General features: G+C 64.1%; 52 protein-coding genes and 1 riboswitch (2 of these 53 running past the window's edge). Of the genes, 28 read left to right on the forward strand and 24 right to left on the reverse strand.

All coding sequences use genetic code 11. The features are described from left to right. Positions 1–1,015 carry the 5' portion of a lipase family protein gene (locus AC0IYS_RS15185; RefSeq protein WP_471705922.1) on the reverse strand. Its footprint begins 218 nt before the window's first position, so only the first 1,015 of its 1,233 coding nucleotides appear in the window; it begins with the start codon at positions 1,013–1,015; the stop codon falls past the left edge of the window. A gap of 124 nt (positions 1,016–1,139) precedes the next feature. Between AC0IYS_RS15185 and AC0IYS_RS15190 the strand changes: the two genes are divergently transcribed. After that, positions 1,140–2,168, forward strand: coding sequence for a helix-turn-helix transcriptional regulator (locus AC0IYS_RS15190; protein ID WP_471705923.1), 1,029 nt, complete (start codon positions 1,140–1,142; stop codon positions 2,166–2,168). Positions 2,169–2,269: 101 nt separating this feature from the next. Here the strand turns inward: AC0IYS_RS15190 and AC0IYS_RS15195 are convergent, their stop codons facing one another. Next, entirely contained in the window at positions 2,270–3,967 is a 1,698-nt protein-coding gene (locus tag AC0IYS_RS15195) for an MFS transporter (RefSeq protein WP_471705924.1), read from the reverse strand. Between the two features lie 191 nt (positions 3,968–4,158). Between AC0IYS_RS15195 and AC0IYS_RS15200 the strand changes: the two genes are divergently transcribed. From AC0IYS_RS15200 to AC0IYS_RS15220, 5 genes are all read left to right on the forward strand, one after another. Beyond that, a complete protein-coding gene (locus AC0IYS_RS15200) occupies positions 4,159–5,337 on the forward strand; it encodes an acetyl-CoA C-acyltransferase (RefSeq protein ID WP_471705925.1) in 1,179 nt (392 codons plus the stop codon). A gap of 4 nt (positions 5,338–5,341) precedes the next feature. Continuing rightward, complete coding sequence (locus AC0IYS_RS15205) at positions 5,342–7,267, forward strand: acyl-CoA dehydrogenase (protein ID WP_471705926.1); 1,926 nt, start codon at positions 5,342–5,344, stop codon at positions 7,265–7,267. A gap of 12 nt (positions 7,268–7,279) precedes the next feature. Continuing rightward, entirely contained in the window at positions 7,280–7,582 is a 303-nt protein-coding gene (locus AC0IYS_RS15210; RefSeq protein WP_471705927.1) for a Dabb family protein, read from the forward strand. Positions 7,583–7,588: 6 nt separating this feature from the next. Further along, positions 7,589–8,587 carry an NADP-dependent oxidoreductase gene (locus AC0IYS_RS15215; protein WP_471708880.1) on the forward strand — a complete coding sequence of 333 codons (999 nt, stop codon included), beginning with the start codon at positions 7,589–7,591 and terminating at the stop codon, positions 8,585–8,587. 127 nt (positions 8,588–8,714) lie between these two features. Next, positions 8,715–9,242, forward strand: a complete 528-nt coding sequence (locus tag AC0IYS_RS15220; protein ID WP_471705928.1) for a superoxide dismutase family protein — start codon at positions 8,715–8,717, stop codon at positions 9,240–9,242. 60 nt (positions 9,243–9,302) lie between these two features. Here AC0IYS_RS15220 and AC0IYS_RS15225 read toward each other — a convergent pair whose 3' ends face one another. Beyond that, positions 9,303–10,382, reverse strand: a complete 1,080-nt coding sequence (locus AC0IYS_RS15225) for a tartrate dehydrogenase (protein ID WP_471705929.1) — start codon at positions 10,380–10,382, stop codon at positions 9,303–9,305. Positions 10,383–10,485: 103 nt separating this feature from the next. Here AC0IYS_RS15225 and AC0IYS_RS15230 point away from each other — a divergent pair, with 103 nt between their 5' ends. After that, positions 10,486–11,415: a LysR substrate-binding domain-containing protein gene (locus tag AC0IYS_RS15230; RefSeq protein WP_471705930.1), complete on the forward strand. Its 930-nt coding sequence runs from the start codon at positions 10,486–10,488 to the stop codon at positions 11,413–11,415. Further along, complete coding sequence (locus AC0IYS_RS15235) at positions 11,412–11,849, forward strand: GNAT family N-acetyltransferase (protein WP_471705931.1); 438 nt, start codon at positions 11,412–11,414, stop codon at positions 11,847–11,849. Before AC0IYS_RS15230 ends, AC0IYS_RS15235 begins: the two co-directional genes overlap by 4 nt. On the opposite strand, the gene AC0IYS_RS15240 is transcribed toward AC0IYS_RS15235, so the two are convergent. From AC0IYS_RS15240 to AC0IYS_RS15255, 4 genes are read right to left on the reverse strand one after another with little or no spacing between them, the layout of a single operon-like run. After that, entirely contained in the window at positions 11,846–14,278 is a 2,433-nt protein-coding gene (locus tag AC0IYS_RS15240; protein WP_471705932.1) for a hypothetical protein, read from the reverse strand. The genes AC0IYS_RS15235 and AC0IYS_RS15240 overlap by 4 nt on opposite strands. Continuing rightward, positions 14,275–15,546: a glycosyltransferase gene (locus AC0IYS_RS15245; protein ID WP_471705933.1), complete on the reverse strand. Its 1,272-nt coding sequence runs from the start codon at positions 15,544–15,546 to the stop codon at positions 14,275–14,277. The genes AC0IYS_RS15240 and AC0IYS_RS15245 overlap by 4 nt, the downstream gene beginning before the upstream one ends. Positions 15,547–15,572: 26 nt before the next feature. Further along, positions 15,573–16,424 carry a hydrolase 1, exosortase A system-associated gene (locus AC0IYS_RS15250; RefSeq protein WP_471705934.1) on the reverse strand — a complete coding sequence of 284 codons (852 nt, stop codon included), beginning with the start codon at positions 16,422–16,424 and terminating at the stop codon, positions 15,573–15,575. Further along, positions 16,414–17,277 carry a hydrolase 2, exosortase A system-associated gene (locus AC0IYS_RS15255; RefSeq protein WP_471705935.1) on the reverse strand — a complete coding sequence of 288 codons (864 nt, stop codon included), beginning with the start codon at positions 17,275–17,277 and terminating at the stop codon, positions 16,414–16,416. The genes AC0IYS_RS15250 and AC0IYS_RS15255 overlap by 11 nt, the downstream gene beginning before the upstream one ends. A 287-nt stretch (positions 17,278–17,564) precedes the next feature. Between AC0IYS_RS15255 and AC0IYS_RS15260 the strand changes: the two genes are divergently transcribed. The 3 genes from AC0IYS_RS15260 to AC0IYS_RS15270 all read left to right on the forward strand — a co-directional run bounded on the left by AC0IYS_RS15260 (position 17,565) and on the right by AC0IYS_RS15270 (position 21,261). Then, positions 17,565–19,193, forward strand: a complete 1,629-nt coding sequence (locus AC0IYS_RS15260; RefSeq protein WP_471705936.1) for an acyl-CoA ligase (AMP-forming), exosortase A system-associated — start codon at positions 17,565–17,567, stop codon at positions 19,191–19,193. 61 nt (positions 19,194–19,254) lie between these two features. After that, a complete protein-coding gene (locus tag AC0IYS_RS15265; protein WP_471705937.1) occupies positions 19,255–20,994 on the forward strand; it encodes a S8 family serine peptidase in 1,740 nt (579 codons plus the stop codon). A gap of 3 nt (positions 20,995–20,997) precedes the next feature. Further along, positions 20,998–21,261, forward strand: coding sequence for a hypothetical protein (locus AC0IYS_RS15270; protein WP_471705938.1), 264 nt, complete (start codon positions 20,998–21,000; stop codon positions 21,259–21,261). A 25-nt stretch (positions 21,262–21,286) separates the two neighbouring features. Here the strand turns inward: AC0IYS_RS15270 and AC0IYS_RS15275 are convergent, their stop codons facing one another. From AC0IYS_RS15275 to ygfZ, 4 genes are all read right to left on the reverse strand, one after another. Beyond that, on the reverse strand, positions 21,287–21,673 hold the full coding sequence (locus AC0IYS_RS15275; protein ID WP_471705939.1) for a VOC family protein: 387 nt from the start codon (positions 21,671–21,673) through the stop codon (positions 21,287–21,289). Between the two features lie 167 nt (positions 21,674–21,840). Continuing rightward, positions 21,841–22,584, reverse strand: a complete 744-nt coding sequence (locus AC0IYS_RS15280; protein ID WP_471705940.1) for an NRDE family protein — start codon at positions 22,582–22,584, stop codon at positions 21,841–21,843. Continuing rightward, complete coding sequence (locus AC0IYS_RS15285) at positions 22,575–22,862, reverse strand: DUF4936 family protein (protein WP_471705941.1); 288 nt, start codon at positions 22,860–22,862, stop codon at positions 22,575–22,577. Before AC0IYS_RS15285 ends, AC0IYS_RS15280 begins: the two co-directional genes overlap by 10 nt. A gap of 1 nt (position 22,863) precedes the next feature. Beyond that, positions 22,864–23,880, reverse strand: a complete 1,017-nt coding sequence (gene ygfZ, locus AC0IYS_RS15290; protein ID WP_471705942.1) for a CAF17-like 4Fe-4S cluster assembly/insertion protein YgfZ — start codon at positions 23,878–23,880, stop codon at positions 22,864–22,866. A gap of 162 nt (positions 23,881–24,042) precedes the next feature. On the opposite strand from ygfZ, the gene mltG reads away from it, so the two are divergent. The 6 genes from mltG to AC0IYS_RS15320 are packed head-to-tail and all read left to right on the forward strand — an operon-like array spanning position 24,043 to position 28,646. After that, positions 24,043–25,032, forward strand: a complete 990-nt coding sequence (gene mltG / locus AC0IYS_RS15295) for an endolytic transglycosylase MltG (RefSeq protein WP_471705943.1) — start codon at positions 24,043–24,045, stop codon at positions 25,030–25,032. Positions 25,033–25,036: 4 nt separating this feature from the next. Beyond that, positions 25,037–25,669, forward strand: a complete 633-nt coding sequence (gene tmk, locus AC0IYS_RS15300) for a dTMP kinase (protein ID WP_471705944.1) — start codon at positions 25,037–25,039, stop codon at positions 25,667–25,669. Between the two features lie 26 nt (positions 25,670–25,695). After that, positions 25,696–26,733 carry a DNA polymerase III subunit delta' gene (locus AC0IYS_RS15305; RefSeq protein WP_471705945.1) on the forward strand — a complete coding sequence of 346 codons (1,038 nt, stop codon included), beginning with the start codon at positions 25,696–25,698 and terminating at the stop codon, positions 26,731–26,733. A gap of 10 nt (positions 26,734–26,743) precedes the next feature. Beyond that, on the forward strand, positions 26,744–27,124 hold the full coding sequence (locus AC0IYS_RS15310; protein ID WP_471705946.1) for a PilZ domain-containing protein: 381 nt from the start codon (positions 26,744–26,746) through the stop codon (positions 27,122–27,124). A 57-nt stretch (positions 27,125–27,181) separates the two neighbouring features. Beyond that, complete coding sequence (locus AC0IYS_RS15315) at positions 27,182–27,961, forward strand: TatD family hydrolase (protein ID WP_471705947.1); 780 nt, start codon at positions 27,182–27,184, stop codon at positions 27,959–27,961. Positions 27,962–27,968: 7 nt separating this feature from the next. Continuing rightward, a complete protein-coding gene (locus AC0IYS_RS15320) occupies positions 27,969–28,646 on the forward strand; it encodes an ankyrin repeat domain-containing protein (protein WP_471705948.1) in 678 nt (225 codons plus the stop codon). A 72-nt stretch (positions 28,647–28,718) separates the two neighbouring features. Here AC0IYS_RS15320 and AC0IYS_RS15325 read toward each other — a convergent pair whose 3' ends face one another. Beyond that, a complete protein-coding gene (locus tag AC0IYS_RS15325; protein WP_471705949.1) occupies positions 28,719–29,192 on the reverse strand; it encodes an RES family NAD+ phosphorylase in 474 nt (157 codons plus the stop codon). After that, positions 29,189–29,752, reverse strand: a complete 564-nt coding sequence (locus tag AC0IYS_RS15330; RefSeq protein WP_471705950.1) for an antitoxin Xre-like helix-turn-helix domain-containing protein — start codon at positions 29,750–29,752, stop codon at positions 29,189–29,191. The genes AC0IYS_RS15325 and AC0IYS_RS15330 overlap by 4 nt, the downstream gene beginning before the upstream one ends. Positions 29,753–29,999: 247 nt before the next feature. On the opposite strand from AC0IYS_RS15330, the gene AC0IYS_RS15335 reads away from it, so the two are divergent. From AC0IYS_RS15335 to AC0IYS_RS15345, 3 genes are all read left to right on the forward strand, one after another. After that, positions 30,000–30,923, forward strand: a complete 924-nt coding sequence (locus AC0IYS_RS15335) for a methyltransferase domain-containing protein (RefSeq protein ID WP_471705951.1) — start codon at positions 30,000–30,002, stop codon at positions 30,921–30,923. Positions 30,924–30,981: 58 nt separating this feature from the next. Next, complete coding sequence (locus AC0IYS_RS15340) at positions 30,982–31,230, forward strand: hypothetical protein (RefSeq protein WP_090318763.1); 249 nt, start codon at positions 30,982–30,984, stop codon at positions 31,228–31,230. Positions 31,231–31,398: 168 nt separating this feature from the next. Next, positions 31,399–31,599, forward strand: a complete 201-nt coding sequence (locus AC0IYS_RS15345) for a hypothetical protein (RefSeq protein WP_090318760.1) — start codon at positions 31,399–31,401, stop codon at positions 31,597–31,599. A gap of 30 nt (positions 31,600–31,629) precedes the next feature. On the opposite strand, the gene AC0IYS_RS15350 is transcribed toward AC0IYS_RS15345, so the two are convergent. After that, entirely contained in the window at positions 31,630–32,676 is a 1,047-nt protein-coding gene (locus tag AC0IYS_RS15350) for a phospholipase A (protein WP_471705952.1), read from the reverse strand. A 269-nt stretch (positions 32,677–32,945) separates the two neighbouring features. Here AC0IYS_RS15350 and fusA point away from each other — a divergent pair, with 269 nt between their 5' ends. Further along, complete coding sequence (gene fusA / locus AC0IYS_RS15355; protein ID WP_471705953.1) at positions 32,946–35,057, forward strand: elongation factor G; 2,112 nt, start codon at positions 32,946–32,948, stop codon at positions 35,055–35,057. Positions 35,058–35,180: 123 nt separating this feature from the next. Here the strand turns inward: fusA and AC0IYS_RS15360 are convergent, their stop codons facing one another. The 3 genes from AC0IYS_RS15360 to AC0IYS_RS15370 form a co-directional block, all read right to left on the reverse strand. After that, positions 35,181–35,687 carry a hypothetical protein gene (locus tag AC0IYS_RS15360; RefSeq protein WP_471705954.1) on the reverse strand — a complete coding sequence of 169 codons (507 nt, stop codon included), beginning with the start codon at positions 35,685–35,687 and terminating at the stop codon, positions 35,181–35,183. A gap of 85 nt (positions 35,688–35,772) precedes the next feature. Further along, a complete protein-coding gene (locus AC0IYS_RS15365; protein ID WP_471705955.1) occupies positions 35,773–36,843 on the reverse strand; it encodes an acyltransferase family protein in 1,071 nt (356 codons plus the stop codon). A 9-nt stretch (positions 36,844–36,852) separates the two neighbouring features. Then, a complete protein-coding gene (locus AC0IYS_RS15370; RefSeq protein WP_471705956.1) occupies positions 36,853–38,019 on the reverse strand; it encodes a DUF5009 domain-containing protein in 1,167 nt (388 codons plus the stop codon). A 93-nt stretch (positions 38,020–38,112) separates the two neighbouring features. Here AC0IYS_RS15370 and AC0IYS_RS15375 point away from each other — a divergent pair, with 93 nt between their 5' ends. After that, positions 38,113–39,510, forward strand: a complete 1,398-nt coding sequence (locus AC0IYS_RS15375) for a DUF2799 domain-containing protein (RefSeq protein ID WP_471705957.1) — start codon at positions 38,113–38,115, stop codon at positions 39,508–39,510. A 123-nt stretch (positions 39,511–39,633) separates the two neighbouring features. Beyond that, on the forward strand, positions 39,634–40,062 hold the full coding sequence (locus AC0IYS_RS15380) for a ribonuclease E inhibitor RraB (RefSeq protein WP_471705958.1): 429 nt from the start codon (positions 39,634–39,636) through the stop codon (positions 40,060–40,062). A gap of 211 nt (positions 40,063–40,273) precedes the next feature. Here the strand turns inward: AC0IYS_RS15380 and AC0IYS_RS15385 are convergent, their stop codons facing one another. Next, positions 40,274–42,463: a TonB-dependent receptor gene (locus AC0IYS_RS15385; protein ID WP_471705959.1), complete on the reverse strand. Its 2,190-nt coding sequence runs from the start codon at positions 42,461–42,463 to the stop codon at positions 40,274–40,276. Positions 42,464–42,593: 130 nt separating this feature from the next. Between AC0IYS_RS15385 and AC0IYS_RS15390 the strand changes: the two genes are divergently transcribed. The 3 genes from AC0IYS_RS15390 (at position 42,594) to AC0IYS_RS15400 (ending at position 45,426) form a co-directional block, all read left to right on the forward strand. Continuing rightward, positions 42,594–43,766 (forward strand): PepSY-associated TM helix domain-containing protein, encoded by a 1,173-nt coding sequence (locus AC0IYS_RS15390; protein ID WP_471705960.1) that lies wholly within the window; start codon positions 42,594–42,596, stop codon positions 43,764–43,766. Beyond that, entirely contained in the window at positions 43,763–43,933 is a 171-nt protein-coding gene (locus AC0IYS_RS15395) for a hypothetical protein (protein WP_471705961.1), read from the forward strand. Before AC0IYS_RS15390 ends, AC0IYS_RS15395 begins: the two co-directional genes overlap by 4 nt. A 127-nt stretch (positions 43,934–44,060) precedes the next feature. Then, a riboswitch (cyclic di-GMP riboswitch) is annotated at positions 44,061–44,149 on the forward strand. Between the two features lie 50 nt (positions 44,150–44,199). Beyond that, complete coding sequence (locus tag AC0IYS_RS15400; RefSeq protein WP_471705962.1) at positions 44,200–45,426, forward strand: S8 family peptidase; 1,227 nt, start codon at positions 44,200–44,202, stop codon at positions 45,424–45,426. A gap of 105 nt (positions 45,427–45,531) precedes the next feature. On the opposite strand, the gene AC0IYS_RS15405 is transcribed toward AC0IYS_RS15400, so the two are convergent. Continuing rightward, the gene (locus AC0IYS_RS15405) at positions 45,532–47,205 is read right to left on the reverse strand and encodes an FAD-dependent oxidoreductase (protein ID WP_471705963.1); all 1,674 of its coding nucleotides are present in this window, start codon (positions 47,203–47,205) and stop codon (positions 45,532–45,534) included. A gap of 195 nt (positions 47,206–47,400) precedes the next feature. On the opposite strand from AC0IYS_RS15405, the gene AC0IYS_RS15410 reads away from it, so the two are divergent. Continuing rightward, positions 47,401–50,568, forward strand: a complete 3,168-nt coding sequence (locus tag AC0IYS_RS15410; protein WP_471705964.1) for a TonB-dependent receptor — start codon at positions 47,401–47,403, stop codon at positions 50,566–50,568. 68 nt (positions 50,569–50,636) lie between these two features. Further along, complete coding sequence (locus AC0IYS_RS15415; protein ID WP_471705965.1) at positions 50,637–51,626, forward strand: glycoside hydrolase family 43 protein; 990 nt, start codon at positions 50,637–50,639, stop codon at positions 51,624–51,626. Between the two features lie 90 nt (positions 51,627–51,716). Here AC0IYS_RS15415 and AC0IYS_RS15420 read toward each other — a convergent pair whose 3' ends face one another. The 5 genes in view from AC0IYS_RS15420 to rhaS are tightly spaced (at most 14 nt apart) and all read right to left on the reverse strand, a layout consistent with a single transcriptional unit that may run on beyond the window. Next, positions 51,717–53,111, reverse strand: coding sequence for an FGGY-family carbohydrate kinase (locus AC0IYS_RS15420; protein WP_471705966.1), 1,395 nt, complete (start codon positions 53,109–53,111; stop codon positions 51,717–51,719). Next, a complete protein-coding gene (locus tag AC0IYS_RS15425) occupies positions 53,108–54,127 on the reverse strand; it encodes an ABC transporter permease (RefSeq protein WP_471708882.1) in 1,020 nt (339 codons plus the stop codon). Before AC0IYS_RS15425 ends, AC0IYS_RS15420 begins: the two co-directional genes overlap by 4 nt. Positions 54,128–54,141: 14 nt before the next feature. Further along, the gene (locus tag AC0IYS_RS15430) at positions 54,142–55,143 is read right to left on the reverse strand and encodes an ABC transporter permease (RefSeq protein WP_471705967.1); all 1,002 of its coding nucleotides are present in this window, start codon (positions 55,141–55,143) and stop codon (positions 54,142–54,144) included. After that, a complete protein-coding gene (locus tag AC0IYS_RS15435) occupies positions 55,140–56,663 on the reverse strand; it encodes a sugar ABC transporter ATP-binding protein (RefSeq protein WP_471705968.1) in 1,524 nt (507 codons plus the stop codon). The genes AC0IYS_RS15430 and AC0IYS_RS15435 overlap by 4 nt, the downstream gene beginning before the upstream one ends. A gap of 11 nt (positions 56,664–56,674) precedes the next feature. Continuing rightward, positions 56,675–56,745 carry the final stretch of a rhamnose ABC transporter substrate-binding protein gene (gene rhaS, locus AC0IYS_RS15440; protein WP_471708883.1) on the reverse strand. 943 nt of this gene lie beyond the right edge of the window, so only the last 71 of its 1,014 coding nucleotides appear in the window; its start codon lies off the right edge, out of view; it ends in the stop codon at positions 56,675–56,677.

The following is a 56,745-nucleotide window of genomic DNA, read 5'->3' on the forward strand; positions in this document are numbered from 1 at the left end:
ACGGCATCGAACCGCGCGGGGCGAAGTTATCGACAGCCGTCATCGCCGTCCACCAGGCTGTGCCGGGGGACAGCGCGCCGGGCACGTAGGCGTCCTTGACGCCGGCGGCGGCGTTCCACACGTCGAAGCAGCCGCTGGCGAGCACCGGCAACTGTTCCATCGCTTCCGGCGTGAGGAAGTCGCGGTACTTCAGCGCCGGAAAGTAAGCCTGGATGCCAGGCAAGGTCGAGATCACGTAGCCGGCGTTTTCCGTGCTGGTCATCGAATTCAGCGTCAAGTCCTTGATGCGCACCGCCGGCGCGATCAACGCCGCGCCCACGCCGGTGAACTCCGGCGCGTAGCTTGCGGCGATATTTTCCGCCCACATTGTCGTCTGGCCACCCTGCGACCACCCGTACATGACGTAACGCCGCGAGGCATTGGCGTCGCTAAACTTCTGCGCCACGCGCAACATGTCGAGCGAGGCGCGGGCGTTCGGCTGGCCGGCCATGTAAAAGGCGGGGCCGGGCAGGCCAAGCCCCGGATAATCGCTCATGACTACCACGTGGCCCTTGGCCAGCAACGCCTCAAGCGCCGGCACGCGCTCGCGGCCGGCTTCGACCCGGCTACGGCGCGACGGCGCGCAGGCGTCCGCCAGGCCGGCCGTCTCGTGGTTCCACAGCACCACGTCGCGGGGGCCGCCCGCAGACCCGGTGGGGATATAGATTTCCCCGGAAACGTAGGCCAGTTTGCCCGGCCGAATCTCCGAGACGTAGACGACGTCCCACGCCTTGGCGCCGGCCGGAGCGTCTGTGCGCAACTGGGCCTGCAAAATGTCGCCGGCTGCGGAACCGGCGGGTGGTGTCGCCGTGATATCCCAGAAGGAGGTGCCGAGCGACACCTCCTTAAAGCCCGCCATGTTCGCCGCGTGTGCGGTGTTGTCGCCGCAGCCGCTGAGCATTGCGGCTGACAGCGCCGCGCCGCAGGCGAGCAGCAGCGCGCCGGCCCGCACCACCGTTGTGTGATTGATTGCCATGATGAGTCTCCTTTTATCGTTGTGGATGATATTTATCAGGTGGCCTGATATTATCGATATTACCGGCCGACTCGCCGGTGCGGCCCTCCGCAGATGCGGGGGGGCGACTATTCGGGGAGGGCGCGTGCGGGACCAACATCCATTGATCAAGGCAGGCTGCGGGGCTGGGACCGCTGTGCCGCAGCAGGTGTATCTGGCGTCTACCGGCGCGTTGCTGGCGCTGGGCGAGCTCGCCCGTGACGCCGGACCGCAGCAGTTCCTGCATGAATCGTTATTGATACTGCGGCGTTGCATCGGCTTCGATTCCGCCTGGTGGGGCGAGGTATGTCCGGCCACGGCCGCGCAGGCGCCGCGCAACCTGATGCACGCCAGCATAGGGCTGAGCCAGGACTTCGCGCAGGAATGGAACCAGACGGTGGCCGCGTTGGACGGCTTCGCGCGCGCGTCGATGGATAGCCTGGGCGTGGTGGTGCGCGAGGGGGGCGGCGCGCCGCCGGACGTCGCGGAGCAGATGGTCGCCTTCGTCGAGCGGCACGGGCTGCGCACGATCATGGCGATCACCGATGAGTTGCCGGGCAGCGGCTTGCTGTTTTTCGTTTGCCTGTACCGCAACTGTGTGCGGTCGCGGTCCCGGTTCAGCGATCTGGAGAGCATGCTGTTCCACGCGTTCAGCCGGCATTTGCTGCAGCACTGGGCGCACCGCCTAGCCGACATGCGGGCGTCGAGCAAGGCCAGTTCGCTGGCGTCGCTGGCGGTCTCGGACATGCAGGGGCGTTTGGCGTTTCTGGGCGGCGGTGTCGGCCGGCTGTTGTGGAATGTTTGCGAGGATTGGCAGGGGACGTTCTTGCCCGCGAAGGTGGTCGACGGCTTGGCGCGTGCACCGTGCAGCATTGCGCTGGCGGGAAACCGCCTGCTGCTGGACCGCAGCGGGCCGCTGGCGGTGCTGTCGCTGGTGGACGACGCCACGCGCGCGTTGCGGGTTTCGCCGCGCGAGCTGAGCGCCGCGATGCTGTACGCGCGCGGCCATTCGTACAAGGAGATCGCGCGGTTGATGGGGCTGACGCCGGCGACGGTACGCAGCTACCTGAAGAACGCCTACGGCAGCCTGCGCGTCTCCAACAAGATCGAATTATTGGCGGCATTAAACCCGTAACGGACCGGCCCGTGTCCGAATGTCAGACTTGACCCCGGGGTGAAAAAAAGGCCGGGTCCGCTTAGCGGAACCCGGCCTCTTTGCGCCTCAGCGCGCCAGCATTAGTCGTTGGCGTAGATGTTGTTGTCCTTGGTTTCGCGGACGAACAGCGCGCCGATCACGGCGGTGATCAGGGCGATGACGATCGGATACCACAGGCCGTAGTAGATGTCGCCCTTGAACGCGACCAGCGCGAACGAGATCGTCGGCAGCAGACCGCCGAACCAGCCGTTGCCGATGTGGTAAGGCAGGGACATCGAGGTGTAGCGGATGCGGGTCGGGAACATTTCAACCAGCATCGCGGCGATCGGGCCGTACACCATCGTCACGTACAGCACCAGGATGAACAGGATAGCGACGATCATCGGCTTGTTCATCTGCGACTCGTCGGCCTTGGCCGGATAGCCGGCGACCTTGATCGCGGCCGCCACCTCTTTCTTCAGCGCGGCTTCGGTCTTCTTGCTCTCGGCGTCGAAGTTCAGGTTGTCAGGCGTCATGACAGCGTTGAACGATGGCACTTCCTTGTCGCCGATCTTGATCTTGGCGACACTGCCGGCCGGTGCCGCTTCCTTGGTGTAGGCGACCGACGCGTTCGACAGGATGCCGGTGGCGATGTCGCACGACGATGGGAACTTGGTGGTGCCGGTCGGGTTGAACTGGAAGTGGCACGATGCCGGATCGGCGACGACCACCACTGGCGAGTTCTTCAACGCGGTCTCCAGCGCCGGGTTGCCGTAGTGGGTCAGCGCGCCGAACAGCGGGAAGTAGGTGGCCGCGGCGATCACGCAACCGCCCAGAATGATCCATTTACGACCGATCTTGTCCGACAGCATGCCGAAGAAGATGAAGAACGGCGTGGCCAGGGCCAGCGAGATCGCGGTCATGATGTTGGCGCTGGCGCCGTCGATCTTGAGGGTTTGCGTCATGAAGAACAGCGCGTAGAACTGGCCGGTGTACCACACCACCGCCTGACCCATGGTCAGGCCGACCAGCGCCAGGATCACCACTTTCAGGTTTTTCCACTGGCCGAACGCTTCGCTCAGCGGCGCTTTCGAGGTCTTGCCTTCGGCTTTCATTTTGGCGAAGGCCGGCGATTCGTTCATCGACAGGCGGATCCACACCGAAACACCCAGCAGCAGCACCGACACCAGGAACGGCACGCGCCAGCCCCAGGCGTTGAACGCTTCCTCGCCGACGGCGGTGCGGGTGCCCAGGATCACCAGCAGCGACAGGAACAGGCCCAGCGTCGCGGTGGTTTGAATCCAGGCGGTGAAGGAGCCGCGCTTGCCGTTCGGCGCGTGCTCGGCGACGTAGGTCGCCGCGCCGCCGTACTCACCGCCCAGCGCCAGGCCCTGCAGGATGCGCAGGACCACCAGGATGATCGGCGCGGCAATGCCGATGGCCGCGTAGCCGGGCAACAGGCCGACGATGAAGGTCGACGCGCCCATGATCAGGATGGTGATCAGGAAGGTGTATTTACGGCCGATCATGTCGCCCAGGCGGCCGAACACGAGCGCGCCGAACGGACGCACGATGAAGCCGGCGGCAAAGGCCAGCAGCGCGAAAATGAAGGTGGTGGTGGGGTCGCCGATGAAGAACTGCTTGGCGATGATCGACGCCAGCGCGCCGTATAAATAAAAATCGTACCATTCAAAGACCGTGCCCAGCGAAGAGGCGAAAATCACCTTGCGTTCTTCCGGCGTGATCACCGTCGATTTGGGCGGATTGCGCAGGTCTGCGGTGCCTGTTGGGGTTGCCATATATGTCTCCTGTAATTATTTGAACTTCACTAGCCGCGATAGTTATTACTCCGTCAGCTTGAATGCAGTGTGGCCGCCGAACCTTACGTCATGCTTGCTTCAAACTTACGCCAAACTGACAAATTGAATTAAGAACGGTCGTACTAAATATGCTATTCTGGCCCGACTAAAATAATCCACAGGAGATATCCATGATAGATGCCGTCATCGTTTCGACCGCCCGCACCGGGCTTGCCAAATCCTGGAAGGGCGCGTTCAACATGACGCACGGCGCCACCCTGGGTGGCCATGTGTTGCAGGCGGCGATCGCGCGCGCCGGCATCGAGCCCGGCGAGGTCGAGGACGTGCTGGTTGGCTGCGCCAATCCGGAGGGCGCCACCGGCGGCAACATCGCGCGCCAGATCGCGCTGCGCGGCGGTTGCCCGGTCACCACCGCCGGTATGACCATCAACCGCTTCTGCTCGTCGGGATTGCAAACCATCGCCACGGCCGCGCAACGAATCATCGCCGGCGAGGGCGATATCTACGCCGCCGGCGGCGTCGAGTCGATCTCCTGCGTGCAGCAGGAAATGAACACCCATATGTATAAGGAAGTGTGGCTGTCCGAGCACAAGCCGGAACTGTACTGGCCCATGCTGCAAACGGCCGAGACGGTCGCCAAGCGCTACAACATCAGCCGCGAGCGCCAGGACCAGTACGGCGTGCAAAGCCAGCAGCGCGCCGCCGCCGCCCAGGCCGCCGGGCTGTTCGACGCCGAGATCGTACCGATGACAACGGTGATGGGCGTGGCCGACAAGGAATCGGGCATGTTGCTGAGCCGCGAAGTGACGATCTCGGCCGACGAAGGCATCCGCGCCGACACCACCTACGAAGGCGTGGCCAAGATCCGCAGCGCCGTGCCGGGCGGCGTCATCAGCGCCGGCAACGCCAGCCAGTTCTCCGACGGCGGCTCGATGGCCATCGTCATGAGCGCGCAGACGGCCGCCGCCAAGGGGCTGGCGCCGCTGGGCATCTTCCGTGGCTTCGCCGTGGCTGGCTGCGAACCGGACGAGATGGGCATCGGCCCGGTGTTCGCGATTCCCAAGCTGCTCAAGAAGGCCGGGCTCAAGGTCGAGGACATCGGCTTGTGGGAATTGAACGAAGCTTTTGCCGTGCAGGTGCTGTATTGCGCGGACAAGCTGGGCATTCCGATGGACCGGCTCAATGTCAACGGCGGCGCCATCGCCGTCGGCCATCCGTACGGCGTGTCGGGCGCGCGCCTGACCGGCCAAGCGCTGCTGGAAGGCAAGCGACGCGGCGTCAAATACGTGGTGGTGACGATGTGCATCGGCGGCGGCCAGGGCGCTGCCGGCCTGTTCGAAGTGGTCTGAGCCCATGGCATCGAAACTGCTGTCGCGCCGCGACATCGACTTCATGCTGTACGAATGGCTGGACGTGGAATCGCTCACTAACCGCGAGCGCTTCCGGGACCACAACCGCGAAACCTTCGACGCCGCCATCGATACGGCCGAGCAACTGGCTGCCGATTTGTTCGAGCCGCACAACAAGAAAAGCGACAGCCAGGAGCCGCACGCGGTGCCCGGCGAGCACTGCCTGAACGTCAAGATGATTCCCGACGTGAAGGTGGCGCTGGACGCCTACTCGGCGGCGGGTCTGATGGCGTCGGGTCAGGATTACGAGCGCGGCGGCATGCAGCTGCCGTGCGTGGTGGAAAAGACGCTGGCGTGCTACTTCACCGCCGCCAACGTCAGCACCACGGCGTACACCTTCCTGACCACGAGCAACGCTGGCACCTTGCTCAAGTGCGGCACGCCGGAGCAGGTGCGGCGTTTCGCCGATCCGATGTTCGCCGGCCGCTACTTCGGCACCATGTGCCTGTCCGAGCCGCAGGCCGGCTCCAGCCTGTCGGACATCACCACCCGCGCCGAACCCGATCCGGTCGCAGGCGTAGATGGCGAACGCCAGTACCGTCTCAGCGGCAACAAGATGTGGATCACGGCCGGCGAGCACGAGCTGTCGGACAACATCGTCCATCTGGTGCTGGCCAAAATACCCGGCCCGGACGGCAAGCTGATTCCAGGCGTCAAAGGCATCTCGCTGTTCATCGTGCCCAAGTTCCTGGTCAACGACGACGGTAGCCGGGGCGAGCGCAACGATGTCGTGCTGGCCGGCCTGAACCACAAGATGGGCAATCGCGGCGCCACCAACTGCCTGCTCAACTTCGGCGAGGGCAAGTTCAAGCCGATGGGCAAAGGCCTGGCGGTCGGCTATCTGGTCGGCACCGCCCACCAGGGACTGGCCAATATGTTCCACATGATGAACGACGCGCGTATCTGCGTTGGTCTCGGCGCGGCCGTGCTCGGTTACACCGGCTATCTGCACGCGCTGGACTACGCGCGCAACCGGCCGCAGGGCCGCCATCCGGCGCAGAAAGATCCCGCCCAGCCGCAGCTGACCATCATCGAACACACCGACGTGCGCCGCATGCTGCTGGCGCAGAAGGCTTACGTCGAAGGCGCGCTGGGACTGGTGCTGTATTGCTCGCGCCTGGTCGACGAGCAGAACACCGCCGAAACGCCGGAAGCGCGCGAACACGCCGGCCGCTTGCTCGATTTCCTCACGCCGGTCACCAAGTCGTGGCCGTCGCAATGGTGCGTCGAGGCCAATAGCCTGGCGATCCAGGTGCATGGCGGCTACGGCTATACGCGCGAATACAACGTCGAACAGTTTTACCGCGACAACCGCCTCAACGCCATCCACGAAGGCACGCACGGCATCCACGGGCTGGATTTGCTGGGCCGCAAAGTCGCGACGCAGGACGGCGCGCTGTTCAAGGCTTTCGGCGCTGAGTTGCGGCGCACGGTGCGCAAGGTGCGCGGCGGCATCGGCGCGCCCGGCGCAGTCCACGCGGCCAGCGCACAGCTGTCGGCCGAAGCGGCCGATGACATCGCCGCCGAACTGCTGGCGCACGCCGACGCGCTCGATACCGCATGGCAGAGGGTGGAACAAGTCACGCAGAGCCTGTATGCTGTCGGCGACATGAACAAGACGCTGGCCAACGCCAGCGCTTATCTGGAGGCGGTCGGCCACGTGGTGCTGGCGTGGATCTGGCTCCAGCAGGCATTCCTGGCGGCGCGTGCGCTTGCCGACGCCAACGCTGCGGATGTCAGCTTTTACCGTGGCAAGCTGCAGGCTTGCCGCTTCTTCTACCGCTGGGAGCTGCCGAAGGTGGCGCAGCAGCTCGAGCTGCTGGCCAGCGTGGACACCACCACGCTCGATATGCAGGATGCGTGGTTCTAACAAAGGATAAAAATGCTGAAACACATCGTGATGTGGAAACTAAAAGAACACGCCGAAGGCGGCGACCGTGCCACCAATGCCGCCAAGATGAAAGCAATGCTCGATGGTTGCGCCGCGTTGGTGCCGGGCATCCTGAAGTTCGAGGCGGCGCTGGCGCAGCCGGGGCTGGAGGCGACCTACGATGTGATTTTGTATTCCGAGTTCACCGACAAGGCCGCGCTGGACGCCTACCAGGAACACCCGGACCACGTGGCGATCAAGCCGTTCTTCGGCGCTGTGCGCGATCAGCGCCAATGCATGGACTACGAGGTGTAAATGGATATTCCTTCGACCTACCAACGCATCGTCCTCGCCTCGCGTCCGCGCGGCCCGGTATTACCCGAGAATTTCCGCCTGGAGACGGTGCCCGTGCCGGAGTTGGCCGACGGCCAGGTGTTGATCCGCAACCACTATCTGTCGCTGGACCCGTATATGCGCGGGCGCATGAGCGCGTCCAAAAGCTACGCCGATTGCCAGGCGCTCGATGAAACCATGATCGGCGGCACCGTCGGCCAGGTGCTGGCGTCGCGCAATGCGCGTTATCAGGCCGGCGCGTTAGTCGGCGGCGTGCTCGGCTGGAGCGAAATGGGCGTTTCCGACGGCGCCATGCTGCGCAAGCTCGATACTTCCGGTATCCCTCTGTCGGCTTATCTGGGCGCGGTCGGCATGCCCGGCATGGCGGCATGGTACGGCTTCAACCAGATCATGGCGTCCAAACCGGGCGAAACGATCGTGGTCTCGGCCGCCAGCGGCGCGGTCGGCAGCGTCGTCGGACAGTTGGCAAAACTGCGCGGCTGCCGCGCGGTCGGCATCGCCGGCGGGGCGGAGAAATGCGCCTATGTGGTCGATGAACTAGGCTTCGACGCCTGCATCGACTACAAGGCCGGCAACCTGGAAAGGGATCTGGAGGCGGCAACGCCGGATGGCGTCGACGGCATCTTCGAAAACGTTGGCGGCGCGGTGCTCGATGCGTCGCTGGCGCGCACCAACGCCTTCGCGCGCATCGCGTTGTGCGGCATCATCGCCGGTTTCGCCGGAGCAGATCTGTCGATCAAGAATTCGCGGCTGTTGCTGATCAATCGTCTGACCTTGAGCGGCTTCATCATCACCGAGCACATGGACTTCTGGTCGCAGGGCTTGCAGGAGCTGGGCGCGCTGGTCGCCGATGGCAAACTCAAGTATCGCGAATCGGTGGCGCAGGGACTGGCCTCGGCGCCGGACGCGTTCATCGGCTTGATGGAAGGGCGGAATTTCGGCAAGCAGCTGGTCAAGCTGGTTTGATCGTGAATTGTTGACAGGTGAATTGTTTCACACACTCTACATTACGACTGTTGTCGATCCGACCAATAAGCGGTAGCCTACACCTTGCTTGACGTACCCGAAGTACTCTCTTGAAGATAGGAAATATATGAAGAAGATCGCCCTAGTGCGCTGCATGATGAGTTTGTCCCTGATGGCGGCATCGACCGCCTTCGCCGCGAGTACGACCGCCGAGGCGCCATTGAAGGCCACCGCCGGCAACAAGGTCAGCGGCGTCGTGAATTTCGAGCAAGGCAAGGACGGGTTGCGCGTCAAGGCCCGCATCGAAGGACTGACGCCCGGCTTGCACGGCTTCCACATTCACGAAAAGGGCGACTGCTCGGCGCCGGACGGCACCAGTGCCGGCGGCCACTTCAACCCGTCGACGACGCAGCACGGCGACCCGGCCAAGGCGGCGCACCACGGCGGCGACTTCGGCAACCTGAACGCCAACGACAAGGGCGTGGCCGAGCTCGATGTGACGGTGCCGCTGACGCAGATCAACCTGACCGACGGCAACCCGGCTAACGCGGTCGGCCGCTCGGTGATCGTCCACGCGGCGCCGGACGACATGGTAACGCAGCCGACCGGCAATTCCGGCGCGCGCCTGGCTTGCGGCGTCATTGCCGCCAAATAAACACCACGCAAACACCCGGGGCGGGTTGGCGGAAACGCCCGCCGATCCGCCCCGTTGACATCATCCCAACGCCGCCGCGATCGCTTTGCCGGCCTCGGTCGTACTCGCCGCGCCGCCCAAATCCGGCGTCCGCGCACTGTCCTGTATGCACGACTCGATGGCTGCCACGATCGCATCATGCGCCGCCCGATACTTGCCCTCGCCGGCACCCAGGAAATCCAGCATCATCGCGCCCGACCAGATCATGGCCACCGGATTGGCGATATTCTTTCCATAGATATCCGGCGCCGATCCATGCACCGGCTCAAACAACGACGGCCAGGTCCGCTCCGGATTCAAATTGGCCGATGGTGCAATCCCGATCGTCCCGGTGCATGCCGGCCCCAGGTCCGACAAGATATCGCCGAACAAATTGGACGCCACCACCACGTCGAACCGCTCCGGCGACAACACAAACCGCGCGCACAAAATATCGATGTGGTACTGGTCGCGCCTGACTTCGGGATAGCCTTGGCCCATCGTTGCAAAACGCTCATCCCAATACGGCATGCTGATCGAGATCCCGTTGGACTTCGTTGCCGACGTCAAATGCTGCTTCGGCCGGCTCCGCGCCAGCTCGAAAGCGTACTTCAGCACGCGATCGACGCCGGTGCGCGTAAAGACCGACTCCTGCAACACGAATTCCCGCTCCGTGCCTTCAAACATCTTGCCGCCGACCGAGGAATACTCGCCCTCGGTATTTTCGCGGACGATGTAGAAATCGATGTCGCCCGGCTTCTTGTTCGCCAACGGACAAGGCACGCCGGGCATCAAGCGCACCGGCCGCAGGTTGACATACTGGTCGAACTGGCGGCGGAATTTGAGCAGCGAGCCCCACAGGGAAATATGGTCGGGCACCGTCTCCGGCCAGCCGACGGCGCCGAAGAAGATCGCGTCGAAGCCCTTGAGCTGTTCAAACCAGTCGTCGGGCATCATCTTTCCGTGCTCAACATAGTAGTCGCAGCTGGCCCACTCGAAGGTGGTCCATTCGATGCCGATGTCGAAGCGCTTCGCGGCCGCCTCGACCACCCGTATGCCCTCGGGCATGACTTCCTTTCCGATGCCGTCGCCGGCGATGACTGCGATCTGGTGCGTTTTCATTGTTTTTCCTCCGTTTGCCGATGACTGCCAGCATATCGCGTCGCGTCTGGTTTAAAATGTGGCTAATTGTGATCCCATAAAACACGTTGTGTGAATAATTACTGTGATTAAGAATATCGAAAACAGCGATTTGCGCGTGTTTGCCACGGTTGTGCGCAAGGCCAGCTTTGTCGCCGCCGCCGAGGAGCTGGGCATGTCGCCGGCCTACGTCAGCAAGCGGATCGGCATGCTGGAACAGGCGCTTGGCGTGCGCCTGTTCCACCGCACGACCCGACGGGTGGTCGTCAGCGACGATGGCGAGCAAGTCTACGCGCGGACGCTGGCGATACTGGCGAGCCTGGACGGCCTGTTCGACGAGCTCGCCGAGCGGCAAGGCGTGCCGCGCGGCCAGTTGCGCGTCAGCAGCAGTTTCGGCTTCGGGCGCAATGTCGTCGCGCCCGCCATCGCCGGACTGGCGGCCGACCATCCCGAGTTGCAGGTGCGGCTGGAGGTGTTCGATCGCCTGGTCGACATCGTCAGCGAAGGGTTCGACATCGACGTCCGCATCGGCGACGCGATCGCGCCGCAGCTGATCGCCCGGCGGCTGATGACCAACCACCGCATCCTGTGCGCGTCGCCCGCGTATCTGGCGCGACGGGGCACGCCGCAAACCCTGCGCGAGCTGGAGGAGCACGATTGCCTGCCGATCAAGGAGCGCGATTTGCCCTTCGGCGTCTGGCGCCTGCGCAGTGCGGCCGAGGAGGGCGTGGTCAAGGTGAACGGCCCCCTATCGACCAACCATGGCGAGATCGCATTGCAGTGGGCGGTGGCCGGCGCCGGCATCGTGCTGCGCTCGCGCTGGGACGCACAAGCGTATCTCGACCGCGACCAGCTGGTGCAGATATTGCCGGCGTACACACAGGAAGCCAATGTCTGGGCGGTCTACCCGCAACGGCTTGCCGGCTCGGCCAAGGTGCGCGTGTTCGTGGACTTCCTCGAACGGCATCTCGCGTGCGACAATCCGGGATCAGCCAATCAGATGCCACGCCTATGACCGACCACGCACAATACGATATTCGTTCCGGGGACTGGAACGTCCTGCAGGAAGACGCCCAAATGATCCGTTTTGAAGTCTTCGTCGAGGAACAAAAGGTTCCCGCGGAGCTGGAAATGGACGCCATGGACGCGGTCTGCCTCCACGCGGTCGCCTACGACGCCGTCGGCACGCCCGTCGGCACCGGACGCCTGCTGCCGGACGGCCACATCGGCCGCATGGCGGTGCGCAAGAGCGGACGCGGCGCCGGTGTCGGCGGCGCCTTGCTGCGAACGCTGATGGCGCAGGCCCGGGCGCGCGGCGATCGCCAAGTCGTGCTCAGCGCGCAGTCGCACGCCGCCCCGTTCTACCAGCGCCACGGATTTGCGATCGAAGGCGACGAGTTTTTCGAAGCCGGTATCGCCCACATCAACATGCGCTACATCTTCGCCTAAGGCATGATTGTCCGGCGCGGCCGCATCAGGCCCGCCGCCAGCAGCAACATGAACAACAACTGCACTTTCGGCGCATCGAACAGGCTGTCGAACACGCCCACCACCAACGCGCCGGTCAGCGCCGCCAGGAACACCGCCGCCTCTCCCCGGCCTTGCCAGGCGCTGCGCGCCATCCGTCCGGCCGCATAAACCAGCAGCAAGCCCATCGCCAAGGTCCCCAGCCAGCCCTGCTCGAAGTAGGTGTGGATGTAAAAATTCTTGATATGCCAGGGTAAGTGATCGCGGTCGCTGGTGAAGAACCAGCCCGCCTGGCCGGCCGTGAAGTCGCCATTGCGCAATAACTCCGGGCCGCCATCGCGCGCTCGCACGCTGACGTTGTCGATATCGACAATGCCGGCCTGTCCGCCGCTGGCCAGTTCCAGCTGCACCGGTAATCCCCATCGCTGCCCCATGCCCGCGCTGTAGAAGTCCAGATCGAAGTGTTGCCATCGGCCGTCCGCCGGCGTCGGCTTGCGTCCGGGCGACACGCAGTTTTGCGGATACAGCAGCCACCGCTCGCAAACGGCCAGCCACACGACAGCCTTGGGATCGCCGCGTTTGACGTCCAGCGAAATCCGGTAGTTGGTATTCGGCTCGAGGCGAACATGCTGTATGTGGCGCAGCACATCGCTGTAGCCACGCGGATGCACCGGCGCGTCCATTCGCAGGTAGTTGTTGCCGGCGAGGTCGGTTTCGTAGCGAAAACTGCCCGGGCGGATGCCCAAAGTATTGCCCCAATAATAGGTGCGCGGATAACTTCCCAGCCCGGCGCCGAGCAAAGCCGTCGGCAAGTCGTCCGGCATCATCTGCAAGGCCTCGTCCCAATGGCGGGTGCGCAGCTCCCAATCCTGTGCGACCGTGCTCATGCGCTCGCCCATGTACGAGCTGCCCAGCACCGGAATGGCCATCGCCAGCAGCGCCGCCGCGCCCGCCCCAAAGGTGACGCTGGCGCGGCCGATGTGCCATAGCGGCTGATGGAACAGCAGGCTGGTGACGCAGATCATGCCGCCCAGTCCAACCACCCATGCCGCGTCCATTGCGGCCGGCATGCCGCCCCAGTGGTGCGCCACCAGCCGGCAGGCGGCCGCGAGGGCCGGGTAGCTGCCCAGCGCCAACGCGGTGGCGTGCTGTCGCCACGCGCGCGGGCCGGCCAGCGCAACGATGCAGGCCAGCCCGGCGGCAAAGGCGGCCGCCGCCAGCGACAGATAGGGCGCCTTCGCCCAGCCCGGCACCGGGAGCTTGCGCAGGGCGAGCAACAGGGCAAGATCGAACAGCAGCGAGGCGGCGGTGGCCGCGCCGGCCCACACCAGGTAGCGCGGCAGCAACACGCGGCCGGCGACGCGCGGCAGCCCGCCCGTCAGCAAGGTCGCGCCCAGCAATATGAGCAAGGCGCCCAGCGTGCGGTAGCCGCCGGTGACGAACGAGCGCATCAGCAACGCGCTGATCACCGCGAGCAGCACCGCCATCGCCGCCAGTACGCCCGGCCGCAATTTGCCGGCGGCCAGTTGCGGACCGCCCACCAGGCAGCCGATCACGACGCCGGAGGCGGCATACGCCAGCCATACGTCGCGCGAGAAGGTGGTGAAACCGGTGAACAGGCCCATCATTAGCAGGGCCAGCGCGGCGCACAGTTGCCAGCGTTTGGTCGGACCCAGCAGCCAGCAGGCCACGAACGGGAAGCTCAGCGCGAGGAAGGCGTCGAGCGAGGCGCCGCCGGTGTGCATGGGCGAGAACGACGCGGTCGGCCGGTAGTCGGTGGAAAAGTTGAGCAGACCGGGAAACAACCAGCGCTCCCAGCCCTGGATCAGCGCTGTGCAGCACAAGCCAAGCAGCACGCCCGGTACCAGCAATGTGCGCAGGCCGGACAGTTCGGGATCCACGCTGCGGGTCAGTAGCGGCAACAGTACCAAGGCCCACGCCAGTCCCTTGGCCACGCGCAGGCTGTTGTAGTGGCTGTTGTAGCTGGCGAAGGCGTTCAGGTCCAACGGCGGTAGCGGAAGAAGGCCGCGAACGGCGGCAATGGCGGTGGTGGCGGTCACGGCGGCCAGCAATAGCTTGGCGACCGTAGGCAGCCTGCCGGTGCGTTCGCAGGGCGCCAGCCGCCAGTAGCCGACCGCCGTCGTTGTCAGCAGCATCAGATCGAGTTCATCGACATAGAACCAGCCGGTCCAGGTGCCCAGGTCCAGCCATGGCAGCGCGGCCGGCACCAGCAGCAGCCACAGGGCCGGGCGCCACCAGAGCAGCGCCCCATAGGCGGCGACCGCCAGCGCGGCGGCCAGCGGCCGGAAAGGATAGTGGATCAGCAGCGCCATCAGCAGCGCCAGCGGTATCGGCGCCAGCAGGCGCCACAGCACGACGCCGGCGGCGCCGACCGGCGGCTCGCGCGTCACGCTGCCGCCGCGCCGGCCTTGACCGCCACCGTGGCGCCGGCCACCTCGTCGAGCAACTGCGCCAGCGCGGCGCTGCGCGCGTGGCGGGAATGGGCGGCGACTACGGCGGCGGGCGCCAGCGGTGCCTTGCCGTCCCGCACCAACGCCAGGAAACGTGGCAGTGTTTGCATGATGTTCTCCTCGGAGTCGAGCGCGGCGATTGTGTCGATGCCGGACGCGCGCAGCGTGGCGGCGGTGTCGCCGGCGGCGTCGGTCAGCGCCAGGATCGGGCGGCCGGCGCGCAGGTATTCATATAGCTTGGCGGGAATCTGGTGGTTGCAGTTGGACGCCTGCAGTATCAACAGCGCGTCGACGGTGAGCATTTCCGCCAGCGCTGCGCGGTAAGGCTGATGCGGCGCGATGCTCACCATGTCGTCCAGTCCATATTTAGCCAGCAATCCGGCCAGGAAGGCGTCGTGACCGGTGGCGCGCAGCAGCAGCTTCAAGGCGCCGGGGCCGATCACGCCTTGGCGCCGCAGCGCGGCCATGGCGGCGAACAAGGGCGCCGGATCGCGTTCCGATGGATAGATGACGCCGCTGTGCAGCAGCACCAGCGGCCGCCCGGCGGACGGCGACGGCGCGTTGGGGACGCCATCGCGCTGGGCGTCGAGGAAATTGTCCTCGTCGTAGCCGTTTTCCACGAGGCGGAAGCGTTCGGCGGGCAGGTGCGGAAAGCGTTGCCGGTAGGCCTTGACGGCACCCGGGGTGGTGCACACGGCCACCGTGCAGCGCTCGACCGTGCGGCGCTCTATCCACAGGTAGGCCTTGCGCGTGAGCGGATTTTCCGGATAGCCGACATCGGTCATCGGGTCGCGCAGGTCGGCCACCCACGGCAGGCCCGACAGGCGTTGCAGTACGTAGGCGATCAGATGGGCGGTGGCGATCGGGTAGGTCGACCACAGCACTTGCGGACGATGCCGGCGCAGCAGCCGCAGCCCGGCCGGTACCGCGCCAAGCAGCCACGACACCCAGCGGTCCGGCAGCGCCATCAGACTGGCGTAGCGGCCGCGCAGCGACAGGTGGCGCGCCGTGTCGAGCGCGAAGGCGCGGCACACCGGAACGCCGGCGGGGATCTCGCCCATCTGGTCGTCGCCGGGGTTGCAGTAGGCGCGCGGATGCGCCGACAACAGCACCGGCTTCCAGCCCCATTCCGGCAGGTATTGCGAGAACTTCAGCGTGCGTTGAATGCCGCTGCTGCCGCGCATCGGCGGATAGTGGAAAGCGATCATCAACACTTTTTTGGATGGCGCCGTCGCTACCATGTGTGCACCCAGTTCGCGGTCCAGTCGGCGACCTGGTCGCGCCATACGCGACGCGAGAATGTGTGGTCGGCTTTGCCGAGTTCGTGTCGAGTGGTGCCGGCGCGCGCGAGCAGCGTTTGCCAGGCGGGCGAGGCGTCGGCCAGGTCGGTGAATTCCTTCGCGGTCAGGTCGGCGCCGCTCAATATCAGCAGCACCGGCCCTTTGAAGCGCGACCACCCCGCCAGCATGCGCGACGGCAGGTCCGCCGGCGCCTGGCCGGCATCGGCCGCCGGCTTGCCGCCCGCGCCGCTGGCGGCCATCAGCTGGCGCAGCGAGTGCCAGGCGGCGCCGGCGTCGAACCGTCCGCTGAACAGCTTGCGCCACAGCGCGCCCTGCAACAGGCGGCCACGGTAATAATGCTTGAGTGTGGCCCGCGCCGCGCCGGCTTCGGTGCGCACCCACGGGTTCAGCAGTACCAAGCCGCGCACGCGCGCGTCCTGGCTGGCGTAAAACAGCGCGGCCGAGGCGCCGTCGCACAGGCCCCACAGTACCACTTCGCGCAGGCCGGGCACGGCCGCCATGAAGTGGTCGACGGCCGCGCGCACGTCGAGGTCGACATCGCCGAAGCCGCGCTGCGCGCCATCGCTGTCGCCCATGCCGCGGTAATCGAAGCGTTGCACCGGAATGCCGCGCGCCGCCAGCGTGCGCGCCAACAAGGTGAACTGGCGGTGGCTGCCGGCGCGATATTGCGGGCCGCCGGCGATGATCAGCACGCCGCGCGGTGACGGCTGCCCGGGCAGGCTAAGTACCCCGTGAAGTTGTTCGCCGCCGCAACGAAAGACCACGGCGTGTTCGTCATAGCGCATCGACGACCTCCGGCGCCAGCCACGGCGCCAGCGCGGCGGTCGCCTCCAGCAGCGGTTGGCAGGTGGCGATTTCCTGGCTGCCCCAGAAGGCCGGGCCGGCGATCCGGGTCATGGCGACTTCGGCGCCGCGCTGGCGCAGCGCTATCAGCGCCTGGTCCGTGGCGGGGGAGGGAGCGCGCGCCGGCGGGCCAATGTCGAACCAGTGCAGCGCGCAGCCGGCGCGGCCGAGCGGCGCCAGCTTCAGGCCATCGATGGCCTGCGCCAGTTCCGCGGAAAGTTCGTAGCCGGCGACTTCCAGCGACAGTCCGGCCGCCAGCATCGCGCGCAGGGCGGCGGCGGTGTTGCCGGCCGCGCCCGTCGCACTCATCATCGCGCCGGCCATGCGCAAGCGCAGAAATTGCGTGAGAAAGGTGGCGCCGTCCAGTACCGGCTGCCACAGGATCATGTGACGCGGCGCGTCGGCGGGGCTGGCGCTGGCGGCGTAATCGAGCGCCAGCAGCGCGCCCAGACGCAGCCCGAGCAGGGCCGGGCGGTGGCCGCTGCGCTGTTGCAGCCACGCGCTGGCGAGGCCGACGTCCTCGCGCCAGTGGCGCCAGCGGGCGTCGGCGAAATCGCCGCTGCTGTCGCCGCAGCCGTGCAGGTCGATGCGCAAGGTGGCGATGCCTTGCCCCGCCAGTTCCAGCGCCAGCAATGCGGCCATGCGCCGCGATTTGTTCATTTCCTCGGCAAAGGGCGGTACATAGACCAAGGCGCCACGACATGCGCCGGCCGCCCGCTGGTACAGGCAATAGCGTTGCCCGCCGGCGTCCGTGCTTGCGGGCAGAAAGAACGCTTCGGTCGTCATGTCGGTCATTGAATACTCCGTAGACGGTTTTGGGGGATGCGCCCCATCACCTTGCCATGGAATTCAGGTACCTTGGGACGACCTAGCGCAAACAAATGCTCATAAAGCTGGTTTGGCAGCAAAAAAAGCCGGGCCGTCGGCGACCGCTTGGAAACCGGCATGCCGATTGACATTCGACATGCTACGCGCGCGCCAGGCCGCTAAGATCGGAGGGGACTCTCCGTTCGCTTCCGAGTCGTCCTGCGCGCCGCCGGCCGAGCCGGCCTTTCCGCAAAAAACCTGCAAAAGAGGGTGATATGGGCAGTGCTACGAGCTATCTGGTGCACGAGTTTATTTTCCGCTCGGCCGAGCGCGCACCCGCTTCCGAAGCGCTGGTCGACGGCGCCCGGCGCCTCACCTACGAGCAACTTGCGATCCTGACCACACGCACTTGCGCGGCGCTGCGGGCGCATGGCGCGCGGCGCGGCGAGAGGGTCGCCGTCTACATGGAAAAGAACATCGAGCACGTCGCCGCGCTGTTCGGCGCCGCCGCTGCCGGCATGGTGTTCGTCCCCGTCAATCCTTTGTTAAAGCCCGAACAGGTCGCCTACATCCTGCGTGACTGTGACGTCCGGGTGCTGGTCACCAGCGCCGACCGGCTGCGCCAGTTGGCGCCCGGCCTGGGCGGCTGCGACAGCCTGCAAACGGTGCTCGCGCTGGGGGCGGAGCGCGCGGCCGCGCCGTGCGCCGATATCGGCCGGATCAAGGTGCTCGACTGGGAACGGGCGCTGGCGCAAGCCGACGCCGCCGGGGCCGACACCGCGACCTTGCCGGCGCGCCGCATCACCGAGTCGGACGTCGCCGCCATCCTGTACACCTCCGGCAGCACCGGCCAGCCCAAGGGCGTGGTGCTGTCGCACCGCAACCTGGTGGCCGGCGCGGCCAGCGTCGCCGGCTATCTGGGCAACACGGCCGAGGACCGCATCCTGGCCGTGCTGCCGCTCAGTTTCGACTACGGCCTGAGCCAGCTCACCACCGCCTTCCTCAGCGGCGCCTGCGCCGTGCTGATCAACCACTTGCTGCCGCGCGACGTGCCCGCCGCCGTGATCGCCGAGCGCATCACCGGCCTGGCCGGCGTGCCGCCGCTGTGGATGCAGCTGGCCGCGCTCGATTGGCCGACGCCGTGCACCCTGCGCTACCTCACCAATTCCGGCGGCGCCATGCCGCGCGCCACGCTCGACCGGTTGCGCGCCAGGTTGCCGGCCGCCACGCCCTATCTGATGTACGGCCTGACCGAGGCGTTCCGTTCCACCTTCCTGCCGCCGGCCGAGCTGGACCGGCGTCCCGACTCGATGGGCAAGGCCATCCCCAATGCCGAGGTGCTGGTGCTGCGGCCCGACGGCAGCGAATGCGCGCCCGGCGAAGCGGGCGAACTGGTGCACCGGGGACCGCTGGTTTCGCTCGGCTACTGGAACGACGCCGCGCGCACCGCCGAGCGCTTCAAACCCTACCGCTCGCCGCTGACGGGCCTGATGCTGCCCGAGATGGCGGTGTGGTCGGGCGACACCGTGCGCCGCGACGAGGACGGCTTCCTGTATTTCATCAGCCGCGCCGACGAGATGATCAAGACGTCCGGCTACCGGGTCAGTCCGAACGAGGTGGAGGCGGTGCTGTACGCGCAGGCCGAGGTGGCGGAGGCGGCCGCGCTGGGCGTGCCGCATCCCGTGCTGGGCCAGGCGATCGTGGTGGTGGTGTCGGTGCGCGAAGGCCGCGCGCTCGACGAGGCGCGCCTGCTGGCCGCGCTCAAGCCGCACCTGCCCAACTACATGCTGCCGCATAAAATCGTCCTGGCCGACACCAGCCTGCCGCGCAACGCCAATGGCAAGATCGACCGCAAGCTGCTCAGCACGCAGTATCTGCGCGCCTATGCGCCTGCGCGCGATTGATGCTTAGCTCGCCAATGTTGTACAGTATGTCTTATCTTTAACACTTTAAGACAGGGCGAATATGGCGAGCAAATCCAAGTCCGCGGTCGGCGGGAAAAACAAGATGTCGGCCAGCCTGGCCGTTTTGTTGGCATCGAGCGAAGCCGAACAGGTGACCGGCGCGCCGAATTTGCTATCGGTCAGAAAACGCGTGCCGAACCTGGCGCCGATTTACCACGTCCTGGTCCGGTGTACCGATCCGCAGACCAAATCGGTCGCCGGCATCAAGCTCGCCAAAGGCTCCGGCGAGGTGATGACGGCGCTGGTGCCGGCGGCCAAGCTGATGGAGTTCGCGCAGGATGAAAAAGTGGAGCGCGTGTCGGCGCCCAGGCGTTTGCGCCCGCTGATGGATATCGCCGGGCCGCTGGTCGGCGCGCCGGAATATCGCGCCCAGAATAAAGTCTCCGGCGAGGGCGTGATCGTCGGCGTCGTCGATACCGGTATCGATGTCAACCACCCGGCCTTCGCCGGCCGCATCCTGAAAATTTGGGACCAGGAAATCGCCGGCGAAGGCCCAGGAACCGGCTATAGCAAGCTGGGCCGCGTGCTGACGGGCGCGGCGATGGACGCCAGTGCGGACATGCACGGCCACGGCACGCATGTGGCCGGCATCGCCAGCGGCGCGGTGGCGCCGTTCAGCGGCATCGCCGGCGGCGCCGACCTGCTCATCGTCAAGACCAATTTCCAGAACAGCGCGATCGTCGAAGCCGTCCGCTGGATCTTCGACGAGGCCAAAAAGCTCGGGCGCCCGTGCGTCGTCAACCTCAGTTTGGGCGGCCACTTCGACGGCCACGACGGCGAGGACGACACCAGCGTCGGGATCAGCGATGAATGCGGCCCCGGCCGGTTGGTGGTGGCGGCGGCCGGCAACGAGGGCGGCGATCCGATCCATGCGCGGCAGAAGGTCGATTCCGCCCAGGCCGTGCGTTTCGAGATCAAAGTGCAGCCGAAGCGGTCCAACCTGTCGGCGCCATGGTTCCTGATCAACGGCTGGTACTCGGGCAAAACCAAATGCGAGGTGCGGGTCATCAGCTCCACCGGCGCGGCGACGCCGTGGCAAGGTCTGCTCGGCACCGATCCGGCCGCCAAGACGACCATGCTGGGCAGCGATCAGGTGGTCATCTCGACCCCGGAATCCTTGGCGCCGGGCGGCGACCGGCAATTCCTGGTGGAGGTGTCCGGGCAGGGCGCGGTGCAGGGCGGCCTGTGGAAGGTGGAGGTGCGGCGCAAGTCGGGCGCGGCTTCCGATATCGATGTCTGGCTGTTGAGCGACCAGGAGCGCTACGGTTCGGCGGAGATGCTGGCGCCGGTCTTCGATACGCTGGTCGGCTCGCCAGGTTCCGGCAAGGACGTCGTCACGGTCGCCTCCTACACCTCGCGCAACCAGTGGGTCGATATTTCGGGCGCTCCGCAATCGGTCGGCCTGGCGCCGGACACGATATCCGAATTCAGCAGCCCGGGGCCGCTGCGTGGCGGCGCCCTGAAACCCGACGTCGCCGCGCCCGGCGCGATGATCGCGTCGGCCCTGTCGTCGGCCTCCAGCGTCGATAAAAACGATGTGATCGCCCAGGGCTATCGGGTGATGGCGGGCACCAGCATGGCTTCGCCCGTCGTCACCGGCCTGCTGGCGCTGTTCTTGGAAAGCAACCCGAAGGCGACGCCGGCGCAAGCCAAGGCGTGGTTGAAGAAAAATTCGGCCGTGCCCGATTCGGCCGCCGGCGCGCATGATATAAAGTGGGGATATGGCTTGATCAAGGTATAGATCATGAGTGGTACGAAGTTTGACGCCGCCCTCAGCCTGGCGCTGGTGCGGCCGCAAGAGGGCAATGTCGACGTCTCGGTGCGGCTGCGGTCGCACCTGACGCCGGACGAGGCGGGCGAGTTACAGCGCCTGGGCTGCGCCGACGCCGATACCCGGCGCCGGGTGCTGTTCGCCTCGCTGCCGGCCGACTCTTTGAGCGCGCTGGCGCGGCATGACAAGGTCGCGCAGCTATCCCTGGTCCAGAGGATGGCGCCTCATATCAAGTAAGCGCAAATAAGCGCAAATAAGGGCGCTATTGTCCGGCGGGAGGTTGCCAGAGCTCGACCTTGTTCCCCTCCGGATCGACCACCCAGCCGAACTTGCCGTATTCCGAGTCGTCGGTGTTTTCCAACACATGGCAGCCCTCGTCGCGCAAGAGCTGGAGCAGGGCGGTGAGGTCTTCGACCCGGTAGTTCACCATGAACGATGAAGCGCTGGGAGCGAAATGGTTGTTGTCGGCCGCACCGATCGACCAGATGGTGGTTCCCTTGGCAGGGTTGCCGGCCTGATCGGCCCAGGTGAACGCCGCGCCACCCCAATCCTGCACGTCGATGCCCAGATGCCGCCGGTACCAGGCGCGCAGCGCGACCGGGTCCTTTGCGTGGAAGAAAATGCCGCCGATGCCGGTTACACGTTTCATAGAGAATCTCCAAGGCCCGTCAATAACATATCAAACTCTAGCATAGGTTGGGACAGCGACAACCAGTTGATCACGTAGGGTGGATTAGCGAAGCGTAATCCGCCATCGCCGGGTCGCCAACGCCGTAAGCACGAGCCCGTGTAGAAATGGTGGACCTGACCCCGGAGTTATTGAATTAGCATCTCATGCAGGGTGGCGTGGGCGTCGGCGTATAGCTTGACCACCGTCGAGGTGCGCGTGCCGTAGCTTGGGCTTTCGATGCGCACCGCCGAGAGCATCCGCTCCAGGTCCAGCGGCACACCGGTTTCCGGCAGGCGCTGGTCGGGCGCGGGCGCGGTGTCGGCCAGCATTTCGAAGAACGCTTCGTCCGGGGCGCCCAGGCACAGCAAACTGGCGAACTGCGCTTTGGTCTTGACCACCTTCGGCCACGGCGCGTCGAGCAGCGCGTTCGATAGCCCGTAGACACCAGGCTCCAGCGGCTTGCCGTTGCGCGGGTCGCCGTCGCCGCGGTTGGAGAACCAGATCAGCGTGTCGCGGTCGCCCAGCACCAGATTGAAGCCGTTGTAAGCGCCGGCGCTGTCGCGGATGGACTCCACGTACTCCTGCGGCGTCACGCAGCTTGCCAGGAAATCGGCCACCAGCCGCCCGCGCGACGGGGCGTCCTCGCGGTGCTCGGACGGCGCGCGGATGTTGGTGATGGCGGCAAAGCGCGCCGCGCCGCCGCACTCGGACGGTTGCGTGATGCCCATCCAGCTGCCGCCGGCCTGCAGGTCGCGGCCGGCGAAAATCTGTGGATGCTCGGGCCACGGCGCCGCCGGCGCGGTGGCGCGCTGATAAAACTCGTCGCGGTTGGCTGCGGCCACCAGCGGCACCGCCGGGATGACCCGCCAGGCAAAAACAATCAGGCACATGGGACTAAATCCGTAAACATTTCGGTATGGCGCGCGCCGCTGGTCCAGGCGGACAGGCCGGCCCGTTCGGCGGCGTCGGCCAGCGCCGCCGCGAAACCGGCGGGCGTGGCGGCGTAGACTTCCATCCACGTCTGCAAGCCGTCCTTGACTTCCGGACGACGCTTGAGCTGGCAGGCGACGCCGTGCCCACGCGCCAGCTCCGCCTGCATCGAGACGACCGCAGCCTGCAAGGAAGCCGTGTCGGCATCCTTGACCTGGTAATAAATATAGAGATCCATGCTAGAGGTCGAGCGGGTCCAGCACGTACGGCATGTCGAGGAAGGCCAGGGCCGGACCCTGCGCCGAGCCGAGGCGGACCGATGCCGCTTCGATCGCGGCCAGTTTCATTTCGACCAGCGCGTCGACGCCGCCGTTGCCGTTGGCGGCGGCGTTGACGATCATGCCGCATGGCTGCTCGGGATCGGCCGTGGCGAATACTTCGGCGCCGGCGGCGGCCGCCGGGTCGGGGATGCTGACCAGGGTGGTGCGGCGCTTGAGCTTGCCGAGGTATTGGCTGCGGGCGACGATTTCCTGGCCCGGGTAGCAACCCTTTTTAAAGTTCACCCCGCCCAGCAGCTCCAGATTGACCATCTGCGGGACGAATTGCTCCTGCGTGGCCTTGGCGATCTGCGGGATGCCGGCGTGGATTTCGGACAGGTGCCAGGCCTGGTTGCCGCCGACGGTGAGGCGGTCGGCCAGTTCGGCCGCGACCGTTTGCGCGACCTCGGCCGACAGCAGCCACTGGTAGCGGGCGGCGCCGAAGGCGTCGGCCACCCGCAGCAGCGTGCCCAGCGGATGATCGATTTTGGCGAACGGTTTGGCGGGCAGGGTGTCGAACCACGTTTGCAGCACGGCTTCGGCCAGGCCGCCGCCCAGGCCGAGCACGACCTGGTTGGCGGGCGCCTCGGTGGCGTCGCTGAGTTTGGCTTTGGCGCGCAGAACGAACATCGACAGCCGCTTTTGCACGGCCACCTGGATGTCGCGCGATAATTGCAGGAAGATAGTCGTCTCGTTGCGCCACATCAGGAACGAGGCCAGCAGACGGCCTTTTGGCGAGCAATAACCGGCCAGGCGCACGTCGCCCAGGCCAAGGTGCTCGACGTCGTTGGTGAGCTGGTTGTGCAGGAAACCGGCCGCTTCCTCGCCGTCCAGCGCGATCAGGCCCTGGTCCGTGATGGGCGCGACAAAACCGACCGCCAGCGCGGTGGGCGTCAGCGGGGCGGCCGGCTGTGCTAAAAGTTCATTCCAAGAAGACATAATTTCCAATAGTTTGACGATTAAAGCATTATCATTACGGGCTCATTATAGTGATGTCCCGAAGATCGCGTCGGATGCCGTGCAAAACGCGGCGCTGGCGGTCCGATCCGAGAAGTGGCAAGCTGTACCGATTTCAGTTGATCCTACAATCCGGCTCGAACAATGGCATTTATCAAAAAAATAATTACACTCTGCGTTCTCCTGGCAATCGCCGGCGGCGGTTACTTCATGTACTGGTCGCAAGCCCCGATTATCGTCGGCGACGTTGAACCGATACCGTTCACCATCATTCCGGGCAGCGGCGCCCACGCGGCCGGCGAGCAAATCTCCGACGCCGGCATTCCGATGGGGCCCTTGCTGTTCAACCTGCTGGCCCGCGTGACCAATAAAAGCGGCCGCCTGAAGGCCGGCTCGTACGAGCTCAAGCCCGGCACCACGCCGCTCAAGCTGATCGACCAGCTGGTGCGCGGCGAGTTCGCGCAGGAGCAGCTGACCATCATCGAAGGCTGGACGTTCCGCCAGATGCGCGCGGCGATCGCCGCCCATCGCGGCCTCAAGCACGACACCACTTCGCTCAGCGACCAGGAAGTGATGAACGCCATCGCCTCCGAATACAAGCAGCCCGAGGGCCTGTTCTTCCCGGACACCTATCTGTTCGCCAAGGGCGCCAGCGACCTGCAAATCTATCGCCAGGCCCACACGATGATGCTCAACCGCCTGGCCTCGGCCTGGGAAAAGCGCGATCCGGCGTTACCGTACAAGAATCCGTACGAGGCGCTGACGATGGCCTCCATCGTCGAGAAGGAGACCGGGCAAAAGTCCGAGCGCAACATGATCGCTGCCGTGTTCGTCAACCGGTTGAAGATCGGCATGATGCTGCAGACCGATCCGACCGTGATCTACGGCATGGGCACCAAATACGAGGGCAATATCCGTAAAAAGGACCTGGAGACCGACACCCCGTACAATACCTACACGCGCAACGGCCTGCCGCCGACGCCGATCGCCTTGCCGGGTGTGCAGTCGCTGGCCGCCGCGCTGGCGCCCGCCAAGTCGCAGGCCCTGTATTTTGTTGCCCGCGGCAACGGCACCAGCAAATTTTCCGATAACCTGACCGACCACAACCGGGCAGTGAATCAGTACCAACGATAACCACATGACTCAACAAAGCGCCACGCAACACAGCGGCAAATTCATCACCTTCGAAGGCATAGACGGGGCCGGCAAGTCGACCCACATCGCATTCGTCAGCGAATACATCAAGTCGCGCGGCATTGCGCTGGTCAGCTCGCGCGAGCCGGGCGGCACGCCGCTGGGCGAAAAGCTGCGGGAACTGGTATTGCATGAAAAAATGCACCTGGAAACGGAGGCGCTGCTGATGTTCGCCAGCCGCCGCGAGCATATCGCCCAGGTGATCGCACCGGCGCTGGCAGACGGCGCCTGGGTCATCTCGGACCGCTTCACCGACGCCAGCTTTGCCTATCAAGGCGGCGGGCGCGGCATGGATCTGGCCAAGCTGGAGGCGCTGGAGCAGTGGGTGCATCCGCATCTCCAACCGGACCTGACGTTGCTGTTCGACGTGCCGCTGGAAGTGGCGCGCGCGCGGCTCGACGCCACCCGCTCGCTGGACAAGTTCGAGCAGGAGAAGGCCGATTTCTTCGCCGCAACCCGCAACGAGTATCTGCGCCGCGCAACCCAGTTTCCCGAGCGTTTCCGCGTGATCGATTCGACGCAATCGATCGCGCATATCCAGTTGCAGATCAGCGCAATACTTGATGATCTACTTTAAACGCGCCACCTAAGTATCTGAATATAATGAGTAATACGATCTACCCGTGGCAAGAATCGTCCTGGACCCAGCTGCAACAGCTGCGCCAGCGCATGCCGCACGCCATCCTGTTCCATGGCGCCGCCGGCATTGGCAAGTCCGACTTTATCGAAAGCTTCGCCCAGGGGCTGCTGTGCGAGGCGGTGCTGCCGGACGGCCACGCCTGCGGCCAGTGTGCCTCGTGCGGCTGGTTCGCGCAGCAAAACCATCCGGATTACCGCCGCGTGCGGCCCGAGGCGCTCGAAGACGAGCCTTCCGCCGAAGGGGGCGAGGAAGGCGAGGCCGAGACCAAGAAGTCGGCTAAGTCGGCCAAGGCGCCGTCCAAGGAAATCAAGATCGAGCAGATCCGTAATCTGGCCGATTTCATGAATATCTCGACCCACCGCCAGGGTCTGCGCGTGGTGGTGCTGTATCCGGCCGAGGCGCTCAACATACCGGCCTCCAACGCCTTGCTGAAGACGCTGGAGGAACCGCCTCCGGGCACGGTGTTCCTGCTGGCCTCCAATAGCCTCGACCGGCTATTGCCGACGATCCTGTCGCGTTGCCGCAAGTTCGCGGTGCCGATGCCGAGCCACGCCGAGGCGCTGGCCTGGCTCAAGGCGCAGGGCGTGGCCGACGCCGACAGCTGGCTGCGCGAGCAGGGCGGCGCGCCGCTGGCGGCGATGGCGCAGGCCGAGACGGGCAACCGCGACGACTTGGAAGTGTTGCTGCAACTGCTGGCGCGCCCAAGCGTCGAAGGCGCGTTGAAAGTGGCTGATAAACTTCAAAAGGTGCCGCTGAGCGCGCAGGTATCTTGGCTGCAACGCTGGCTTTATGATTTGTTTTCCTACAAACTGGCGGGTAACATTCGTTACTATCCCCGCTACCAGAAAGAGCTGGCCGGGCTGGCGGACAAAATCCACGTGAGCAAGCTGTTGGCGGCGATTAAGGGCGCCAACGAGCGCCGCGCGACGTCCGACCATCCGCTGTCGCCCAAGCTGTTCTTGGAGGATATGTTGCTCGACTATACCGCCTGCTGTGCCTGAAAGGTAATCCATGTCCGCTGCCAGCCCCGTCGACCCGAGCGCCGCGCCCATCGCGCGGCCGACGGTGTTGTCGCTGGCAATCAAGGAAAAGGCGGCGCTGTACGCCGCCTACATGCCTTTCCTCAAGAACGGCGGCATGTTCGTGCCGACGCAAAAGCCGTACAAGCTGGGCGACGAAATCTACCTCATCCTGGCGTTGATGGACGACCTCAACAAATACCCGATCGCCGGCAAGGTGGCCTGGATCACCCCGCCCGGCGCACACAACAACAAGGCGCAGGGCATCGGCGTGCATTTCCCCGACGACGAGAGCGGGCAGCGCGCGCGGCTGCGGATCGAGGAAATCCTTGGCGCCGCGCTGCGGTCGTCGCGCGCCACGCATACCTTGTAGGCGTTTTTGCGAAGTGCCGCGCCGATGCGCCTGCCCCGTCCGAGGTACAATATCGCCATGTTTATCGACTCCCATTGCCATATTAATTTCCCCGAGCTGGCTGCTCGCATGCCCGAGATCCTGGCCAAGATGGCCAACAACAAGGTGACCCACGCGTTGTGCGTATCGGTCGACTTGCCGGATTTCCCACAAGTGCTGGCGCTGGCCAAGGAATACCCGCACATTTACGCCTCGTGCGGCGTGCATCCCGATTACGAAGACACGCCCGAACCTAGCGTCGAACAATTGGTCGAACTGTCCAACCATCCGAAAATCATCGCCATCGGGGAGACCGGCCTGGATTACTTCCGCCTGCAGGGCGACCTGGAGTGGCAGCGCGAGCGTTTTCGCACGCACATCAAAGCATCAAGAATCACGCGTAAGCCCTTGATTATTCACACACGCGCGGCCAGCGAGGACACCATCCGCATCATGCGCGAGGAGGGCGCCGGCACCGAGGCCGGCGGCGTCGCGGGCGTCATGCACTGCTTTACGGAATCGCTGGAAGTGGCGCGCGCGGCCATCGAGATGGGCTTTTACATCTCGTTCTCGGGCATCGTCACCTTCAAAAGCGCGAAGGACTTGCAGGCGGTGGCGCTGGAAGTGCCGCTGGAGCGCATCCTGATCGAGACCGATTCGCCGTATCTGGCGCCGATGCCGCACCGGGGCAAGATGAACGAGCCCGGCTTCGTCGCCCACGTGGGCGAATATATCGCCAAGCTCAAAGGCATACCGGTGGAGCAAGTGGCGGAACAGACGTCCGCCAATTTCTTCAAATTATTCAACGTCGTGGCGTAAAAAGCTCATGTTGATTCTACAGACAGCCCGCCGCCGTTTCCTGCTGGGAGTGCTTGCCGTTGCGGCGGCCCTGCCGGCCTCCGCCGCCGACCAGACGGACGACGAGGTGGACTTCTTCCGCGCCGTGCAGGTCGACTATGTCGGGGGCGTCAAGAAAGTGCTGGCGCGCGGCCTTAATCCCAACGTTCGCGACCCCAGCGGCGAGACCGGCCTGATCCTGGCGATGCGGCACGACGCGGTCAAGGTCGCCACCGTGCTTATGGATCAGCCCGGTATCGACCTGGAAGCCAAGGCGCCCAACGGCAACACCGCGTTGATGATGGCGGCATTCCGCCAGAATAAGCCGGTGGTGCTGGACATGATCAAGCGCGGCGCGCACGTCAATCAAAAGGGCTGGACCGCGTTGCATTACGCGGCCGCGGCCGGCAGTGTGGAGATCACCAACATCCTGCTGGAGCAGCATGCCTACATCGACGCCGAATCGCCGTCCGGGATGACGCCGTTGATGATGGCGGCGCGCGAAGGCGCGGAGCAGGTGGTGGAGTTGCTGTTGGAGCGAGGCGCCGACGCCACGCTGAAGGATCGCGGCTTCAAGCTCACGGCGGCAGAGTTCGCGCTGAAGGCGGACAAGCCGTGGATTGCCAAAAAGATCAACGCGTTCCTGGCGGCTAAGGCCCAGCGTTAAGTGTAGCGGTTCGGGTTTGGTAACGCCTGTGGCGCTGCACTTTCCCACCGCCCCGGCGCCGGGATTGCTTAGTCAGGCAAGGAACCGGGGGTCATAGATCCAGCGCTTTAGGGTGGTCGCGACGGCGGCGGCAGCGTCGCCGTGCAGCGGATTGATCAGTATGTTGTATTCGTCCGGTACGATTACCGATGGCACCTGCAGGAGGGCCGTCGCGCCAGCCGCAATCCAGGCGTCGCCCGCCGCCCTGGCGCTCATTCCAACTGGGACCGCATCCCATCCGCCGGGCAGCGGCGCGAGCACATGGCGCGCGGCCCATACGTCATCCGGAATGTCGACGCGCACGAGGTAGCGATTGAATGGTAGGCTGCCGCCACGCAAATAATGGACCGTCTCAAGGGTGGCCAGAGCGATGTTCGCGGCGCAGTAGACCACCGCTGTACCTTTGCTAGTCCAACGCCCGCCCGTCGTCTTGGCGCCGGTGCCGCTCAAATCATTGGCTGCGTAAGTTGGCGCCTCGACCGCGATCCGCCAGACCGGCACGCTCACGCGTAGGCTCCGCTCTGGCTCATAGACAGCAACTCGGCGACCAGTTTCTGGCCCTCGAAGGTATCCATGTAACTCGCCGGCGTCTCGCCAGCCAGCGCAGGTAATGGCTTGGTGAGCCACGCCGACACCCAGCGTGCGGCGTCGAACCCGGTCGGATCGCCGGACTGCTCGACCATGGTTTGCACCATGCCGATTAGGGTTTCGACGCCTAGGACCCGTTCCGATTCATCCTTCGACAGCACTGTGGCGTCCTTCTCTTTGCGGCTGATCGTCGCGCGCGACAAGCCCAGGCTGGACAGCAAAGTTTCCTTGCTCATGCCCATGCGCGACGAAAGGTTGCCGATCATCGACGCAGGAATACCCTGTCTGATCATCGCAATGCGCGCCTGTGGATCGACGCGATAAAGCTGCTCACCGGCGACGCTAGTGGCGCTTTGGCGGGTGTCCTCCGGCGCCGTGGTGCTCGCTAGGGCAAAGTTGCCGCAGGTCGCCGCTGTGGCTTTAATGCGAGCAGCGCTGGAAGCTGCCGCATGCTTTGCAACGGTCTTGGGATTTGACATGAGTTGTCTCCTTTGAGACGGAAGTATAGATCAAATGAGGCAGTTCGCAAGTCTTGACGTCATGGCCAACTTTCGTGCAGCGGGCCGCTATAATATAATTGAATACAGTTTCTGATAACTTTCTTGCGAATAAGCAGAACTGGCAGGGGTTTCCCACCTAGCTCCCCCATTTATAGTTGGACAATCTTCACGATAATAGGTTCACCGTATTGCATCAAAGCACAATGCGCCACAACCAAGGGAAACCATGCTGAACGAACGCGAAATCGAAAGCTGCTATCTGGGGCAGTTCATTCCAGTCCACTACCATCACAATATGCTGATGGATCAGAACCGTATGCACGGTTTCAAGTCGGCCATCGATTACGCGGTCAAGCCCGGCGCCAAAGTGCTCGAGCTGGGCGGCGGCACCGGCGTGCTGTCCTGGTTCGCTGCGGCCAAGGCCGAGAAGGTGTATTGCGTCGAGTTCAACCCGGACATGGTCAAGGAGGCGCGCAAGATGCTGGCGCTCAATCCCAACGGCGAAAAGGTCGAGGTGGTGCACGCGGACGCCTTCGAATACCTGCCGCCGGAGCCGGTGGACGTCGTCATCTGCGAGATGATCCACGTGGCCATGCTGCGCGAAAAGCAGGTCGAGGTGATCGAGTCGTTCAAGCGCCGCTACCTGGAGCGCTTTGGCGGCCCGCTGCCGGTGTTCCTGCCGGAAGCGGTGATCATGGCGGTGCAGCCGGTGCAGCAGGAGTATGACTTCGAGAGCTTTTATGCGCCCATCGTCCAGTTCCAGGAGACCAACGTGGTCTATCCGGGCACCGTCGAGGCGGCGCAGCCGGCCGTCTACAGCATCATCGACTTCAACCAACCCAACGAGCTGGCCTACGCCTGGCAGGGCAAGTTCGTCATCGAGAAGGCCGGCGAAATCAGCGCCATGCGCTTCGTGACCAAAAACGTGCTGGCCGTGGTGGCCGAGCGTTCGACCACCATCGACTGGCTGAATCACTACATGACCTTGCCGCTGGCGATGCCGATCAAGGCCAAACAGGGCGACGTGCTGCAAGTCAGCTTCCAGTACCGCGCGGGGGGCTCGATCCCCTCGCTGCAGGCCGCGCTGCGCGCCGAAATCCTGCACGAGACCGTGACGCAGCCGGCTACGGGCATCGCCGCCTACGCTTAAAAAGTCCCCACGAAGGTCGTTCTGGAGCGTATATTTCGTCTTTTACAGAAAGAGATATATGGAACAGAACGACCAGCGCTACCTCATCCAGCAAAACAAGATCGCCGACGGCGAGACCAAACCGCCCGTGTTCGCCAAAGTCATGCGCAGCAAGGAGGGTGCCTTTGAGGGCGTATCCTTCATCAAGTCCAAGGAAAAGGCGTCGATCCTGACCATCGAGCAGGCCAACGAGGCGATCGCCTGGGCCGGCAAGAAGAAGCCGAACGCCCACGAGTACGTCACCAAGATTATCTGCCTGGGCCAGTAGCCGGGCCCGCAGCCGGGCTGATACAGTCCGGTTTTCTCCGCCGTTTATCCCCTAATTCCTGCGATTGATCGCGTTTAAACGCAGTTGGTCGCACGGAAATTGCCCGCAACGCCCCTACCTTCTACAGTGACAGCATTGTCAATCGCATCACTGGATCGGGGGCGTCTCATGCTGAGTTTTGTGCTGTGGCTGGTTCTGCTGTTTCTCTGCTGGCCGCTGGCCTTGCTGGCGCTGCTGCTGTATCCGGTGTTCTGGCTGCTGACCTTGCCGTTCAGGCTGATCGGGATCGGCGTGGAGGGGGTGTTCGAACTGCTGCGCGCCGTGGTGCTGCTACCGGCGCGCATCCTGCGCGGTTCGCCGGGGCGTTGAGAGGCTCAACGCATCCCGCATGGCACTACATCAAAAATCGACCTTGAAGCCACCGCCGATGGATTTTTGCGCATAGTTATAGTCGATCAAACTTTGGCCGTAACCGCTGAAAACTTGCACATATCCCTTCAGGTTGGCCGACACCGGGAACGCCCAGCCGGCTTGCAGGCCGCCATGGTTGGTGTGGAAGTTGCGCCGCGCCGTCACCGACAATTCATGCCCGTCGAAACGATAGCTGGCGTTCAGATCGCCATGGCCGAGGTAATCGGTGATGTCGATGTTGTCGTTGTCCGAGCGCGCATTATCCAGCCTGTGCCAGAGGCGGAAATTGACCGCGAAGTTGCCTTTCTCGGCACCCACCTGCGCATAGACGCGGTTCCAGCTGCGCGACAAGGTCGAGGTCTGGCCGTTCGACTGGTGCACCAGACCCAACGTCAGGAAGCGCACGTCGACGCCGCCCAGATTGAGCGCCAGCGGCGTGGTCAACATCAGCTCGGGCTGGTAGTTGGTCTCGCGGAACGGACTCGATTCGGAACGGTTGTACGCCTGCCAGAAGCTTTCCTGCGTGTAGCCGAACCACAGGTCGACCGGCCAGCCGAAGGCTTGCTCGATCATCTTCATCTTGAAGCTGAGCTGGTACATCAATTCGACGTGCTTGGATTTCAGGCCATCGGGCGAGAATTCCTGGAACGGCGTATCGTTGTTGCTGGTGCTGTAATTTGCCAATAACAGGTAATTGTCGCGGTGCGGCCGGAAGTTGAACACGCCGCGCTTGGCCGAACGGTCCAGCTCCCACCATTGCACCATGCGCGAGACCTTGTCCTGCGGCGGAATGGTCGTCAGTTCGGCGACCTTGGCCGGGATCGGCGCGTCGGCCGGCGCCGCCGGCGGTTCGGCCGGCTGGGTGCTGGCAGGCACCACCGCGCCGTTGACGATCTTGCTGTCGTTGCCAGGGTCCGGCACGCCGACGGCGGCGCCGCCGGCGGCCTGCTTGGTCGGCGTGGTGCGGGCCAGGCCATCGTAACAGGCAAGGCGGGCGCTGGCGTCGCCAAGGACCGCGCAGCGTTCGATGCGCAATTCGAGATCGGCCGGCTGGGGCGGTGCGGACTGTGCTAAAGCCAGAGCCGGTCCCATGCCTAAGGAGAGGAGGAGGGCGGTTTTACGTCGGGGTACCATGCATTTTTTCCAGGTGAGATGTAAGCTTGCAGTTTATTACACAGACTACATTACTTGCCGTTAGGTATGTCGCACATTAGGAAAGTATTTCCGGGCTTGATTTCGGCAACTATCGCCGCACTTGAGACTACCCAAGGCTTAAAGACACGAAGTGTTCAAGGAGATTTGTGATGACCCGCAAGACCCCCATCGAGCGTTACCGCAACATTGGCATCAGCGCGCACATCGACGCTGGCAAGACCACCACGACGGAGCGCATCCTGTTTTATACCGGCGTCAATCACAAGATCGGCGAGGTGCACAATGGCGCCGCGACGATGGACTGGATGGAGCAGGAGCAGGAACGCGGGATCACCATCACCTCGGCCGCCACCACCGCCTTCTGGAAAGGCATGGCCGGCAACTTCGCCGAGCACCGCATCAACATCATCGACACGCCGGGCCACGTCGACTTCACGATCGAAGTCGAACGGTCGATGCGCGTGCTCGACGGCGCCGTCATGGTCTATGACGCGGTCGGCGGCGTGCAGCCCCAATCGGAAACCGTCTGGCGCCAGGCCAACAAGTACAAAGTGCCGCGCATCGCCTTCGTCAACAAGATGGACCGCGTCGGCGCAGACTTCTTCCGCGTGCGCGAACAGGTGGCCAACCGCTTGAAGGGCGTGGCCGTGCCGATCCAGATTCCGCTCGGCGCCGAGGATAATTTCCATGGCGTCGTCGATCTGGTGAAGATGCGCGCCATTAACTGGGACGACGAGAGCCTGGGCGTCAAGTTCACCTACGAGGATATTCCCGCCCATCTGCAGTCGCTGGCCCAGGAGTGGCACGACAAGATGGTCGAGGCCGCCGCCGAAGGTACGCCCGAGCTGCTGGAGAAGTATCTGGACGGCGGCGTGCTGACCGAGGAAGAGATCAAGACCGGGCTGCGCCTGCGCACCATCCGCAACGAGATCGTGCCGATGCTGGCCGGCAGCGCGTTCAAGAATCGCGGCGTGCAGGCAATGCTGGATGCGGTGGTGGAGTATCTACCGTCGCCGCTGGACGTGCCGGCGATCGCCGGCACCGACGAGGACGACAACCCGATCGAGCGGCATCCGAGCGACGCCGACCCGTTCTCGGCGCTCGCCTTCAAGATCATGACCGATCCGTTCGTCGGCCAGTTGACGTTCTTCCGCGTGTATTCGGGCGTGGTCAATTCCGGCGACACGGTCTACAACCCGACCAAGAGCCAGAAGGAGCGCCTGGGCCGCATCCTGCAAATGCACGCCAACGAGCGCAAGGAGATCAAGGAAGTGTACGCCGGCGACATCGCCGCCGCCGTCGGCCTGAAGGGCGTGACCACCGGCGACACCTTGAGCTCGCCGGACCATGTCATCGTGCTGGAAAAGATGATTTTCCCGGAACCGGTGATCTCGCAGGCGGTCGAACCGAAGACCAAGGCCGACCAGGAAAAGATGGGCATCGCGCTCAATCGCCTGGCGCAGGAGGACCCGTCCTTCCGCGTGCACACGGACGAGGAGTCGGGCCAGACCATCATGTCCGGCATGGGCGAGCTGCACCTGGAGATTCTGGTGGACCGCATGCGGCGCGAGTTCAGCGTCGAGGCGACGGTGGGCAAGCCGCAGGTGGCCTACCGCGAAACCATCCAGAAGGCCGCCAGCGATGTCGAAGGCAAGTTCGTCAAGCAGTCCGGCGGACGGGGTCAGTACGGCCACGTGGTGCTGACCCTGGAACCGATGGAGCCGGGCAAGGGCTATCAGTTCGTCGACGCCATCAAGGGCGGCGTGGTGCCGCGCGAGTACATTCCGGCCGTCGACAAGGGCGTCCAGGAAACCTTGCGCAGTGGCGTGCTGGCCGGCTATCCGGTGGTCGACGTCAAGGTGACGTTGACTTTCGGTTCGTACCACGATGTCGACTCGAACGAAAACGCCTTCCGCATGGCGGGCTCGATGGCGTTCAAGGATGGCATGAAGCGGGCCGATCCGGTGCTGCTGGAGCCGATGATGCAGGTCGAGGTGGAAACGCCGGAAGAGTTCATGGGCAATGCCATGGGCGACCTGACGGCGCGGCGCGGCATGGTGCAGGGGATGGACGAGATTCCCGGCGGCGGAGGCAAGATCATCCGGGCGCTGGTGCCGCTGGCGGAAATGTTCGGCTACTCGACGACGTTGCGATCGCTCACGCAAGGGCGCGCAACGTACACGATGGAGTTCAAGCACTACGCGGCGGTGCCGAAGCACATCCTCGACCAGATCGCCGTATCGTCGAAGTCGCGGCATTAAAGCGGGAATATTCAAGCCTGGACAGCGGGCTTGAATAACAACGGAACCACGTAGGGCGGATTAGCGTAGCGTAATCCGCCATGCGTGCGTCCCGTTGACCCATGCATTAGCCGATGGCCAAGGCTAATCAAACACCTTCAACTTCAGCTGGATCGACAGCGCGCCGTATAAGCGGTCCTTGTACTTCGGCACAAAGGCGACATTGACCCCCACGCTTCTATATTCAAAGCTGGCGGTCGGTATCACGGCCGGGAACCAGCCGCCATCGCGCATCTTCGGATAGCCGTTAAACCCTCCCACCACCGCCCCCAGCCTCACCGGGCCGACTTTGAACGGCTGGTAATACACGCCGATATAGTTCGAATACGCGCGGTCGCTGTTATAAAAGCGCCCGGCGGTCGCCGACGCCACGGTCGAAAACCGATATTCCGCCCCTAAGCCCGGATTACTATCGTTCAAATCCTTATCGCGGTCGAAGTGATACGAGTAAAAGCCGCCATTAAGCCAAACCTCCTTCAGCGGCGCCGACTCGATGGTCTCGAAGGTGTCGGCCACGGCCGCTCCGGACAGGCAGGCCAGCAACGGCAGCAGCACGCTGGCCGCGATGGAACTACGCAAACGCTTGATCATCCGAAGCCTTCTTCAGTGTTGTTAAGGACGTTGGATTATAGCGAATCATTGCTTTCTTCTTGATCTGGATTAGAAGCAAAATTGGTCAAATCGTGACGCGCCAACCACGTTTTTCCGCATACACCGCCGCCAGCCAGAAGACGGCCGTGAAGCACGCCGCGAAAGCCAGCGACGCCGCCGCCGGCCCGAGCAGCGGCGCGATCGGCGTGCCGAACACATTTTGATAGAGCGGCGCCAGGACGCCGCTGTAGGCCAGCAGACAGGTAGCGATCCACGATCCGGCGTAGGCGGCGATGGCGTTAATGCCCATCGCGCGCCCTAGCGGCGGCCAGCCGCGCACGTCGATCAACTGATACGCAAGCGCGATGACCAGTATGCCGAAACCGCCCGTCCACAGGACGAATGACGACGTCCACAGTTGTTTGTTCAGCGGCAGCAGCAGCGACCACGCGCCGCCGACGGCCAGCGCGACGACGCCGCCTATGGCGAGCTGGCGAATCCGGCCGTCGCGCAGCCAGGCGCCCGCCCGCAAACCGAGGATGACCGTCGCCAGCGACGGCAAGGTGCTCAAGATGCCTTCGGGTTCGTGCGCCAGTCCCGTCGCCGCATCGTATTGATAGGACAGTGGGCCGAGCAGCGCGCTGTCGATGCGGTCGGCCAGATTCAGGTTCGGCTCCAGCGAACCGCCGGCGACCAGCATTCCCCAATACCCGAGCAGTATCGCGGCCAGGAAGGCCCACTGCGCCCGCGCGCCGCGCACGTAGATGGCGAGCAGGCCCGCCACCGCAAAGCAGATGCCGATCCGCTGCAGCACGCCGAGCAGGCGGAATGGCCGTCCATCCATCATCAGCGTTGAGATGGCGTTGAGGGCGAGACCGAGCAGGAAGATGCGCGCACCGCGCAGCAGCACCGCGCGCGCCAGGGCCTTGCGCGCGAGCGGACCGGCGTCGGCTTCCAGCTGCCGGCCCAGCGCCAGGTGCAGCGACACGCCGACGATCAGCAGGAACGTGGGAAAGATCAAGTCCGCCGGCGTGCAGCCATGCCAGTGGGCGTGCTCGAACCAGGGGTAGATGTTTGACCAGTCGCCGGCGTTGTTCACCAGGAGCATGGCGGCCACGGTCAGGCCGCGTACGGCGTCGATTGAGTTTATGCGCATGGATGTTTGTTAGAGTTGCAGTTTGATGTGCAGGCGGTTGAGGCCAGCGACCAGCGCCATGACGATCAGGGCGTAGACCACCGCCCAGAATAGTCCCGGCATGCCGGCGCCCAGCATGGAAGGAAAAGCCAGGTTCAGCGTCTCCATCAGCGAGAAGATGATGAAGGGCAGGATGTAGGTAAGCAGGGGATTGGCGGCGGCCGGGCGAAAAAACGCCACCCAGCCGCGCTGCTGTTTAACGTCCACCAGCCAGTACATCGCCGCGAACAGCAGCACGCAGATCGCCGCGCTGTACAGCGCCCAACTCGGGGTCGCGGCGATTTTCGATATCGTGAACCAGGGACGCAGCGCGAACGCCAACGCCGCCAGTGCCGCCGCGAACAACAGCGCCTTGCCGAAACGCTGCGCGCGCGGCCGGCCATCGCTGAAGAAGATCGTGGTTGTCAGCACGCCGCACAGCGCGATGGCGGTGTGGATCGCATTGCCGGACTGCGCGCCCAGCAGCTTCCACAGCGCCGAGGGCTGCGCCGCATTGGTGTTGAACACACAGTACCAGGCCACGCAGGCGAGGATCGTCAGCGCGATCGGCAGCGGACGCGCGCGCGTCAGTCGCCAGGCGATGGTCGCGTACAGGTACGCCCAGCCGATCAGCCCTAGTATGCCCCACCATTGCGGCGACAATCTCTCGGTGCCATCGGGCCCGCCGCGAAAAACCAGCGCCAGCGCGACAAGTCCCACGATGCCGGCCAGCCGCAGCGCGAGGACCAGCCGCTTGTTTTCGAAGCGGTAGACAGCCCATACGAGTATCGCGCAGGCGTAAAACAGCAGCGACCAAACGTGGATGGTCATCCCCATCGCCGCCTCGTTGTAGCCCGCTTCCGCGTTGACCATGAAGACGCCGAACACCAGCATGCCAGCGGCGCGGGCCAGCACGTGCCGCCATAACTTCCAGCCGTTATCGCCCGCCGCCTGGCGCTGCGCCATCGCGAACGGTATCGACATGCCGACAATGAATAGAAACGCCGGGAAGACCACGTCCGGAAAAGTCATGCCGTCGACACCGGCCGCCACATGCCCCATCCAAGGCGGCATCCCGCTCACGCCCGCCAGCGTGTTCACAAAGATCATGACCAGGATGGTGATGCCACGGAAGGCATCGATAGCGAGTACGCGCAAGATTTTGATCTTTCTATTTAGACACTCTAAGATTATCATCTATTTAATCTACGGGTCTATAATCTCGCCGCTAAAAACTCATTCGTGAACCTTATGATCTCTATTGCCCGCCTGCTGTCGATGATGCTTGTTTTGCCGTTGATGCTGGGAGGCTGCGGCGCGTCGATGAAGCAGCGCATAGAAGCTTGCAAGACCGGGGACTGGAACCAGATCGGCCGGACGGACGGCCTTGACGGCGCGCCGCCGACCTTCGCCGACCGCAAGGACTTCTGCGACGATCACGGCGACGACAAAAAGCCCGCTGGCTCCGATGCCGGCGCGCGCTACACGGCCGGCTGGGAGCAGGGCAACCGGGAGATGTGGTCGGCCGTCGGCGCCATCGACGGCGCCAAGGGATTGCAGCAATCGCAGTACGCGGTGCGGGCGGCCGGCGAAGAAGTTCGCAAGCGTAAAACGCCGCTAAATCAGGCGGCCTACGACGAGGGCTGGTTGAAGGGGAACTCCCAATATTGGGAAGACATCGGCAAGCGCGAAGGCGCCGAAGGCCTGCCGCTGACGAAGAAGGAGGACAGCCGGGCGCGTGCCGCCACCGCGCAATTGCGCTTCGACGAAGCGGCCTATACCAACGGCTGGCACGCCGGCAACCGCACCTTCTGGCAGGACGCCGGATTCACCGACGCGCGCAACGGCACGCCGGACAGCCGCTTCCGCGACCGCGCCGCAGCCGCTCGCGACGCCGGGGTGCAGGTGCAGGAGGACGTGTACCGCACCGCCTGGAATGCGGAGATCGTCAACTACTGGCGCAACCTCGGCGCGCAGGATGCCGTCAGCGGCAAGGAGTTCGGCACACGCGGCAAAGAGGCGCGTCAAAAAGGGTTGAAGGTGTTCGAATCCGAATACCGCAAGGCCTGGGAAAAGCGTCTTGACGACCACTGGCGCTCGGCGGGCCTGGAAGACGGCTATGGCAAACCGTTCATGCTGGAAGAGCGCATGGCCAGCGCCTCGCGCGACGGCGTGTTTGTCATCCCGTCGACGCGCGATGTCTACACCAAGGCGTGGGAAGAGCAGAACGCCAAATACTGCGTGCCGGAGAATGCCTTCGAACGCGGGCGCGCCAACACCGGCATGGCGGTGGAGGTATGCCGTGGCGAGCTGCGGAACCAGCTAAAGCGCGCCTACGTCAGCGGCCAGGATTTCGAAGTGGCGGCGATGAAACGCGCGCAGGCACTCAACGACGTCAACGATCTGGAAAGTCGCCTGTACGACGCCAACCGGCGCCTGGGTCGCCTTGAACGCGACATACGCGGCGCGCAGGACGCCAAGGACCGCCAAGTCAACGAAGAGAGCAAAAAACAAGACCGCCGCCGAGAGCAGGAGCGGCGCGAGCTGATCGACTACATCCGCCGCGTGGAGTGGCAGCTGGACGAAGCCCGCCGCTGGGTCGAACGGCACGACATGCAAATGCAGCGCCTGCGCCGCGAAATATACTGAGCCTCGCGTGATGCGACCTGGAGCGGAGCATGAGATGGATGCGGTGAAGAAGGGCTGCGATGAATGCTGCCTGTTTTGGCAACTCAATACCCTCGTCCGAGGGGCTGACTCTTAGGATAACTGATGAAAATAGCTATACCACTGAATTTTTTCATGGTGATCTTATTGTCGATCGCGCTCCCACAGCAAGCCAGCGCGCAGGGCGGTGGTTCTCGCGAACAGCTGCAACAGATGTTTGCGAACATTTCGAAGCAGACGAAATGGGACATGTCCCGGGATATGCTGTGGAGCTATTTCTTTACGAATCCTTCGCGACAGCCATTGGAAGCGGCGTCAAAAGATCTATCGCGCTTAGGCTATCGCGTCGTAAAAATCTACCTTTCGGACAAAAAGAGCCCCCTGGATGGCGATCTCTGGTGGCTGCAAGTTGAGCGCGTAGAGACACATTCCGTTGAAAGTCTGCTTCTGCGCAACGCGGCGCTTTCTTCCTTCGCAAGCAATCATGCTTTGGCCTCATACGATGGTATGGACGTCGGGCCTGCCCAGCAATGACTAGGATGAATACGAGTCCTGAACCAGCAATTTTCCGGCGGCCCTTGCCTGGAGACCAAGAACACGTTGCGTTTTCAAAGGCCTTGAATGCGCGCCGATGGACGCAGCCAGTGACTGGTTTCAGCGGCTGGCTGCGTAAAATTGAAGTGACAAACAGTGACCGCCGCCTGGGTGCTCACCGCTTTTATGCGTCGCGAGGATTTGCGACTGATTAAAAGTCCACCGTCGCTGACAGCACCGCCGTACGCGGCGAACCAAGCACCAGATACCCCGAACCCGGATAACCACCGGCCGACGCCCAGTAGCTCTTGTCCGCGACGTTATCGATTCGCGCGCGGAAGGTGACCTTGCGATCTGCGATGGTCGCGACATAACTCGCGCCGATATCCAAGCGGCTCCACGACGCCAGCTCCTGCTTGTTCGCGCCGTCGGCGTACTGCGACGACGTGTACAACGCCCGCGCGTTCAGGTTCAGGCCGCGCACGCCCGGCACATCCCATTCCGCGCCGATGTTTGCCTGCGTCTTCGGCACGCCAATCACGTCGTTGCCTTGATTGAGTCCGCCGGCGGTAACGCGCTGCTCGGCGTCGAGCAATGTCAGACCGCCCAACACACGCAGGCCGCTCGTCGGCACGCCAAACACGGTCATCTCCAGACCGCGATTGCGCTGTTCGCCGAAGACGCCGAAGATCCTGTTTTGCACATACGCCGATGGCTGCTTGGTGCTGAACACCGCCGCGCTGGCGCCCAGGGTGCCGACATCGTACTTCACGCCGATTTCCTTCTGCTTCGATACGTAAGGCGCGAAGGCCTGGCCGATATTGTCGACATCACCGGAAGCCACCGCACCTTGCTGCAGGCCCTCGGTGTAGTTCGCGTACAGCGACACCGCTTTCACCGGGCGGTAAACAATGCCGGCCATCGGCGTGTTTTTGCTTTGGTCGTAGTGCGACAGCGACACGCCGGAGTTGTAGTCGTAGCTGTCCGACTTGATGTTTTGGCGGCGCACACCAACCGTCAGCAGCACTTTATCGTCCAGCATGGACAGCGTGTCCGCCAGTGCGTAGCTGGACAGGATGGACTTGGCGGTCAGCTTCGGATCGCTCATGGAACCACCGACGAAGAAGTCGGCGACCGGCGCCGCGACATCGACCGGGTTGAAGATATTGGTCGCGAAGCCGGCGAAGTTACTGAACGCGTAGGCGTTGCGCGACTCAGTCCAGAAACCCGACGCGGTCGCGCTCAGGCTATGGCCGATGGCGCCGGTGCGCAGCTTGGTGCGCACGCCGATTTCACCGGTGCGCACGCTGTCATGGCGCACGTTGTCGAAGCGATACATGCTTGCCGCGCCGGCGGCGCTGCTGACGGTCGGCTCGGCGATGATGTTGGACTCGTCGCCGCTGCGCGCGCCCATCGCGGCCCACGCCACCGTGTCCTTGGCCAGATCGACTTCGCCGCGCAGCGTGCCGAAGGTGTCGCGCTCCTTCGAGTGCGTCCACTTCTGCGCCCAGTTGCTGTCGGAGTCCGGCGCGGAGGGCAGGGCCACGTCTTTGTTGACGGTCACGCTCGGACGCGCGCCTTGCAGATTGTGGTTCTGGTAGCCGGCATCGGCCGACAGGCGGAAGCCGCGTCCCTGGAAGTCCAGACCAACTGACGCCACCGACAACTCGCGCTTCTCGCCATCGATGGGCGTGTCGCCGTCGCGGCGCACCGCGTTGACGCGGATGCCGGTGTTGCCGTTCTCGCCGAAGCGGCGGCCGATGTCGACCGCGCCGTAACCCTGGCCGCCGCTATCGACACCGACCGTCAGCTGCGTCAGCGGGTTGTTGCTGGCGCGCTTGGGCAGCAGGTTGATCGAACCACCGACGCCGCCACCGCCCGGCGCCGCGCCGTTGATGAAAGAGTTCGCGCCGCGCAGCACTTCCACGCGTTCGAGCAATTCGGAGGCGACGAACTGGCGCGGCAGCAAACCGAACAAACCGTTATAGGCCAGATCATCCGAGTTGACCGGGAAGCCGCGAATGACATACAGCTCCTGGTAGTTGCCGAAGCCGCGCGCGACGCGCACCGACGGATCGTTCTGCAGCACGTCGGCGACGCTGCGCGCCTGCTGGTCCTGGATCACGGCCTGCGTGAAGTTCAGCGTATTAAACGGCGTATCCATCATGTCCACATTGCCGAGCAGGCCCAGACGGCCGCCGCGCGCGACCTGGCCGCCGGCGTAATCCTTGGTCAACCCTTCGGCGGACGCATCCGCCGAAGCGCTGATGACGACGGTCTGGATCTTGCCCTCGGCAGTATCGGCCGCTACCGAAGCAGTTTGACTCTGCGCGCCGGCGGCGCTGACCATAAGCATTGCGGCAAGCGCGAAAGGGGACAATTTCAGATGTGGAGTGTGCATGATTCGTTTAATTTTTGGTAAGTAAATGAGAGCGATTCTCAATTATAGCGCTGCGCGCCGCAGTTTCGCTACTAAATGAGAGTGATTTGCATTATCATTGTAATTTCCGGTTTGCCGACTCACTTTCATAATGACACCTGTTACCGTTCGCCGCTGGGCCTGGATTCATAAGTGGAGCAGCCTGGTCTGCACCGTGTTCATGCTGCTGCTGTGCCTGACCGGCTTGCCGCTGATCTACCACCACGAAATCGACCACCTGCTAGGCAACGCCATCGAGGCGCCCAAGATGGCGCCGGACACACCCAAAGCCGATCTCGACGCCGTTATCGCCGCCGCCAAGGCGCGCTATCCGAACAAGCTGGTGATGTACATGTCGCAGGAGGCGGACGAGCGCGAGATCTGGTACCTGACGATGGGCGACCATCCGACCGACGAGGGCTTCAAGTCGGTCGCCGTCGATGCGCGCACCGCCAAAGTGCTGGCCGAGCCGAGTTTCGAAGGCACCTTCCTGGGTGTGATGTTCCACCTGCACGTCGATTTATACGCCGGCCTGTGGGGCAAATTGTTCCTCGGCTTCATGGGGCTGCTGCTGGTGGTGGCGATCATTTCCGGCGTCGTGCTGTACGCGCCGTTCATGCGCAAGCTGCAATTCGGCGAGGTGCGGCGCGAGCGCGGTCCGCGCGTCAAATGGCTGGACCTGCACAATATGCTGGGCATCGTCACGCTCACGTGGGCGCTGGTGGTGGGCGCCACCGGCATGATCAACACCTGGGCCGATCTGCTGGTGAAGTACTGGCAAAGCACCGAAATGGCGGCGATGATTGCGCCGTATAAGAATATGCCGCTGCCGGGCAAGCTGGGTTCGATGCAAAAGGCGATGGACAACGCCGTTGCCGCCGAGCCGGGCATGCAGGTGGCCTTCGTCGCCTTTCCGGGCACCGCGTTCTCCAGCCCGCATCATTACGGCATCTTCATGCATGGCAGCGAGGCGCTGACGTCGCGCTTGTACAAGCCGGTGCTGATCGATGCGCAAACCAGCGAGATCACCGATCGCCGCGCGTTGCCGTGGTACCTGACGGCGCTGCTGGTGTCACAGCCGCTGCACTTCGGCGACTACGGCGGCGCGTGGATGCAGTTCCTGTGGGCGATGCTCGATATCGCCACCATCTTCGTGCTGGGCAGCGGGTTATATCTGTGGTTGAAGCGGGGCGTGCAGGCCAGGGCGCACGTGCGCAAAGAGGATGATGATGTTGTCGCGGAATTGCGCGAGCCCGCCTACGCCACCGATGGGGAGGCGCGATGAGCGCGAGTTCCTTCGGTCGCATGTGGGGAGCGCCCATCGCGCTGGCGATACTGACGGCGATCGGCCTGATTTCCGCGTTGCTGGGGGACGGCGTGTGGGATTACGTCTCCGCCGTCGCGCTCGGTGTTCCGACCATCGCTTGCGCATGGTACGGCTTGCGCCGCTAGACTGCGGCAAGCGTCCGGCCTCTACAGATGAGCTAGTTGTGTGCAGGCGACATGCCACGGAAATCCGGCTGTCCTGATCGCATTAAGTGTTTGTGCCGCAAGTCTTCGTGGTAACCTCGCTTTCATTGAAACCAGAGGGCAAACCAGGCGAAAGCCTCGGGACGCAAAGCTTCAGGCCTACAGCGCAGTCCGCGCCATGGCAGCTGGGCTACCGTCTAAGGACTACATTCCTTGCCGGCCTCTATCAATCTTATAGAGGCTAAACCATGTTGCAGAAGCAAGGCGCCGCTGCGCGCCGCACGTTTGTCACCCTGTCCACCGTAGTGATGGTTCCGTTGCTCGGCGCCGTGCTGAGCACGTCGGCGATCGCCCAGCCTTCGGAGCGGTCCCCGCAAGCCGAGCGCACCCGTTACATCATCGTCTTCAAGCCCGGCGCCGGCGCCGTGAAGCAGCACGCCGAGTCGTTGGCCAATGGTTCCGGCACCCGTCCGGACTTCGTCTACGAACACGCCGTCAAAGGCTTCACGGTGACGCTGCCGACCAAGTCGAGCGCCCACTACCTGGAAGCCATCCGCCGCCATCCGCTGGTGGAATCCATCGAGCCCGACATGGTTGTGACGCATACCCAAATCACGCAAACCAGCGCGCCGTGGGGATTGGACCGGTCCGACCAGCGCGCCTTGCCGCTCAATGGCGCCTACAGTTACGCGGCCAACGGCCAGGGCGTGCAAATCTATGTGCTGGACACCGGCGTGCGCGCCTCCCATGTCGACTTCGGCGGGCGCGTGCGCGCTGGCTATAGCGCGATTGCCGATGGCAATGGCACCAACGACTGCCACGGCCACGGCACCCACGTCGCCGCCACGGCGGCGGGCGCCACGTACGGCATCGCGAAAGGGGCAAGCATCGTGCCGGTGCGGGTGCTGGCCTGCGATGGGTCCGGCAGCATGAGCGGCGTGCTCGCCGGCCTGGATTGGGTGGCTGCCAACGGCGTACGTCCGGCCGTGGTCAACATGTCGCTCGGCGGCGGCATCTCCTCCACGCTGGACCGGGCCGTGGCCAATGTGGTGTCGCGCGGCATCAGCGTGGCGGTTGCCGCGGGCAATTCCAATGTGGATGCGTGCACCAGTTCGCCGGCCCGCGAGCCGTCGGCCATCACCGTCGGCGCCACCGGCAGCAACGATGCGCGTGCCTCCTACTCCAACCGGGGACGCTGCCTGGACATCTTTGCTCCCGGCTCGTCCATCACGTCGGCGGGCATCTCCAGCAATACGGCCGTGGCCACGATGAGCGGAACGTCGATGGCGTCGCCGCACGTGGCGGGCAGTGTCGCGTTGCTGCTCCAGGCCCAGCCAACGCTGATCCCGAGCCAGGTCGCTCAGCTGATCAAGTCGCGCGCCACCCCCAACAAGGTGTGGAACGCTGGCACCGGCTCGCCCAACCTGCTGCTCTACACGGGCACCGACATCGTCACGACCGGGCTGCCCCAGTAACGATGTCTGTGCAGGGGGGCTAGCGGTATGCCGCGCCGCACAAATTCGATCCGGTCAAGGTGGCGGTCCTGGCGGCCGCCCGGCATACCCTGGCCTTCACCTGACTCATTGCTCCATGTCCCGCCGTGCCAGGAACGCGTGTATCTGCGACACCACGGCGGCGCCTTCGCCGACGGCGGCGGCCACCCGCTTGGTCGAGTTGGCGCGCACGTCGCCGATGGCGAACACTCCCGGCACGCTGGTCTCCAGGCTGGCCTGGCGGCTTCCCAGCGCGCAGCCCGGCGCGTCGTAGCCGGTCAGGATGAAGCCTTTGGCGTCGACTTCCACGCCGCAGTCGCCCAGCCAGCCGGTATTCGGATCGGCGCCGATGAACAGGAACAGGCGGCGCACGTCGTAGTCGGTTTCGACGTCGTCGCGGTTGTCGCGCACGCGGACCTGCCGCAAGCCTTCCTCGCTGCTGCCTTCCAGTGCGACGATCTCGGAGTGCGTGTGCAGCACGATGTTCGGCGTCGCTTCGATCCGTTCGATCAGATAGCTCGACATCGTCGACGCCAGGCTGTCCTTCCTGACCAACATATGCACCCTGGACGCGAAGCCGGACAGGAACACCGCTGCCTGGCCGGCCGAATTGCCGCCGCCGACCAGGATCACTTCCTCGCTGGCGCACAGTTTGGCCTCCAACGGCGAGGCCCAGTAGTACACGCCCTTGCCCTCGAACTGCGTCAAGTTGGCCAGGGAAGGGCGGCGATAGCGCGCCCCGCATGACAGCACCACCGCGCGCGCTTGCAGCCGTTGCAGGCTGCCGCACATTTCCACCTCAAGCGGATAGCTGTCGCACACCAGTCGTCCGGCCGGCGCGGGGATCGCCAGTTCCACGCCGAATTTGCGCGACTGCACGTATGCGCGGCCAGCCAGCGCGCGGCCGGAGATCCCGGTCGGGAATCCGAGGTAATTTTCGATGCGGGCGCTGGCCGCGGCCTGGCCGCCGTAGGCGCGCGTCTCGAGCGCCAGCACCGACAAGCCCTCGGAAGCCGCATATACCGCCGTCGCCAGCCCGGCCGGCCCGGCGCCGACCACGATCACGTCCCACACCTGGTTGGAGTTCAGCTCCGGCAGGGTGCCCAGGCAGCGTCCCAGTTCGACCGTCGTGGGGTTTTTGCGCACACTGCCGTCGGGGCACACCACCAGCGGCATGTCCTCCGGCAGCGGGTGGTGGCGTTCGCATAGCGCGCGCGCCTGCTCGTCGGCCTGCGGGTCGAGCACCTTGTTGGGAATCCCGTTGCTGTTCAACCAGCCCTGCAGCGCGTGCATGCGCGGATGGCCCGGTGTTGCAATCAGGACGACGCCGCTGGCGCCGTTATCCATCAGTTCGACGCGCCGCAATATGAAGGCGCGCACGATCTTCTCGCCCAGTTCCGCCTCCGCCACCAGCAGCGCGCGCAGCGACTGCGTGGTCAGCACCAGCACTTCGACGGCGCCGATCGCGTGGCCGTTGACCAGCGATGGCGCGTTCGACAGCTGGCTCATTTCGCCGGCGAATTCGCCCGGCAGATGTTCGGTGATGACCGAGGTATTTCCCAATCCGTCATAGCGGCTGATGCGGATTTTCCCGGCCAGCAGAACGAACATGCCGAAGGTGCTGCGACCTGCCTCGAACAGCATCTCGCCGTCGCGGTAGCAGGCGCGCGCGCCGAAGCGTTCGATTCTGCGGATCTCGGACGCATCGAGTTTGGGGAGCGCCTGGCCGGCGCGGGATTTGAAGGTGTCGTAGGTCGTCATGATCACAGTTTAACGCGGTTGAATGCTGCACTGCCAGATTCTAAAGGAAGAGCGATTGGTGATCATCATTGTGATTCTTTGAGCGGGCGATGATTTTTATGCGCAAGCGACTACTAGAATGCGCTCACAAGCTGATCATAAAACTAAGGCCGGATCCCAAGGCCGAGACGACGGGAGACAAAAGTGAACACAACAATGAACACATCAGGTAAGCACTCGAAGCAAACCGGCAGCCGCACCACCCAGCGTGTCATCGTAGCCGCTGTGGCGTCGGCGGTCGCCTCCATCCTGGCCAGTAGCGGCGCGATGGCGCAATCGACCGACGCCGCCGCGCCAGCCTCCCAGCCCGCGGCCACGCCGCGCGCGCCGGACGACGTGGCGCCAGCCGTCGTCACCGTGGTCGGCACCCGTAAATCGGTGGCGTCGGCGATCGACCGCAAGATCCGCAACTCCACCGTCTCCGACTCGCTGGTGGCGGAGGACATCAACCAGTTCCCGGACAAGAACGTGGGCGAAGCGCTGTCGCGCATCACCGGCGTGCAGCTCACGCGCGATTTCGGCGAAGGCTCGCAAATCTCCATCCGGGGCGTCGAGCCGAATTTGAACCGGGTCGAGGTCAACGGCATGTCGGTGCTGGGCACCAATGGCGGCGCCGGTCGCGGCGCCGAGCTGCGCGAGCTGGCCTCAGAGTTGATCGCCTCGATCGACGTCTTCAAGGGTAGCACCGCCGACCTGACCGAGGGTGGCGTGGGCGGCACGGTGGTGATCACCACGCGCAAGCCGCTGGACTTCAAGAAGTTTACGATGGCCGGCACGCTCTCGGGCGAGCAGGCGTCGAGCCGTGGCGGCGTGCAGCCGCGCGCCAGCCTGCTGATCGCCGACCAGTTCCTCGACGGCCGCCTCGGCGTGATGGCCAACGTGGTGTATGACGACGTCCGCACCCGCAACGACTACACGCGCAACACCAGCTGGCGCTTCCTGCGCGACTGGGACTTCTCGCCCGAGAAGACCGTCACCTCGCTCGATCCGGCGGTGGCCGGCATTTCGCAAGCATCCGGTTGCTCGTCCACCGCATTGACACCGGCCCAGCGCACCGCTTGCAGCTCGCAATGGTACGATTACTCGCCGGGCGTGCCGCGTTACGGCATCTGGACCCGCGACCACAAACGCTCGTCGGCGGAGCTCACGGCGCAGTATAAATTCAGCAACGAGCTGAAAGCCTATGTAAGCTACCAGGGCAACAAGCAGGACCAGCGTCTCAACGATCGCAATTTCGGCACCGAGTTCGGCGCGGTCACCCGCCTGGCCAACGCCGGCGTGGCGCCAACCTACAGCGCCTCCGGCGTGCCCAGCGGCGGAAGCTGTGTCGCCGCGCCGACCACCTCGACGCCGGCGGGGATGACCGTCACCAACCACTATGTGACCGACTACACCGTCGGCAATTGCACCTACCTGGCCGGTATCGGCGCACAGGGCGCGTTCAGTACCTCGGCGCGCGACTTCGACCTGAAGATCGATTCGCGCTACGTGAGCACGGGCTTCACTTACAAAAACGGTCCGTTGGAGATCGAAGGTCTCGGTGGCACATCGCGCTCGAACTACCACAATGAGACCAACAGCATCGTATTGACGCAGAACGCGCCAGGGCTGAAGGTCTCGCTCGACAAACAGGGCATGCCGCACTTCACCTTCCCGCAAGGTTATTCGCCCGACGACAGCAGCTCCTACGTGCGCGCCGAGCTGCAATACCGGCCCTACGAAACCAAAAACGACGAAGACCAGGCCAAGCTGGATTTCAAGTACCGTCTGTCGACGCCATTCTTCAGCAAGGTCTGGTTCGGCGTTCAGGCGCGCAAGGCGTCGGCGCAGCAGTACAAAGGCGATCCGTATAAGTTCAGTAGCGGCGCCGATCTGGTGAGCACGGCGGACGACATCAACGTCGGCGGGGCTAATGCAAACCAGACCCTCACCTATGATCCGAACAACAAGACGGGCGTGATTCGCGCGCCCGATGTCATCAGCGCGGTCAACGCCCCCAGTTCGAGCGGCTACCTGAGCGCCGCGCAGATGGCGCAGCTGGTCGATGCCGTGCGCGGTCGCTCGCCGGGTACGTTCTTCGGCGGCTACGACAAGGTTGACAATATCCCGAGTGGTTGGCTGGCGCCGGTCTATAGCCAGGCGGCGCAATTCTTCAACCCGTCCAAGTTCAACTTCGACACCATTTACAACGGCTTGGGCACCGACGGCGCGATGCACCCGCAAGTGCCGGTGTATCGGGTCGAAGAGCGCATCAAGTCGGCCTATCTGCGCGTCGACTTCGACACCGAACTGTATGACCACCAGATATGGGGTAACGTCGGGGTCCGCTATACCGGCACGCGCGACAAGTCAACGGGTTCGCAGACGTACGGCGTGCGCATGGCTAATCCAAGCAGCGGAAGCGGCTACTCCGACTACCTGTTCGGCACCAACATCGCCACGCTCGAGAATACCTACCACGACTACCTGCCTAGCCTGAACGTCATGGGTTGGGTGGTGCCCGACAAGTTCATGGTGCGATTCGGCCTGTCCAAGGTCATGTCGCGGCCCAGTGTCGACCTGCTGGTGCCCAACGCCCGCTGCATCCGCAACAGCGGCCTGGCGGTGTTCGGCGGCGACGGCGACGACGATTGCACAGCCGGCAATCCGGATCTGAAGCCGTTCCGCGCCAAGAACACCGATTTGAGCTTCGAATATTATCCGAGCGCCGACAGCCAGGTGAGCGTTGGTTTGTTCAAGAAGGATATCGACAGCTACATCCTGGAGAAGCAAATCGTCAAACACGTGGACCTGTTTAAGAACGGTGAATATTTCGACGTCACGCAAGCGATCAATGGCAAGGGCGCCACCACCAAAGGCATCGAACTGACGGCGCGCACCGCCTTCACCTTCCTGCCTGGCTGGCTCGGTGGCTTCGGCGGCGACGCCAACTACACCCGCATGACGTACAAATATGCGGCGGGGACCGAGCGCTTGAACATCCTGGACGGCACGGTGCTGCCGTATGCCGGACTGTCGAAAAACAGCTACAACCTCGCGCTGTGGTATGACCTGGGCAAGGTCAACGCGCGTCTCGCCTATAACTACCGCGACCGTTTCTACACCGGTAGCAACGACGTTTCGGGCAATCCGAACTTCCAGGAGAAGACCGGTTTCCTCGACGCGAAGTTCCAATATCGCTACAATGACAACATCACGTTCTCCATCGAAGGCAAGAACTTGACGGACCAGGCCCAGACCACCGACGCCGGCGATACGTTCCGTGTGAACGAATTGGCGTGGTCCGGCCGCCGTTACTTTGTGAGTGTGTCGTTCAAAAACTGAGCGTTTAAAAACTAAGGGCATCCATGGCGCAAGCGTTTATTGCGCGCGGACTGAAAACGGCGGCCTGTATGGCCGCTGTTTTTTCGTTTGCGCTCGTCGCATCGGCGGCGGAACCGGTATTCAACAACCCGCTGGTCAAACAGCGGGCCGACCCGCAGGTCTCGCTGCACAGCGACGGCTATTACTACTTTACCGCCACGGCGCCGGAGTACGACCGCATCGAGCTGCGGCGCGCCCGCTCGCTCAACGACCTTGGATCGGCCGAGGCCAAGGTGGTGTGGCGCAAGCACGCAAGCGGCATCATGGGTGCGCACATCTGGGCGCCGGAAATGCACCACATCGACGGCAAATGGTATATCTACTTCACCGCAGGCAGCGCCGAGAAGATTTGGGAGATCCGCCTGTACGTGCTGGAAAACAGCTCGCCCAATCCCCTGGAGGGCGAATGGAAGGAGCTAGGGCAGCTCAAGACGGGCTGGGAGTCGTTCTCTCTGGACGCCACCACGTTCGCCATGGGCGGCAAACGCTATTTGCTGTGGACGCAGGTGGCCCCGGAATCGACCACGCACGCCACCAACATCTACATCGCCGCGATGGATACGCCGTCGTCGATCAAAGGCCCTGCGGTGATGCTGACAAAGCCCGAGTATGACTGGGAAAAGGTCAAGCACGCGGTCAATGAAGCGCCGGCGGTGCTGGTCAAGAATGGCAAGGTGTTTGTCAGCTATTCGGCCAGCGCGACGGATGCGAACTATGCGCTTGGCTTGTTGACGGCGCCGGCGGGAGGAGATCTACTGAAGCCCGGCACCTGGAGCAAATCGCCGAAGCCGGTGTTTGTCAGCAGCGAGGCGAATGGCCAGTATGGGCCGGGGCACAACTCGTTCACGACCACGCCGGACGGCAAAACGGATATCCTGGTCTACCACGCGCGCAACTACCGTGACATCGTCGGCGATCCGCTGAATGACCAGAACCGCCACACGCGCGCGCAGGTGCTGCACTGGAACGCGGACGGCACGCCGAATTTCGGTCAACCGGTAGCCGACAAACGTGATTGACAACGGAGACACGTAGGGCGGATTAGGCGGAACGCCGTAATCCGCCGTGCATGCGCCGCCAACGGAGCATGCGTGGCGGATTACGCTGCGCTAATCCGCCCTACGTGTTTCCACGAGGGATAGCCAGCGCTCCTTATATTCGCCCCAGCCATCGATCTTCAATTGCTCCGCCGTCGTACTCCGCACGGCCGCCGTGCTGCCCCAGTGATGCAGCATCCAGCCGCCGCAGGTGGTCCCGCTGGTGTCATCCGTGCTGCTGATCTGCTGCCGCGGGCGCAACGCCGCCAGCAACGGCGCAAACCACGGATTCCCCGTGTAGCTGCCTTCGACCACCACCGCGCCGTCCGCGCCCAACTGCTCCAGGCAGTAGTCGCTCATCAAAACACAATATAGCGTGGCAAGCGCGTAACGCTGCCGGTTGTCCTGCGGCGCCGTCCCGAGAATTTCGCCAGCCCGGCCCGCGAAAGGACCGCCGGCCTTCGAGTAGCAGGGCAGCGCCATCGTCTGCCGCTCGATCAGCAAACGGAAATCCTCCATCCCGCAGACCTCCAGCTCCGCCCCCGCCAACGCCCCGAACTCACGCCCACCCATAAAACGCATGCATGCCACGGCCTGGCCCATCGCGTTGCTGTTGGCGAGCATGTCGGCCGCCTCGCGCAAACCTTCCAGCGGCTTGCCCGGCGCGGCGGCGATCACCCAGGTTCCGGTGGACAGCACCGCCGGCGTGTCGCCCTCGCCACCATCCGCGCGCGCGAAATGCCGCAGCAGCGACGCATTGCTGTCATGGATGCCGCACAAGACCCTGCACCCGGACGGCAAGCCCGTTTGCCGCGCCAGCTCCGCCTTCAGGTTACCGAGCGGCGCCCACGCCGGCTGCAGCGGCGGGAACAAATCGTTCCATCCCAGGCGCTCGACCAGCGACGAATACTGCTGGCGCGCCGGCTGCCACAGGTCGGTGTGACAACCCAGCGACGTGACCTCGCTGGCCGCCACGCCGCTCAAACGCCACGCCCAATACTGCGGATACATCAGGATATGGCGCGCGCGGCGGAACTCCTCGGGAAAGGCCTGCGCCTGCCAGGCCAGCTGCCTTCCGAGATTCAGGCCGGCCGGCAGCCGCGGCGAGTAGGTCGCGGAATAGGGCGGCCGCTGGCCGGCATAGCGCGCTCCCTGCTCGCCAGGCATCTCGAACTCGTAGTCGAGCACCGGCAGCACCAGTCCCTCGTCATCGACCAGCGCCGCCGTGGCGCCGTGCGTCACGCTGACGATGGCGCCGACATGCGCCAGCGCCGAAAACTGCTGCATCCCGTCCAGCATCCAGCTCCAGATGCGGTCCGTGTCGTGGTGCGGATACGGCGAGCAATTGCGTATCGTATTCGGACTGCGGCGTTCCGCCAGGACCGCGCCGTCGACATCGATGAGCACCAGCTTGACGTTGGTTTTTCCGATATCGAGGACGATGGTGGCTTCGATCGAAGAACTCATTTGGCGGTCTTCCGGCCGCGCAGCAGACGTGGCAGGGCGATGGTCGCCAGTAGCAGGATACCGACGACGATGGTCATGTAGATGCCCGGGATATTCGCCAGCGACAGGCCGTAAGTGACGGTGCCCAGGGTCAGGACGGCCAGCACCACGCCGCCGATGGTGCCGGTGCCTCCGGCGATGCCGACCCCGCCCAGGATGACCATCGTGATCACTTCCAGCTCCCAGCCCATGGCGATATTCGGGCGCGTGCTGCCGATGCGTCCCGTCAGCAGGTAGGCAGCCAAGCCGGCCATGGCGCCGGTCAGCATGAACAGCACCAGGCGATAGCGGTCGACGGCGATGCCGGAGAAGCGCGCCGCGACCGGGTTGTTGCCGATGGCGTAGATGCGGCGGCCGCACGTCGTCGCGTGCAGCACGAACGCGAACAGGCCTGCGAACAGCAGCAGGATGATGAATTCACGCGGGATGAAGCCGAAGAAGTAGCCCTGGCCCCAATCGGCCATCACCTGCGGGTAGCCGGTGAAGGCCTTATCGCCCAGCACCACGCTGGCCAAGCCACGGAACAGCGAAACGGTACCGATCGTGACGACGATCGACGGCAGGCGGTAGCGCGTGACCATGATGCCATTGAGCCAGCCGCAGGCCGTGCCGGTGGCCAGCGCGATCGGCAGCAGCAGCTCCGGCGCAATGCCGTTGGCGTGTGCCAGGCCGATTGACACCGACGACAGCGCCAGGATGCCGGACACGGAAATGTCGATCTCGCGGCAGATGATCAGCAACGCCATCGGCAGCGCGATCAGCGCCTTTTCGCTGAAGTTGAAGGTGCCGTCGGCCAGGTTGTACAAGTCGAGGAAGTGCGGCAGCATGATGGCGTTGGCGGCGAAGGCGGCCACCAGCAGCAGCGCAAGCAGGGCTTCCCAACTTGCGAGCAGGGCGCCCAGGCGGAAGCCCGGACGGTCGGCGATGATGTAGCGGGAGGCGCCGGCTTTTTCAGGCGCGTCGGTGGAATTGGACATCACGGTACTCGTAGTCACGCAGCGCTCCCGGTTGCGTTGGATTTGTTCAGGTGCATCGGCAGGATTTGCCGGCCGATAGGTCTGCCGCCACGGGCGTTGATCAGCACCGCCGTCAGGATCACGACGCCGGTCAGCGCGCTTTGCCAGAAGGGCGACACCTTCACCACCGGCAGCGCGTTGCCGATCACGGCGAGGAACAAGCCGCCCAGCATCGCGCCGGCCACACTGCCGCTGCCGCCGGCGATGCTGATGCCGCCGATGACGCACGCCGCGATGACGGTGAATTCAAAGCCGTAGGCGATCTCGGTGTAGGCGACCGCATAGCGCGCCACCCACAGGTAGCCGCATAAGCCGGCCATTGCTCCGGACAGCCCGTAAGTCCACATCAAACGGCTGGCGATGGGAATGCCGACGTAGCGGGCCGAAAACGGCTCGTTGCCGATGGCGTACAGGTCGCGGCCGAAGCGGCTGTGCTTTGCGACGTACCAAGCCGCCAGCACGGTTAGCGCCGCGATCCACACCAGATGCGTGACGCCGAACAGGCGCGCCAGCGGGAAGGCGATGAAATCGGCCGGCATCTGGTGCGAGGAGACCCAGGCGCCGCCGGACAGCACGAACACCAGGCCGCGATAGACGCTCATCGTACCCAGGGTGACGACAATCGGCGCCAGATCGAGATAGCCGATCAGGTAACCGTTGATCAAACCAAGCAGCAGCCCGATCGCCACCGCCGCCAGCATCACCAGCGGCAGCGGCAGTTCCGGGAAGCGCGACGCCAGCAGCGCCGACATCATGCCCGCCAGCGCCAGGCTGGAAGCGACCGACAGATCGACGCCGCGTGTGACGATGACCAGCATCTGCGTCAGCGCCAGCATGATCAGCAAGGTGCTGTCGGTGAGCAGGTTGGCCAGGCTGGAGCCTGTGACAAACACCGGCGCCCGCGTGCCCACCAATATAATCAGTGCGACGGTGCACAGCGCAAGCTGAACTTCGCGCATTTTCAGCAACGCCTTCATACGCATTCCTCCACTGGAAGCGCGCAGCCCGAGGCGGCGGCCACGATATTTTCCGGCGTGGCGTCGGCGCGGTTATATATATGTTCGATGCGGCCCTGGTGCATGACGACGATGCGGTCGGCCAGGCCCATGACCTCCGGCAGTTCGGACGACACCAGGATCACAGACAGCCCCTTGCTCACCAACTCGCCGATAAACCGGTGCACGGCGGCCTTGGAGCCGATGTCGATGCCCTTGGTCGGCTCGTCCAGGATGATCACTTTGGGATTGGTCGCCAGCCATTTTCCCAGCACGACCTTCTGCTGGTTGCCGCCGGAGAGTTCGGAAACGTTCTGCGTCAAGTGCGCCGCTTTCAGCTCCAGCTGTTCGGCGTAGTGGCGCGCGATCGCGGTCTCCTGCGCGCGCCGTCCGCGCAGGAAGAAGCCGACCTTCGACAGGATCGGCAGCGTGATGTTCTGCAGGATGGGCAGCGACAAATGGGCGCCCTGGTGCTGGCGGTCTTCCGGCACATAGGCGATGCCGTGCCTGATGGCGTCGGACGCGCAGGTGACGCAAATCTCCTTGCCATCGAGCCTGACCGTTCCGCGCGCGGCGGTGCTCAATCCAAAGATCGCGTGCATGACCTCCGAGCGGCCGGCGCCGACCAGTCCATAGAAGCCGAGGATTTCCCCACGCCGCAAGGAGAAACTGACGTCGTCGAATTCGGTCGGATGGCAGAGGTTTTTCACTTCGAGCAGCACCTCGCCCGGCGTGACCTTCGCCTTCGGGTAGGCTTGCTTGACGGTGCGGCCCACCATCAGCGCCACCAGATCCTGCTCGGTGACGTCGGCGATCGCGCCTTCTGCGATGAACTGGCCGTCGCGCAGCACCGTGTAGCGGTCCGCGACGGCGAAGATCTCGTCGAATTTGTGGGTGATGAAAATGATCGCCGTGCCTGCAGCGCGCAGCTGGCCGATAATGCGATACAGTTCGTGGATCTCGCGCTGCGACAGCGACGCAGTCGGTTCGTCCAGGATCACCACCCGCGCATCCTGCGACAACGCGCGGGCGATTTCGACGAAGTGGCGCTGGGCCACGCTCAAATCCTTGACGCGGGCGCGCACCGGCAGGTTGACCTCCAGGCGCGCGAACAGCTTCTCGGCCTCCGCCTCGATCTTGCTCCAGTCGATGCGGCCCGATGCACCCTTGCACGGCTGGCGGCCGACGTAGATATTCTCCGCCACGGTCAGCTCGTCGAACATCACGGTTTCCTGGTGCACCGCGGTGACGCCGGCGCGCATCGCGTCCTGCGCGTTGGCGAATTTGACCGGTCGGCCGGCCAGTTCGATCGAACCTTCGTCCGGCCGGTAGATACCGGTCAGGGTTTTGACCAATGTCGATTTGCCGGCGCCGTTCTCTCCGATCAGCGCCATGACTTCACCCGCGCGCACCGACAGCGCCACGTTGTTCAACGCGACGATGCCGGCAAAGCGCTTGCAGATCCCGGTCAATTGCAGGACCGGGGTTGTATTATTATTCATGGGACTCCAGCTCAGAAGATCTTGGAGAACTTGTCGACGTTCCCTTTGTCGTAGGTGAATGGCGGCGCCATCGCGCCTTCAC

This window comes from Duganella sp. AC237 (assembly GCF_979254035.1).

What these genes read in the sequence shown, in the direction of transcription:
- AC0IYS_RS15320 (WP_471705948.1), top strand. Translation starts at nt 27,969, where the DNA reads ATGTTGATTCTACAGACAGCCCGCCGCCGTTTCCTGCTGGGAGTGCTT.
- AC0IYS_RS15390 (WP_471705960.1), top strand. Translation starts at nt 42,594, where the DNA reads ATGACACCTGTTACCGTTCGCCGCTGGGCCTGGATTCATAAGTGGAGC.
- AC0IYS_RS15340 (WP_090318763.1), top strand. Translation starts at nt 30,982, where the DNA reads ATGGAACAGAACGACCAGCGCTACCTCATCCAGCAAAACAAGATCGCC.
- AC0IYS_RS15225 (WP_471705929.1), bottom strand. Translation starts at nt 10,382, where the DNA reads ATGAAAACGCACCAGATCGCAGTCATCGCCGGCGACGGCATCGGAAAG.
- AC0IYS_RS15245 (WP_471705933.1), bottom strand. Translation starts at nt 15,546, where the DNA reads ATGATCGCTTTCCACTATCCGCCGATGCGCGGCAGCAGCGGCATTCAA.
- AC0IYS_RS15425 (WP_471708882.1), bottom strand. Translation starts at nt 54,127, where the DNA reads ATGTCCAATTCCACCGACGCGCCTGAAAAAGCCGGCGCCTCCCGCTAC.
- AC0IYS_RS15210 (WP_471705927.1), top strand. Translation starts at nt 7,280, where the DNA reads ATGCTGAAACACATCGTGATGTGGAAACTAAAAGAACACGCCGAAGGC.
- AC0IYS_RS15345 (WP_090318760.1), top strand. Translation starts at nt 31,399, where the DNA reads ATGCTGAGTTTTGTGCTGTGGCTGGTTCTGCTGTTTCTCTGCTGGCCG.
- ygfZ (WP_471705942.1), bottom strand. Translation starts at nt 23,880, where the DNA reads ATGTCTTCTTGGAATGAACTTTTAGCACAGCCGGCCGCCCCGCTGACG.
- AC0IYS_RS15360 (WP_471705954.1), bottom strand. Translation starts at nt 35,687, where the DNA reads ATGATCAAGCGTTTGCGTAGTTCCATCGCGGCCAGCGTGCTGCTGCCG.
- AC0IYS_RS15275 (WP_471705939.1), bottom strand. Translation starts at nt 21,673, where the DNA reads ATGAAACGTGTAACCGGCATCGGCGGCATTTTCTTCCACGCAAAGGAC.
- AC0IYS_RS15380 (WP_471705958.1), top strand. Translation starts at nt 39,634, where the DNA reads ATGAAAATAGCTATACCACTGAATTTTTTCATGGTGATCTTATTGTCG.
- AC0IYS_RS15250 (WP_471705934.1), bottom strand. Translation starts at nt 16,424, where the DNA reads ATGCGCTATGACGAACACGCCGTGGTCTTTCGTTGCGGCGGCGAACAA.
- AC0IYS_RS15365 (WP_471705955.1), bottom strand. Translation starts at nt 36,843, where the DNA reads ATGCGCATAAACTCAATCGACGCCGTACGCGGCCTGACCGTGGCCGCC.
- AC0IYS_RS15235 (WP_471705931.1), top strand. Translation starts at nt 11,412, where the DNA reads ATGACCGACCACGCACAATACGATATTCGTTCCGGGGACTGGAACGTC.
- AC0IYS_RS15405 (WP_471705963.1), bottom strand. Translation starts at nt 47,205, where the DNA reads ATGACGACCTACGACACCTTCAAATCCCGCGCCGGCCAGGCGCTCCCC.
- AC0IYS_RS15310 (WP_471705946.1), top strand. Translation starts at nt 26,744, where the DNA reads ATGTCCGCTGCCAGCCCCGTCGACCCGAGCGCCGCGCCCATCGCGCGG.
- AC0IYS_RS15195 (WP_471705924.1), bottom strand. Translation starts at nt 3,967, where the DNA reads ATGGCAACCCCAACAGGCACCGCAGACCTGCGCAATCCGCCCAAATCG.
- AC0IYS_RS15270 (WP_471705938.1), top strand. Translation starts at nt 20,998, where the DNA reads ATGAGTGGTACGAAGTTTGACGCCGCCCTCAGCCTGGCGCTGGTGCGG.
- AC0IYS_RS15305 (WP_471705945.1), top strand. Translation starts at nt 25,696, where the DNA reads ATGAGTAATACGATCTACCCGTGGCAAGAATCGTCCTGGACCCAGCTG.
- AC0IYS_RS15205 (WP_471705926.1), top strand. Translation starts at nt 5,342, where the DNA reads ATGGCATCGAAACTGCTGTCGCGCCGCGACATCGACTTCATGCTGTAC.
- AC0IYS_RS15285 (WP_471705941.1), bottom strand. Translation starts at nt 22,862, where the DNA reads ATGGATCTCTATATTTATTACCAGGTCAAGGATGCCGACACGGCTTCC.
- AC0IYS_RS15415 (WP_471705965.1), top strand. Translation starts at nt 50,637, where the DNA reads ATGGCCGCTGTTTTTTCGTTTGCGCTCGTCGCATCGGCGGCGGAACCG.
- AC0IYS_RS15400 (WP_471705962.1), top strand. Translation starts at nt 44,200, where the DNA reads ATGTTGCAGAAGCAAGGCGCCGCTGCGCGCCGCACGTTTGTCACCCTG.
- AC0IYS_RS15410 (WP_471705964.1), top strand. Translation starts at nt 47,401, where the DNA reads ATGAACACATCAGGTAAGCACTCGAAGCAAACCGGCAGCCGCACCACC.
- AC0IYS_RS15255 (WP_471705935.1), bottom strand. Translation starts at nt 17,277, where the DNA reads ATGACCGACATGACGACCGAAGCGTTCTTTCTGCCCGCAAGCACGGAC.
- mltG (WP_471705943.1), top strand. Translation starts at nt 24,043, where the DNA reads ATGGCATTTATCAAAAAAATAATTACACTCTGCGTTCTCCTGGCAATC.
- AC0IYS_RS15265 (WP_471705937.1), top strand. Translation starts at nt 19,255, where the DNA reads ATGGCGAGCAAATCCAAGTCCGCGGTCGGCGGGAAAAACAAGATGTCG.
- AC0IYS_RS15200 (WP_471705925.1), top strand. Translation starts at nt 4,159, where the DNA reads ATGATAGATGCCGTCATCGTTTCGACCGCCCGCACCGGGCTTGCCAAA.
- AC0IYS_RS15375 (WP_471705957.1), top strand. Translation starts at nt 38,113, where the DNA reads ATGATCTCTATTGCCCGCCTGCTGTCGATGATGCTTGTTTTGCCGTTG.
- fusA (WP_471705953.1), top strand. Translation starts at nt 32,946, where the DNA reads ATGACCCGCAAGACCCCCATCGAGCGTTACCGCAACATTGGCATCAGC.
- AC0IYS_RS15260 (WP_471705936.1), top strand. Translation starts at nt 17,565, where the DNA reads ATGGGCAGTGCTACGAGCTATCTGGTGCACGAGTTTATTTTCCGCTCG.
- AC0IYS_RS15385 (WP_471705959.1), bottom strand. Translation starts at nt 42,463, where the DNA reads ATGCACACTCCACATCTGAAATTGTCCCCTTTCGCGCTTGCCGCAATG.
- AC0IYS_RS15420 (WP_471705966.1), bottom strand. Translation starts at nt 53,111, where the DNA reads ATGAGTTCTTCGATCGAAGCCACCATCGTCCTCGATATCGGAAAAACC.
- AC0IYS_RS15335 (WP_471705951.1), top strand. Translation starts at nt 30,000, where the DNA reads ATGCTGAACGAACGCGAAATCGAAAGCTGCTATCTGGGGCAGTTCATT.
- AC0IYS_RS15435 (WP_471705968.1), bottom strand. Translation starts at nt 56,663, where the DNA reads ATGAATAATAATACAACCCCGGTCCTGCAATTGACCGGGATCTGCAAG.
- AC0IYS_RS15280 (WP_471705940.1), bottom strand. Translation starts at nt 22,584, where the DNA reads ATGTGCCTGATTGTTTTTGCCTGGCGGGTCATCCCGGCGGTGCCGCTG.
- AC0IYS_RS15430 (WP_471705967.1), bottom strand. Translation starts at nt 55,143, where the DNA reads ATGAAGGCGTTGCTGAAAATGCGCGAAGTTCAGCTTGCGCTGTGCACC.
- AC0IYS_RS15220 (WP_471705928.1), top strand. Translation starts at nt 8,715, where the DNA reads ATGAAGAAGATCGCCCTAGTGCGCTGCATGATGAGTTTGTCCCTGATG.
- AC0IYS_RS15330 (WP_471705950.1), bottom strand. Translation starts at nt 29,752, where the DNA reads ATGTCAAATCCCAAGACCGTTGCAAAGCATGCGGCAGCTTCCAGCGCT.
- AC0IYS_RS15315 (WP_471705947.1), top strand. Translation starts at nt 27,182, where the DNA reads ATGTTTATCGACTCCCATTGCCATATTAATTTCCCCGAGCTGGCTGCT.
- tmk (WP_471705944.1), top strand. Translation starts at nt 25,037, where the DNA reads ATGACTCAACAAAGCGCCACGCAACACAGCGGCAAATTCATCACCTTC.
- AC0IYS_RS15395 (WP_471705961.1), top strand. Translation starts at nt 43,763, where the DNA reads ATGAGCGCGAGTTCCTTCGGTCGCATGTGGGGAGCGCCCATCGCGCTG.